Annotated in this window: 55 protein-coding genes and 1 tRNA gene (1 of these 56 cut by a window edge); 22 read left to right on the top strand and 34 right to left on the bottom strand. The window is 62.9% G+C overall.

Annotated elements, in window-relative coordinates; translation table 11 throughout:
* Together IB262_RS26435 and IB262_RS26430 are read left to right on the top strand one after the other, a co-directional pair.
* Positions 1-209 carry the final stretch of an SDR family NAD(P)-dependent oxidoreductase gene (locus IB262_RS26435; RefSeq protein WP_060605207.1) on the top strand. The gene continues 649 nt to the left of window position 1, outside the view, so the window shows 209 of its 858 coding nt (coding positions 650-858); its start codon lies beyond the left edge, outside the window; its stop codon occupies positions 207-209.
* A gap of 92 nt (positions 210-301) precedes the next feature.
* The gene (locus IB262_RS26430; RefSeq protein WP_112976581.1) at positions 302-1,858 is read left to right on the top strand and encodes a VOC family protein; all 1,557 of its coding nucleotides are present in this window, start codon (positions 302-304) and stop codon (positions 1,856-1,858) included.
* A 148-nt stretch (positions 1,859-2,006) separates the two neighbouring features.
* Here IB262_RS26430 and IB262_RS26425 read toward each other — a convergent pair whose 3' ends face one another.
* From IB262_RS26425 to speB, 11 genes are all read right to left on the bottom strand, one after another.
* On the bottom strand, positions 2,007-2,570 hold the full coding sequence (locus IB262_RS26425) for an NADPH-dependent FMN reductase (protein ID WP_112976582.1): 564 nt from the start codon (positions 2,568-2,570) through the stop codon (positions 2,007-2,009).
* Positions 2,571-2,752: 182 nt separating this feature from the next.
* Positions 2,753-3,706, bottom strand: coding sequence for a ring-cleaving dioxygenase (locus IB262_RS26420; RefSeq protein WP_112976583.1), 954 nt, complete (start codon positions 3,704-3,706; stop codon positions 2,753-2,755).
* A 159-nt stretch (positions 3,707-3,865) separates the two neighbouring features.
* Positions 3,866-4,645: a carbon-nitrogen hydrolase family protein gene (locus tag IB262_RS26415; RefSeq protein WP_112976584.1), complete on the bottom strand. Its 780-nt coding sequence runs from the start codon at positions 4,643-4,645 to the stop codon at positions 3,866-3,868.
* On the bottom strand, positions 4,642-5,442 hold the full coding sequence (locus tag IB262_RS26410) for an ABC transporter permease (protein WP_034798857.1): 801 nt from the start codon (positions 5,440-5,442) through the stop codon (positions 4,642-4,644). Before IB262_RS26410 ends, IB262_RS26415 begins: the two co-directional genes overlap by 4 nt.
* The gene (locus IB262_RS26405; RefSeq protein WP_034798859.1) at positions 5,439-6,293 is read right to left on the bottom strand and encodes an ABC transporter permease; all 855 of its coding nucleotides are present in this window, start codon (positions 6,291-6,293) and stop codon (positions 5,439-5,441) included. Before IB262_RS26405 ends, IB262_RS26410 begins: the two co-directional genes overlap by 4 nt.
* Entirely contained in the window at positions 6,290-7,327 is a 1,038-nt protein-coding gene (locus IB262_RS26400) for an ABC transporter ATP-binding protein (protein ID WP_060520343.1), read from the bottom strand. Before IB262_RS26400 ends, IB262_RS26405 begins: the two co-directional genes overlap by 4 nt.
* Positions 7,328-7,448: 121 nt before the next feature.
* Positions 7,449-8,528 carry an ABC transporter substrate-binding protein gene (locus IB262_RS26395; RefSeq protein WP_034798862.1) on the bottom strand — a complete coding sequence of 360 codons (1,080 nt, stop codon included), beginning with the start codon at positions 8,526-8,528 and terminating at the stop codon, positions 7,449-7,451.
* 73 nt (positions 8,529-8,601) lie between these two features.
* Positions 8,602-9,249, bottom strand: coding sequence for an amino acid ABC transporter permease (locus tag IB262_RS26390; RefSeq protein WP_034798864.1), 648 nt, complete (start codon positions 9,247-9,249; stop codon positions 8,602-8,604).
* Entirely contained in the window at positions 9,246-9,914 is a 669-nt protein-coding gene (locus IB262_RS26385) for an amino acid ABC transporter permease (protein ID WP_034798866.1), read from the bottom strand. The genes IB262_RS26390 and IB262_RS26385 overlap by 4 nt, the downstream gene beginning before the upstream one ends.
* A gap of 60 nt (positions 9,915-9,974) precedes the next feature.
* A complete protein-coding gene (locus tag IB262_RS26380; RefSeq protein WP_112976586.1) occupies positions 9,975-10,769 on the bottom strand; it encodes a transporter substrate-binding domain-containing protein in 795 nt (264 codons plus the stop codon).
* A gap of 92 nt (positions 10,770-10,861) precedes the next feature.
* Positions 10,862-11,923 (bottom strand): agmatinase, encoded by a 1,062-nt coding sequence (gene speB / locus IB262_RS26375; RefSeq protein WP_034798870.1) that lies wholly within the window; start codon positions 11,921-11,923, stop codon positions 10,862-10,864.
* A 224-nt stretch (positions 11,924-12,147) separates the two neighbouring features.
* Here speB and IB262_RS26370 point away from each other — a divergent pair, with 224 nt between their 5' ends.
* Both IB262_RS26370 and IB262_RS26365 read left to right on the top strand, forming a co-directional pair.
* A complete protein-coding gene (locus tag IB262_RS26370; protein WP_034798872.1) occupies positions 12,148-13,194 on the top strand; it encodes a LysR substrate-binding domain-containing protein in 1,047 nt (348 codons plus the stop codon).
* A gap of 19 nt (positions 13,195-13,213) precedes the next feature.
* Positions 13,214-14,392, top strand: a complete 1,179-nt coding sequence (locus IB262_RS26365; protein WP_192357232.1) for an aminotransferase — start codon at positions 13,214-13,216, stop codon at positions 14,390-14,392.
* A 21-nt stretch (positions 14,393-14,413) separates the two neighbouring features.
* Here IB262_RS26365 and IB262_RS26360 read toward each other — a convergent pair whose 3' ends face one another.
* From IB262_RS26360 to IB262_RS26330, 7 genes are all read right to left on the bottom strand, one after another.
* Entirely contained in the window at positions 14,414-15,259 is an 846-nt protein-coding gene (locus tag IB262_RS26360; RefSeq protein ID WP_090298271.1) for a DMT family transporter, read from the bottom strand.
* 207 nt (positions 15,260-15,466) lie between these two features.
* Positions 15,467-16,900, bottom strand: coding sequence for an aldehyde dehydrogenase family protein (locus tag IB262_RS26355; RefSeq protein ID WP_192357235.1), 1,434 nt, complete (start codon positions 16,898-16,900; stop codon positions 15,467-15,469).
* Between the two features lie 16 nt (positions 16,901-16,916).
* On the bottom strand, positions 16,917-17,651 hold the full coding sequence (locus IB262_RS26350; protein WP_112976601.1) for an MBL fold metallo-hydrolase: 735 nt from the start codon (positions 17,649-17,651) through the stop codon (positions 16,917-16,919).
* Positions 17,652-17,655: 4 nt separating this feature from the next.
* Positions 17,656-18,756, bottom strand: coding sequence for an ABC transporter ATP-binding protein (locus IB262_RS26345; RefSeq protein ID WP_112976589.1), 1,101 nt, complete (start codon positions 18,754-18,756; stop codon positions 17,656-17,658).
* Complete coding sequence (locus IB262_RS26340) at positions 18,753-19,544, bottom strand: ABC transporter permease (protein ID WP_112976590.1); 792 nt, start codon at positions 19,542-19,544, stop codon at positions 18,753-18,755. The genes IB262_RS26345 and IB262_RS26340 overlap by 4 nt, the downstream gene beginning before the upstream one ends.
* Positions 19,545-19,546: 2 nt before the next feature.
* Entirely contained in the window at positions 19,547-20,428 is an 882-nt protein-coding gene (locus IB262_RS26335) for an ABC transporter permease (RefSeq protein ID WP_034798883.1), read from the bottom strand.
* 74 nt (positions 20,429-20,502) lie between these two features.
* The gene (locus IB262_RS26330) at positions 20,503-21,600 is read right to left on the bottom strand and encodes an extracellular solute-binding protein (RefSeq protein WP_192357236.1); all 1,098 of its coding nucleotides are present in this window, start codon (positions 21,598-21,600) and stop codon (positions 20,503-20,505) included.
* 116 nt (positions 21,601-21,716) lie between these two features.
* Between IB262_RS26330 and IB262_RS26325 the strand changes: the two genes are divergently transcribed.
* Positions 21,717-22,334: a TetR/AcrR family transcriptional regulator gene (locus tag IB262_RS26325; RefSeq protein ID WP_089045837.1), complete on the top strand. Its 618-nt coding sequence runs from the start codon at positions 21,717-21,719 to the stop codon at positions 22,332-22,334.
* 51 nt (positions 22,335-22,385) lie between these two features.
* A complete protein-coding gene (locus IB262_RS26320; RefSeq protein WP_034798887.1) occupies positions 22,386-22,778 on the top strand; it encodes a nuclear transport factor 2 family protein in 393 nt (130 codons plus the stop codon).
* A gap of 8 nt (positions 22,779-22,786) precedes the next feature.
* Here the strand turns inward: IB262_RS26320 and IB262_RS26315 are convergent, their stop codons facing one another.
* From IB262_RS26315 to IB262_RS26300, 4 genes are all read right to left on the bottom strand, one after another.
* Complete coding sequence (locus IB262_RS26315) at positions 22,787-22,936, bottom strand: hypothetical protein (protein ID WP_034798890.1); 150 nt, start codon at positions 22,934-22,936, stop codon at positions 22,787-22,789.
* 134 nt (positions 22,937-23,070) lie between these two features.
* The gene (locus IB262_RS26310; protein WP_112976591.1) at positions 23,071-23,985 is read right to left on the bottom strand and encodes a transglutaminase family protein; all 915 of its coding nucleotides are present in this window, start codon (positions 23,983-23,985) and stop codon (positions 23,071-23,073) included.
* 284 nt (positions 23,986-24,269) lie between these two features.
* Positions 24,270-25,583, bottom strand: a complete 1,314-nt coding sequence (locus IB262_RS26305; RefSeq protein ID WP_162728835.1) for an FAD-binding oxidoreductase — start codon at positions 25,581-25,583, stop codon at positions 24,270-24,272.
* Positions 25,580-26,947: a glutamine synthetase family protein gene (locus IB262_RS26300; RefSeq protein WP_034798892.1), complete on the bottom strand. Its 1,368-nt coding sequence runs from the start codon at positions 26,945-26,947 to the stop codon at positions 25,580-25,582. The genes IB262_RS26305 and IB262_RS26300 overlap by 4 nt, the downstream gene beginning before the upstream one ends.
* Before the next feature lie 189 nt (positions 26,948-27,136).
* Here IB262_RS26300 and IB262_RS26295 point away from each other — a divergent pair, with 189 nt between their 5' ends.
* Entirely contained in the window at positions 27,137-27,829 is a 693-nt protein-coding gene (locus IB262_RS26295) for a GntR family transcriptional regulator (protein ID WP_034798895.1), read from the top strand.
* 317 nt (positions 27,830-28,146) lie between these two features.
* Entirely contained in the window at positions 28,147-29,250 is a 1,104-nt protein-coding gene (locus tag IB262_RS26290) for an aminopeptidase P family protein (RefSeq protein ID WP_112976593.1), read from the top strand.
* Between the two features lie 59 nt (positions 29,251-29,309).
* On the opposite strand, the gene IB262_RS26285 is transcribed toward IB262_RS26290, so the two are convergent.
* Positions 29,310-29,561, bottom strand: a complete 252-nt coding sequence (locus IB262_RS26285; RefSeq protein ID WP_112976594.1) for a hypothetical protein — start codon at positions 29,559-29,561, stop codon at positions 29,310-29,312.
* Between the two features lie 146 nt (positions 29,562-29,707).
* Here IB262_RS26285 and IB262_RS26280 point away from each other — a divergent pair, with 146 nt between their 5' ends.
* From IB262_RS26280 to IB262_RS26225, 12 genes are all read left to right on the top strand, one after another.
* Positions 29,708-30,424: a FadR/GntR family transcriptional regulator gene (locus IB262_RS26280; RefSeq protein WP_034798900.1), complete on the top strand. Its 717-nt coding sequence runs from the start codon at positions 29,708-29,710 to the stop codon at positions 30,422-30,424.
* Positions 30,421-31,593, top strand: a complete 1,173-nt coding sequence (locus IB262_RS26275) for a PLP-dependent transferase (RefSeq protein ID WP_034798903.1) — start codon at positions 30,421-30,423, stop codon at positions 31,591-31,593. The genes IB262_RS26280 and IB262_RS26275 overlap by 4 nt, the downstream gene beginning before the upstream one ends.
* 69 nt (positions 31,594-31,662) lie before the next feature.
* Positions 31,663-32,925, top strand: a complete 1,263-nt coding sequence (locus IB262_RS26270) for a sugar ABC transporter substrate-binding protein (RefSeq protein WP_060520334.1) — start codon at positions 31,663-31,665, stop codon at positions 32,923-32,925.
* 146 nt (positions 32,926-33,071) lie between these two features.
* Positions 33,072-34,007, top strand: a complete 936-nt coding sequence (locus tag IB262_RS26265) for a sugar ABC transporter permease (protein ID WP_051659467.1) — start codon at positions 33,072-33,074, stop codon at positions 34,005-34,007.
* A gap of 4 nt (positions 34,008-34,011) precedes the next feature.
* The gene (locus IB262_RS26260) at positions 34,012-34,845 is read left to right on the top strand and encodes a carbohydrate ABC transporter permease (protein ID WP_112771938.1); all 834 of its coding nucleotides are present in this window, start codon (positions 34,012-34,014) and stop codon (positions 34,843-34,845) included.
* 11 nt (positions 34,846-34,856) lie between these two features.
* Positions 34,857-35,924 carry a sn-glycerol-3-phosphate ABC transporter ATP-binding protein UgpC gene (gene ugpC / locus IB262_RS26255; protein ID WP_090298303.1) on the top strand — a complete coding sequence of 356 codons (1,068 nt, stop codon included), beginning with the start codon at positions 34,857-34,859 and terminating at the stop codon, positions 35,922-35,924.
* Between the two features lie 204 nt (positions 35,925-36,128).
* Positions 36,129-36,515 carry a cytochrome c family protein gene (locus tag IB262_RS26250; RefSeq protein ID WP_112976595.1) on the top strand — a complete coding sequence of 129 codons (387 nt, stop codon included), beginning with the start codon at positions 36,129-36,131 and terminating at the stop codon, positions 36,513-36,515.
* 240 nt (positions 36,516-36,755) lie between these two features.
* On the top strand, positions 36,756-37,598 hold the full coding sequence (locus IB262_RS26245) for a cytochrome c oxidase subunit II (RefSeq protein WP_034798913.1): 843 nt from the start codon (positions 36,756-36,758) through the stop codon (positions 37,596-37,598).
* A 155-nt stretch (positions 37,599-37,753) separates the two neighbouring features.
* A complete protein-coding gene (gene ctaD, locus IB262_RS26240) occupies positions 37,754-39,532 on the top strand; it encodes a cytochrome c oxidase subunit I (protein ID WP_060605254.1) in 1,779 nt (592 codons plus the stop codon).
* A complete protein-coding gene (locus IB262_RS26235) occupies positions 39,529-40,233 on the top strand; it encodes a cytochrome c oxidase subunit 3 (protein ID WP_112976596.1) in 705 nt (234 codons plus the stop codon). The genes ctaD and IB262_RS26235 overlap by 4 nt, the downstream gene beginning before the upstream one ends.
* A 12-nt stretch (positions 40,234-40,245) precedes the next feature.
* Positions 40,246-40,968, top strand: a complete 723-nt coding sequence (locus IB262_RS26230; RefSeq protein WP_034798919.1) for a heme-copper oxidase subunit III family protein — start codon at positions 40,246-40,248, stop codon at positions 40,966-40,968.
* 9 nt (positions 40,969-40,977) lie between these two features.
* Entirely contained in the window at positions 40,978-41,352 is a 375-nt protein-coding gene (locus tag IB262_RS26225; protein ID WP_034798923.1) for a cytochrome C oxidase subunit IV family protein, read from the top strand.
* A gap of 48 nt (positions 41,353-41,400) precedes the next feature.
* Here IB262_RS26225 and IB262_RS26220 read toward each other — a convergent pair whose 3' ends face one another.
* From IB262_RS26220 to IB262_RS26190, 7 genes are all read right to left on the bottom strand, one after another.
* Positions 41,401-42,159 (bottom strand): ATP-binding cassette domain-containing protein, encoded by a 759-nt coding sequence (locus IB262_RS26220; RefSeq protein WP_112976603.1) that lies wholly within the window; start codon positions 42,157-42,159, stop codon positions 41,401-41,403.
* Positions 42,160-42,170: 11 nt separating this feature from the next.
* On the bottom strand, positions 42,171-43,370 hold the full coding sequence (locus IB262_RS26215) for an alanine racemase (RefSeq protein ID WP_112976597.1): 1,200 nt from the start codon (positions 43,368-43,370) through the stop codon (positions 42,171-42,173).
* 11 nt (positions 43,371-43,381) lie between these two features.
* A complete protein-coding gene (locus IB262_RS26210) occupies positions 43,382-44,359 on the bottom strand; it encodes an ABC transporter permease (RefSeq protein ID WP_034798931.1) in 978 nt (325 codons plus the stop codon).
* A gap of 130 nt (positions 44,360-44,489) precedes the next feature.
* Positions 44,490-45,554, bottom strand: a complete 1,065-nt coding sequence (locus IB262_RS26205; RefSeq protein ID WP_112976598.1) for a substrate-binding domain-containing protein — start codon at positions 45,552-45,554, stop codon at positions 44,490-44,492.
* A 61-nt stretch (positions 45,555-45,615) separates the two neighbouring features.
* Positions 45,616-46,677: a substrate-binding domain-containing protein gene (locus tag IB262_RS26200; RefSeq protein ID WP_112976599.1), complete on the bottom strand. Its 1,062-nt coding sequence runs from the start codon at positions 46,675-46,677 to the stop codon at positions 45,616-45,618.
* Positions 46,678-46,703: 26 nt separating this feature from the next.
* Positions 46,704-47,963 carry a M20/M25/M40 family metallo-hydrolase gene (locus tag IB262_RS26195; RefSeq protein ID WP_192357240.1) on the bottom strand — a complete coding sequence of 420 codons (1,260 nt, stop codon included), beginning with the start codon at positions 47,961-47,963 and terminating at the stop codon, positions 46,704-46,706.
* Positions 47,963-49,174 carry an ROK family transcriptional regulator gene (locus IB262_RS26190; RefSeq protein ID WP_034798940.1) on the bottom strand — a complete coding sequence of 404 codons (1,212 nt, stop codon included), beginning with the start codon at positions 49,172-49,174 and terminating at the stop codon, positions 47,963-47,965. The genes IB262_RS26195 and IB262_RS26190 overlap by 1 nt, the downstream gene beginning before the upstream one ends.
* 357 nt (positions 49,175-49,531) lie before the next feature.
* On the opposite strand from IB262_RS26190, the gene IB262_RS26185 reads away from it, so the two are divergent.
* A complete protein-coding gene (locus tag IB262_RS26185; protein WP_089045825.1) occupies positions 49,532-52,093 on the top strand; it encodes an FAD-dependent oxidoreductase in 2,562 nt (853 codons plus the stop codon).
* An 82-nt stretch (positions 52,094-52,175) separates the two neighbouring features.
* On the opposite strand, the gene IB262_RS26180 is transcribed toward IB262_RS26185, so the two are convergent.
* Both IB262_RS26180 and IB262_RS26175 read right to left on the bottom strand, forming a co-directional pair.
* A complete protein-coding gene (locus tag IB262_RS26180; RefSeq protein ID WP_112977460.1) occupies positions 52,176-53,105 on the bottom strand; it encodes an aldo/keto reductase in 930 nt (309 codons plus the stop codon).
* Between the two features lie 242 nt (positions 53,106-53,347).
* The gene (locus IB262_RS26175) at positions 53,348-54,136 is read right to left on the bottom strand and encodes an SDR family oxidoreductase (RefSeq protein ID WP_112977461.1); all 789 of its coding nucleotides are present in this window, start codon (positions 54,134-54,136) and stop codon (positions 53,348-53,350) included.
* A 97-nt stretch (positions 54,137-54,233) separates the two neighbouring features.
* Between IB262_RS26175 and IB262_RS26170 the strand changes: the two genes are divergently transcribed.
* Positions 54,234-54,833 carry a TetR/AcrR family transcriptional regulator gene (locus IB262_RS26170; protein ID WP_112771931.1) on the top strand — a complete coding sequence of 200 codons (600 nt, stop codon included), beginning with the start codon at positions 54,234-54,236 and terminating at the stop codon, positions 54,831-54,833.
* Positions 54,834-55,140: 307 nt separating this feature from the next.
* Here the strand turns inward: IB262_RS26170 and IB262_RS26165 are convergent, their stop codons facing one another.
* Together IB262_RS26165 and IB262_RS26160 are read right to left on the bottom strand one after the other, a co-directional pair.
* Positions 55,141-55,860 carry a hypothetical protein gene (locus IB262_RS26165; RefSeq protein ID WP_112977462.1) on the bottom strand — a complete coding sequence of 240 codons (720 nt, stop codon included), beginning with the start codon at positions 55,858-55,860 and terminating at the stop codon, positions 55,141-55,143.
* A 321-nt stretch (positions 55,861-56,181) separates the two neighbouring features.
* Positions 56,182-56,258, bottom strand: a tRNA-Met gene (locus tag IB262_RS26160).
* Positions 56,259-56,266 lie beyond the last annotated feature (8 nt).

Genomic DNA, 56,266 nt, shown 5'->3' with positions numbered 1-56,266 from the left:
CGGAACAGACGGTCGACTTCATGATGGAGAGCCTGGCGCGCGGGGATTTCTACATCCTCTGCCCTGATAACGACGTGTCACGCGCGACCGACGAACGGCGTATCCTCTGGGCCGCCGGCGACATCGTCGAGAACCGGCCGCCGCTGTCGCGCTGGCATCCGAAATATGCGGATGCCTTCAAGGCATTCCTCGACAAGGATGGCGATTGATCCTCCTACGTTGACACTGCGTTCTCGGCGACCCTTCTGGTGCTGGCCGGACACATCGTGTTTTGTGGGACGACGATAATGAGGGACTAAGAATGACGAGCGGCATCCATCACATCACCCTGATTGCCCGGAAGGTCCAGGCAAACGTCGACTTCTATGTCGGCTTTCTTGGCTTGCGCCTCGTCAAGCGGACGGGCGGCTATGAGGACGCCAACCAGCTGCACCTTTTTTACGGCGACGCCGAGGGTTCGCCGGGTTCGCTCGTGACCTTCCTGATGTGGGAAGACGGCGGCCGCGGCCGCGTGGGCCATGGCCAGCCGAGCGAAATCGCGTTTGCCATCCGGCCGGAGAGTATCGGCTTCTGGCTGACCCGCGCGCTGCAGTTCAACATCGCCACATCAGGGCCAGCGCAGGAGTTCGGTGAGCCGGTGCTGCGGCTCAAGGATCCGGACGGTGTCATCATCAAGCTCGTCGGCACCGAGGCGGTTTCGGGTGCGGCCCCCTGGAGCACGCGCGATATCCCGGCGGAAGACGCCATCCGCCGCCTGCGCGGCGCCACGATCCTCACGGAAAAGCCGGAGGAATCCGTTCGCTTCCTGACGTCCCATTTCGGCTATACGGAAACCGGCGCAACCGACGCGATCCGGCGGCTCACCTCCGCCTCCGGCGACACCATCGACGTGCGCAATGCAAGCGGCTTCTGGACGTCTGCGCCCGGAACCGGAACGATCGATCACATCGCCTTACGCGCGCCCGACCGAGCCGCCGTGGAACGGGTGCACGAGGACCTGCAACGGGATGGCGCGGGCGCGATCAATGCGCATGACCGCAAATACTTCTATTCGCTCTACGTCCGCGAACCCGGTGGGTCGCTCTACGAACTGGCCAGCGACGTGCCCGGCTTCACCGTCGACGAACCGAAGGAAACACTCGGCACCGAACTCTTTGTGCCGGCGCATTTCAGCGCCGCGCGCGAAGAAATGCTGCTGGCCATGCCGCAGTTCGCCCTGCCGGGAGAACCGCGGCTGACCGAGCGCGACCTGCCCTTCGTGCACCGCTTCTATCACCCTGACGTACTGGATGACCGCACCTTGATGCTCTTGCACGGCAGCGGCGCCAACGAAACGCAGCTTCTCCACCTCGCCCATCAGGTCGACAGGCAGGCGACGCTTGTCGGCATTCGCGGCCGGTCGAACGAGGAGGGAACGCCGCGCTGGTTCCGGCGCTATTCGCCGACGACCTTCGACCAGAAGGACGTGCGGTCGGAAGCCGAGGCCTTTGCTGCCTTCGTCGAGGGTGCCCGCGACGGCTACCGCATCGATCTGGAGAAGACGGTTTTCATCGGCTACTCCAACGGCGCCAATCTTTTGGTGGCCCTGATGCTGTTGTATCCGGGGCTCGTGCGCAATGTCGTACTGATGCGCTCGATGCTCGTCCTCGACGACGTGCCGCCGCCGGATCTCTCGGGTACGAAGGTGCTGCTCCTGACCGGCAAGCACGACAGCTACGGCGACTTCGCTCCACGCCTCAGGGAAGAGCTCGCCCGCACGCGCGCGGATCTGACTGCGGTCGACCTCGACATGGGCCACGAGATCGGCGCGCCAGATATCGCGGCTATCCAGCAATGGCTGCAGGATAAGGGCCTCTAAGCGTTTCTGAGGTCGTTTCGGCGAACGCTTTCGAGAAATCCAACAGCGCTCGCTCCCTCACCCTCATGCTCGGGCTTTGCCCGAGCATCCATACCCAGTCCTGTCCGCGATGTCCGGGGCAGCCTTAGCGCCTCACTGTGTCGGCAGCCTACCGCGCTCCCTCAGCGCCGGCAAAATCCGCAAATGCCTTGACGAAGGCGGCGAGCCGGTCGCGGGCGTCCGTATCCGTCAGCGTCCCCGCCTCATCGAAAAGCGTATCCGCCTTGGGCAGCATCAGGCGCTTGCCGGACCAGAGCTCGGCGCCGAGCGTGCGCATGACGGGCAGCCAGGCGTTCTGGCTGAGGATGGTGCCGAAATTGCCGGGCGAGCTGCCGGCAAGCGCAAAGGGCCGACCGCGAAACACCTTGGCGATATCGGCAGAAGGCCGGCTCATCCAGTCGATCGCATTCTTGAACACGCCGGGGATGGAGTTGTTGTATTCCGGCGTGAACAGGATGACGCCGTCGGCAGCCATCACCTTTTGCTTCAGCGCCGTCACGGCGTCCGGAATGCCGCTCTCCTTTTCGACATCGCAGTCATAAAGCGGAATTCCGTGCAGCGTCGCGGTGTCGAATTCGACGCCACCAGGCAGGTTTTCCGCGGCCGCCCGCATCAGGCCGGTGTTGAACGACGCCTTGCGCAGGCTCCCGGAAATGCCGAGGATTTTTGTCATGAGGTCTGGTCCTTTTCCAAGTCCTTGCGGGCGCGCCTCGAAGCGCGAGGCGGGATGCCATCGACATAGGTAATGCAACAGCTGTCATGATGGGTCCGCGCGGAACCGATGTCCAACGGGATCAGAGGGATAGAGACAAAAAAGCCGGGGACGAGCCCCGGCTTTTCGTTGGGATCAGACCGTTAGACGAGCGGCTTCAGCCGGGCCTCGATCTGCGCGCGCTTCGGCTCCAGGAACGGCGGCAGAGACAGGCTCTCACCGAGCGTTTCCATCGGCTCGTCGACGGCAAAACCGGGACCATCGGTCGCGATCTCGAAGAGGACGCCGTTCGGCTCGCGGAAATAGAGCGAGCGGAAATAATAGCGTTCGACCTCGCCGCTCGACGGCAGACGGAAGCCGTTAAGCCGTTCCGTCCATTCCGTCAGCGCCGCATTATCAGGCGCCCGGAAAGCGACGTGGTGCACGGCACCGGCGCCCTGATGCGCGATCGGCAATCCCGGTTGGACGGCCACGTGCAGTTCGGCCGCAGGACCGCCCTCGCCCATGGTGAAGACGTTGACTTCCCCCTCGCCGTCCGGCGACGGATAGGTGCGGGCCTTGCTCATGTTCATCACATGCGTCAGGACGAGTTCGGTGTTCGTGATGTCAGGCACGCTGATGGTGATCGGTCCGAGGCCCTTGATCTGGCGCTCGGCCGGCACCGGGCTCTTTTCCCAGGGGTGCGAGGGCGCAAGCCCGCCGTCGTCGACCAGCCGGAAACGTTGGCCTTCGGCATCCTCGAAATCAAGCGCGGTGCGGCCATCGATCTCAGTGACCTCTCCACTCGCGACCTTGAGTTCGTCGAATCGGTCCTTCCACCAGCGAACGGTTTCGGCGCTGCCGACCCTCAGACCCGTGCGCGAAATGCTGTGCGTGCCGCGCCCTTCCGGCCCGACCGGCCAGTCGAAGAAGGTCAAGTCCGTGCCGGGCGTGGCGCGCCCGTCGGCATAGAAGAGGTGATAGGCGGTGGTGTCGTCTTGGTTGACGGTTTTCTTGACCAGCCGCAGCCCGAGCGTCTCGGTGTAGAAGCGCAGGTTTTCCGGTGCGTTGGCGGTGATCGCCGTCAGGTGATGGATCCCAGTCAGTTGCAAGCTCATGATTGCCTCCAATGCGTTGGCATTGCTGTTGAGCCCAATATGGGATGCCGCATCGTTTCCGACAGTGGACCAATAAAGAACAGAACGTTCTCCTCAGGTGAACAACAAACGGCCCGTCCGCGCTGCCATCGCTGAGGCGCAACGGCGATCGAGGCGCGCTCAGCGGCGATTGAGATCGCCGAGATAGGTGTTTTCAAGGCGGGAGATTGCGTAGGCCTTGGGGTCGATGTCGACGAGGAGCACGGCTTCCTGCCCAGACCCCGCCTTGGCGAGCAACTGCCCGTCGGGTGCTGCAATGCGCGACAGCCCGGCGAAGGAGAACAGCGGGTCCGAACCACAATGGTTGATGTAGGCGACGAACACCTGGTTCTCGAAGGCGCGCGTCTGGATCATGTGCTCGGCGATGAAATCGCCGGACCAGCCCGCCGGCAGCGCCGTCGGCACCAGCACGGCCTCGGCGCCGGCGAGCCCCAGCCGCCGCACATTCTCCGGAAACTCGACGTCGTAGCAGATCAGCATGCCGCAGGTGACGCCACGATGTGTGAAGAGCCGCGTCGACGGCTCCGGCGCGCGAAAGATCGAACGCTCATAGTCGCCGTAGAGATGGGACTTGCGGTAGACGACCGGCGCGGCATCGCCATCGACATAGACGGCGCTGTTATAGACGTCGTCGCCGTCGCGCTCGGCAAAGCCGGCGATGAGCGCAATGCCCGTCTCAGCGGAAATCGCCTTGAGGCGCTGAACGATCGCGCCATCCGGCGCCTCGGCGAGCGCTGTCAACGCCTCGCCGGCGCCATAGCCGGTGACGCCGAGTTCGGGCGTCAAAAGCAGCGTCGCCCCTTGTCCTGCAGCTTCCGCCGCGGCACGGGCAATGCGGTCAAGATTGGCGGCGACGTCACCCGCCGCCGATTGCATCTGGAGGGCGGCGAGTTTCATCATTTTCCATCCGACGACATGGCGCCAAGCAGCTTCGGCAGGTCGCCGAAACGGGCGACGAGGCTGAAGATCACCGCGGCGGTCGTAACGAAGAGTACCGTCACCGACGCCATGGTCGGCGTATAGCCGTAGCGCAGCGCATTGAAGATCTTGATCGGCAGCGTTTCCACCGTGAAGCCGACCGTCATGTAGGCAACGATGTATTCGTTGAGCGACAGCACGAAGGCGAACGCGTAGCCCGACACGATATAGGGCAGGATCAGCGGCAGCACGACGGTGCGAAAGATCGTGCGCTCATCCGCCCCCATGGTCGAGGCGGCCTCGACCAGCGAGCGGTCGATCGAGGTGAAACCGAGCGACAACGTCACCAGCGGCAGCGTCACGAAGAAGATTGCGTGGCTGACGACGGCCGTCCACGGCTGGCCGTAGAAACCGACCGTCGCCCAGAAGGTGAGCATGCCGAGCGCGGTGATGACGGGCGGCAGCGTGAACGGCGCGACACCGAGAAGCTGGAAAATGTTCGCCCAGGGTGCAATGCGCCGCCACAGGAACCAGGAGAGCGGCAGAGCGATCGCCACCGCAAGCGCTGCCGAAAGCACCGCCAGCGTCACCGAGGCAAAGAGCGCGTTGCGCCATTCCGGATTGAGGAAGATCTCGCCGTACCAGGAGAGCGAAAAGCCCTGCGGTGGGAAGGCGAGCGTCTGCTTCTGGTTGACCGAGACGCCGGCAACGACGATCAGCGGCAGCGACAGGAACAGGCCGATCAGGAAGAAGTAGGCCTTGCGGAAGATCGAGGTCATGCCGCTTCTCCCTTGCGTCCGGCAATCACGGTGAGCGCCACGAGCCCGAGCGTGACCAGCACGAGGAACACGGCCATGGCGGCGGCAAACGGCATGTTCGACTGGTAGATCGCCTGGTCGGTGATCAGCACCGACAGCGTCCAGTGCTGCGGCCGGCCGAGAAGCTGCGGCAACAGATAGGAGCCGAGCGCGAAGATAAAGACCATGATCAAGGTGGCGGTGATCGTGTTGCGCAACGCCGGCACGACCACGGTGAAGAAGGCCTTGAGCGGTGATGCGCCGAGCGTGCGGGCGGCTTCCGTCAGCGTCGGATCGAGACGCACGAGCGCCGGGAAAAGCACCAGCACCGTATAGGGGAAGGCCTGATAGACCATGCCGGTCAAGACCGCGCCAAAGCTCGGCGTCAAGGCCTTGGCCTGCTCCATGATGCCGAGCGCAACGAGGATGTTGGTGATCCCTGCGGTGCGCGAAAACAGCGTCGACCAGGCAAAGCCGATGATGACTTCCGAGAGCGACAGGATCGACAGGAGCGCCACCAGCCACACGACCTGTACCTTCCGCGCCATGCGCGTCAGCATGTAGGTGAAGGGCAAGGCGAGCACGACGCAGCAGATCGCCACGATGACGGCGAGCATCAGCGAAAAGCCGAGCACACCGCCGAAAAAGACCGAGAGGAAGCGGGCGTAATTGTCGAAGACGAAGGCCGGCGTATAAAAGCCGCCCTGCTGGCGCTGGAAGAAGCTGACGGCGATCATCGTGCCGAAGGGCACGACGAAGAAGATCGTCAGCATGGCCGCCGGAAAGAGGAGCGGCAGGTAGTCGCCAAGGGTTTGGGGCGGTTCGCGTCTCATTTCTTCAGCACCACGCAGACATCCGGAGTGAGCGCGATGCCGACCTCCTGGCCGACGGAAACGTCGGGCCGGGCGCGCGGCGTCGAGACGGCGACAATCTGGTGTCCCGCGATATCGACGAAGGTTTCGATCGTGCCGCCGAGATCGCGCACGAAGGTGACCTTGCCGGTGAGCGCCCCGGCGCCGGGCGCGGTCAGGTGTACGTCTTCCGGGCGAACCGACAGCGTACCCTTGTTGGCGCCCGCAGGCAGGGCGAGGCCGGGGACGACATGACCGAGCACTTCCGCGCGACCGGCACTGTCGGCCTGAACGTCGAGCAGGTTGGTCTGGCCGATGAAGTCGGCGACGAAGCTGTCGGCCGGGCGGCGATAGATTTCGATCGGCGACGCGGCCTGGCGGATCTCGCCACCGCTCATGACGACGACGGTGTCGGCCATGGTCATCGCTTCGCGCTGGTCGTGGGTAACGACGATGGTGGTGATGCCCAGCTTCTGCTGCAACTGGCGCAGTTCTACCTGCATCGCCTCGCGCAGCTTCGCGTCGAGTGCCGAAAGCGGTTCGTCGAGCAGGAACAGTTTCGGCGAGATCGACAGGGCGCGGGCAATCGCCACGCGCTGGCGCTGGCCGCCGGACAGCTTGGCGACCGGCCGGTCGGCATAGCCCGAGAGATGGATCATCGACAGAAGCTCGTCGACGCGCTTCTTCTGGTCTTCTTTTGCCGCACCGCGGATGCGCAGGGGATAGGCGATGTTTTCGCCGACGGTCAGGTGCGGAAACAGCGCCAGCGACTGGAACACCATGCCTAGGTTGCGCTTGTGCGTCGGAACCCGGGTGATGTCCTCGCCGTCGAGCCGGATCGCGCCGCCGGTCGGCAGATCAAGCCCGGCGATCATGCGCAGCAGCGTGGTCTTGCCGCAGCCAGATGGTCCGAGCATGCAGACGAAGGTGCCGTGCGGCACCGTCAGATCGACATTGTTGACGGCCCTGAAGGCTCCGAATTCCTTGACGACGTTTTGAAGGGCAAGTCCGGACATTGTTTCTCCGCGAGGATGGTCCCCTCCGCCTCATGGGAGGGTTTCAGGCGGGGAGCGGCTGCAAGGCCCCTCCCCGTCGTTATGCTTGTGGCTCTCCCCGGAGGCCGGGGAGCAGGCCGGATCAGCCGACGATCAGCTCGGTCCACTTCTGGTTCAGCCAATCCGACTTGGTCTGGTAGAGATCGTAGCGCGGAATGATCGGCTCGATATCCGACGAGACGGCTGCGAATTCCTTGTCGGTCAGATCCGTAACCTCGCGCTTGACGGTCGGAGACGTTCCGACCTTGCGCGACAGCGTCGCCTGGATCGAGGGTTGGCACATGTAGTCGATGAAGATATGGGCTTCCTCGGACTTCTGCGAGGCACGCGACAGTGCCCAGCAACCGGAATCCTGAATACCGCCTTCCTTCGGGAAGGTGGAGCGGACCGGGTGACCGTCGGCAGCAGCAAGGCCGGTGACGTCGTGATAGTACTGGCCCATCGGGATTTCGCCCGACTTCAGCGACTGCTCGAACTGCGCCTCGTCGCGGTACCACAGGCGAACGTTGGGCTTCACTTCAGCAAGCTTGTCGAACGCCTTGAGAAGGCCTTCTTCGGTGTCGAGCGCATTGGTGCCGCCGAAGAACGTCTTGGCCGTCACTTCGAGCAGGAACGAGTTGGAGACGAGCGCGAGCAGGCCGAGCTTGTCGGCGTTCGCCGGATCCCAGAAGGCGGTCCAGGAGGTCGGCGCTTCCTTGTAGACGTCGGTGTTGGTCACCAGCGTGATGTACCAGGAAACAGCGCCGATGCCGGCAATACGTCCGTCCGGATACTTGTTGACGAAGCGATCAAGCAGGTTCGAGGCATTCTTGATCTTGGCGGTATCGAGCGGCGTCCAGAGATCGGTCGACTGGCCCTTCAGCATCGCGACCTGCGACATCATCGAAACGTCGGCTGGGGCCTGGCCGGCGCGGGCGGCCTGTTCGAGCTGGACGAGCCAGGCTTCACCGGTCGGTTCCGCGATCGACTCGACGGCAATGCCGGTCGCTTTGGTGAATTCCGGGAAGATGTTCTTGTCGAACGAATCCTTGAAGTAGCCGCCATAGACGCCGACCTTCAGCGACTTGTCCTGCGCGCGCAGGATCGACGGCATCGCCAGCATGGAGGCACCGGCAAGGCCGGCGCCGAGCAGCGTGCGGCGCTTGATGGAAGTGGTGATCATTCGCGTTCTCCTTTGTTTCGGCGGTGATCCGCCTTGTTCCCTGTTCTGTTTGATTTCTTGCACATTTTCAGTCTCAGTGCGCGGCTGTTTTGCGCTCCAGCATGCGCGAATATTGTGTCAGCGGATAACACAGCACGAAGAAGATCACCGCGACCAGCCCATAGACCGTGAAAGGTTCGAAGGTTGCATTATTGATCGCATTCGCGGTTCTGAGAAGCTCTTCGAAGCCGATGATCGAGGTCAGCGCCGTGCTCTTGATGAGCTGCACGAGGAAGCCGACGGCGGCCGGCCGGGTGATGGCGAAGGCCTGCGGCAGGATGACGAGCCGCAGTTCCTGCAACCGGTGCAGCCCGAGGCTCGCGCCGGCATCCCACTGCCCGCGCGGCAGTGCCTCGACCCCGCCACGCCAGATCTCGGCGAGATAGGCACTGGCATAGAAGGTCAATCCGAGGGCTGCCGCCGTCCACGGCTCGATGCGGAAACCGAGCATCGGCAGGCCGAAGAACATCAGGAACAGCTGCATCAGGAGCGGTGTTCCCTGGAAGAGCGCGATGTAGCCGGAGCCGAAGCGCCGCGCCCAACGGCGCTCGGAAATGCGCGCTGCAAGGACGGCAAGCCCCACTGCTGCGCCGCCGGCAAAAGCGACGATCGACAGCAGGATCGTCCACCGCGTAGCGAAGATCAGGTTGCGCAGGATGTCCCAGAAGGTGAACTCGATCATGACACGCCCGCTCCAAGCACGCGGCGCCCGCCGGCGACGAACAGCCGCCGAAGCGCCATCGACAGGCCGAGATAGATCAGCGTGACGACGAAATAGGTCTCGAATGAGCGGAAAGTGCGCGCCTGCAGCAGGTCCGCCTCATGCGCCAACTCCCGCACCGCGATCTGCGAGACGACCGCCGATTCCAGCATCATGATGATCACCTGGCTGGTGAGCGCCGGGAAAATCACCTTCAGCGCCTGCGGCAGGATGATCTTGACGAAGACCTGGCGGGGCTTAAGCCCGAGCGCAAACGCCGCCTCGCTCTGCCCCTTCGGCACAGCATCGAGACCCGCACCGACGATCTCGGTCGTATAGGCCGCCATATTCAGCGTCATTGCGACTATTGCCGCGACGATCGGGTCGAGTCGGATGCCGAGGCTCGGCAGGCCGAAATAGATGAAGAACAGCTGCACCAGGAACGGCGTGTTCCTGACGACTTCGACGTAGACGGCCACCGCCTTGCGCAAGACGCCATAACGGCTGCGGCGAGCGGCGGCGAAGAGAATGCTGATCAGGATGCCAAGCACCGTGGTGCAGGCGATCAGGAACACGGTCATGGCCGCGCCATGGGCGATTGCGCCCGCGGCGTCCTTGAGCCAACCGAAGCTGAGGCCGTAGCCCATCGTCGCAACCTTTCCTCAAGCGGGCCGCGAGGGGATTGCCCCCCGCGGCCACCGAGCTTGTTAGTCCTTGAGGTTGTCGGGGTTGAGCGGCGTCTTCAGCCAGGCCTCCGAGCTCGCGTTCAACTTGCCGTCCGAGAGCATTTTGGCAACGGAGTCGTTGACCGCCTTCTTCAGGCCTTCCTCGCTCTTGTTGAGACCGATATGCGACGGCGAGGTCAGAAGCTGGAACTTCTGCTCCGGTTTCAACGCTTCCTGGCGGGCCAGCACCTGGGCGCCGACGTCGTTGCCGACGACCATCAGTTGCGTCTGGCCGGAGATGAAGGCCTGGATCACAGCATTGTAGTTGTCGAAGCGCTGGATGTCGGCATTGGCCGGGGCCGCCTCGGTAAGCGAGGTGTCTTCCAGCGTGCCGCGATTGACGGCGATGGTCTTCTCGGCAAGGTCTTCCTTGCCGGCAACCTTCAGTTCCGCCGGGCCGATGACGGCGATGTAGTAAGGCGCGTAAGCCGCGGCAAAATCGATCACCTCGGCGCGCTCCTTGGAGAAGCCGACGCTCATCAGGATGTCGACGCGCTTGTCGTTGAGATAGGGAATGCGGTTCTGCCCTGTGACGCTGACGAGGTTGAGCTTGACGCCGAGATCATCGGCGATCTGCTGGGCGACATCGACGTCATAGCCCTTGATGCTCATGTCGGCGCTGGCCGAGGAGAACGGCGGGAAGTCGGAGAAGATGCCGACATTGATCTGGCCGGCGGACTTGATATCGGCGAGCGCGTCGGCCTTGGCGATGCCTGCGGCGGCCCCGAGCATCAGGGCGGCGGCGAAGACTGTTTTCAGTTTTGCATGGATCGTCATGGTAATTCCCCTACCCGGAAGCTTTGTGATTGTGCAGTCTGGTGGTCGGCCGCCGTTTCCGGTCCGGCAGCCGACGAACCCTTAGTCAGGCCTCAGGCGGACTTGCCCGTGATCGCCGGGCTGAAGACCATGAGGCTCAGGATTTCGAAGAGCACCTGCGCGCCCGCATGGGCCGTGTTGGTGGTCGAGTCATATTGCGGCGCCACTTCGACGACGTCGCCGCCGACGAGGTTGATGCCCTTGAGGCCACGGATCAATTCCAGCACTTCGCGGGTCGTCAGACCGCCGACTTCCGGCGTGCCGGTACCCGGCGCGAAGGATGGATCGAGGCTGTCGATGTCGAAGGACAGATAGGTCGGGCCGTCGCCGACGATCTTCTTCGCTTTCTCGATGATCGCGGGAATGCCGAGACCGGTCACTTCCTCCGCATGGATGACGGTCATGCCGGACTCGTAGGAGAACTCCCAAAGATATTCGGCCGAACCGCGGATGCCGATCTGCACGACGCGGGTCGGGTCGAGCACGCCGTCGAGCACCGCGTTTCGGAACGGACCGCCATGGTGGAACTTGGTGAGGTCGTAGGCGCCGCCGGTGTCGCAATGCGCGTCGATGTGGATCATGCCGACCGGGCGCTTCTTGCCGACCGCTTTCAGGATCGGGTGGGTGATCGAGTGGTCGCCGCCGACCGACAGCGGCAGCACGCCGGCATCGACGATCTGGTTGATGCGCTTCTCGATGTCCTCATGGCTGAGTTCCAGCCGGTAGCGGCTCTGGAACGGCACGTCGCCGATATCCGCGACGCGGAGTTCCTGAACCGGCGTGCAGCCGAGCACGTGGTTATAAGGACCGATACGCTCGATCGAGCGCAGCGCCCGCGGTCCAAAGCGCGAGCCCGGACGGTTGGTGACGCCAAGATCCATGGGAATGCCGACGATCGCCACCTGCAGATTGCCGAAATCCGGGTTCTCCGCGTCAACAGGCATGTGCGGCGCCGTCAGGAAGGTCGGGATGCCGGAATAGGGCGCGAGACGTGTGCCGCTCTTGTTGAAGATCTTGTCGGCGACCTTGCGGAAGGTCGGGTCGAACAGCTCGCCGCCATGGCTTTCGCCATACTTTGCCTTCAGTTCGGCAAGCTTGTTGTCGTTCCAGGCCATCGATTCAATCCTCCGTCTTCCATAGCCTGAGGCATGCGCGCGAAGGCGCCACAGATATCTGTCTGCGGAAGGGGCCGGCTCGTCCGGCGCGTTCATGTTCCCCAGGCGTTTTCGCCTTTGTTGATGAATATTAGGCGGCAATTCCCCTAGAAAATCAATTGACATTGTTATAGCGTTTCGTGTGAGAAAAATTCACATCACAGCAACCGCCGGAACGCCCCGATTTGTCCAGCCGCCTGCCTCCCCTCAACCCCTTGCGCGCCTTCGAAGCGACGGCGCGGCGAGGCTCCGTTTCGGCCGCGGCGCGTGAACTCAACGTCACCCACGGTGCGATCAGCCATCAGATCCGCGCACTCGAACTTTCGGTCAAGGCGGCGCTGTTCGAGCGCGGCGGCAAGCGGCTGAAGCTGACTCCGCAGGGGGCATTGCTGCTGCCGGCCGTCACCCACGCCTTTGCCGAAATCGCGGCGGCGACCGCAGCGATGACGCGGCCGACGACGAGCGGCGAACTGCGCATCACCTGCGTCCCGGCGCTGCTTTCCTTCTGGCTGATCCCGCGGCTGCATCTTTTCACCGAGCAATATCCGGACGTGCGTCTGACGCTAATCGCCTCTAACGACGAGGCGTATCTCCACTCGCCCGACGTCGACGTCTGCCTGATCTATGGCGACGGCAACTGGTCCGGCGCCTGGGCCAAGCTCTGGAGCCGTCTCGAACTTTTCCCTGTCGTCAGCCCGACCCTGCTCAACATGCGGCCACTGCGCTCGGTTCGCGACCTGCGCGACCACGTCATGCTGCATGGCGACGATGGCCGCGAATGGAACACCTGGCTTGCGGCAGCGGATGCCAGCGACCTGCAGCGCGGCCAGCAGCATTTCATGAGTGACGCACGGCTTTCGACCGAGGCGGCCCTGCACAACCAGGGCGTCGCGCTCGGTGATACGATTACCGCCGGCAGCCTGATCGCGCGCGGCGAACTGATCGCCCCTTTCGACCTGACGGTGCCCGCCAACGACGCCTTCTTCGTCGCCTGCCGCAACGAGGTGCTGGCGGCACCGATCGTGCGCATCTTCATCGACTGGATGTTCGAAACACTCGAAAGCGACCCGATGCCGGAACTGCAGACATCGGCGCGCACGATTATTCGCAGCCGCACCTCGAAATCCGAGCCGACAGATCGTAAATCGGAGAAGAACGGTTTTCAGCCGGTTTCGGCGCCGAGCCGTGCTCGCCGCACCGATCGTCCGCAGAAACGCAAAGCCAAGGCCTAACCCCACAGGAACACCCGTCATGCCGCATTTCAACCCGCTCGTCGAAAAGCTCTCGCCGCCGCCCGTGCCCTCGGTGCTGGCCTGGGCGAAATCCTACGACGGCTCCCGTGGCCCGCTGATCGACCTGTCGCAGGCAGTGCCCGGCTATCCCGCCCATCCGGACATGCTGGCCTGGCTCGGTGAGGCTGCAGCCTCAACCGCTTACACCGGCTATGGCGCGATCGAGGGCGAAGCGGAGCTGCGTGAGGCCTATGCGGCGCATGTCGCCGGCCTCTATGGTGCTGCGGTCGCCGCCGACAACATCCACATCACCTCGGGCTGCAACCAGGCCTTCATCTGCACGGCAATGGCCATTGCCGGCGCGGGCGATACGATCCTGATGACCAACCCCTATTACTTCAACCAGGAAACGACGCTGTCGATGCTCGGCATCAATGTCGAGCTCGTACCTTGCGATGCCGGCGCCGGCTTCCTGCCGGAGGTCGATGCAATTGCCGCGGCACTTCACCCCGGCATCCGGGCGCTCGCGCTGGTCTCGCCCAACAATCCGACCGGCGCCGTCTACCCGCCGGAGCTGCTCGCCCGTATCTACGAGGCCTGCCGTGCCAAGGGCGCCTGGCTGATCCTCGACGAAACCTATCGCGACTTCCTGCCCGATGCCTCCGCAGCGCCCCATGGCCTGCTGGCCACCGAAGGCTGGCAGGATAGCTTCATCGGCCTCTACAGCTTTTCCAAGTCTTTTTGCATCCCGGGCCATCGCCTGGGCGCGATCACCGCCGGCCCTGCCGTCATCGAGCAGGTGACGAAGATCATGGACAACCTGCAGATCTGCGCGCCGCGCTCAGCCCAGGCCGCGGTCGCGAAGGCAATCCCGGCTCTTGCCGACTGGCGTCAGACGAACCGCGCCGAAATCGCGGCACGAGCCGATGCGCTGCGCGACGTCATGAGCCGCCTGCCGAAGTGGAAGCTGCAAGCCGTCGGCGCCTATTTCGCCTATGTCCGCCACCCCTACCCGGATATCGATTCGCAGTTCATCGCCGAGAAGCTGGCCAAGCTCGCCGGCGTCGTCTGCCTGCCCGGCGACTATTTCGGCGAAGGCCAGGAGAACTACCTGCGCTTTGCCTTCGCCAATGCCGACGCCGAAACGATCCGCAAGCTTGAAGAGCGGCTGGCGAACTTCACGCCACCCGGTCTCTGATCGGAATGTAGTCGCGCGGCGTTATCCGCGCCGCGCGATCAATATGCCGACAAGCACGATCGCCCCGCCGATCGCCTGCATCAGGCCGACGGGTTCGGCAAGCAGGATCCAGGCGAGGATCGCCGCGACCACTGGCTGCAACAAGAGGGTGAGCGACGAGAAGGCGGGCGGCAGATAGGCGAGTGCATAGGTGATCGCCACCTGCCCGCCGGCATGGCTGACGAAGGCGAGACCGAACAGCATCGCCCAGCCGAACGCGGTCGGCGGCAACAGCGTCGGCTCCGACAGAAGCACGATCGGCAGCATGCAGATGGCAGCCGAGGCCGTACTCCAGACCATGATCCTGATCGTGCTGAACAGGCTGCGCAGCCGGCCGATCGCCAGGATATAGCCGGCATAGAACATCGCGGCGACAACGGCGACGCCATCGCCCAGCAGATTGCCGTCACCAAGCGCCATCGGCCCGCCCTTGAGGGTGACCACACCGACGACTGCCGTCACCAGCCCGATGGCAAAGACAGCGCTGATCCGCGCTCGGAACAACAGCCAACTGGCAAGCGTCACGAAGACGGGCGCGAGATTGGCAAGCAGCGTGGCATTGGCGACTGACGTCTTCGTCAGCGCGTAGTGCCAGGCCGCAAGATCGATGGCGAGAAACACGCCGGGCAGAACCAGCAGCGCGTACTCGGAGAGCTTTTGCGGGCGCCGGTCGTTGGCGCCCTCACCGCGAAACCACGACCAGGCGAGAAGCGGGATCAGCGCCAGTGCCACCCGCCAGAAGGCCGTCGCCATCGGCCCCACCTCGGACAGCCGCACGAAGATCGGCGAACCGCCAATCGCAGCACCGCCGATGAGGAGGGCAGCCATGGCAAGGCGATTTTGGGAGGAAGCGGTGGCGGGTACTGGGGTCAACGCAATGTCGCTATTCGATCTTCGCGCCCTCGACAAGGCAGCTAACAGAAGACCGGCATCGGCGACAGTCGCAATAAATCGCCCACCCGAACAATGGCGGCCGCCCTGCGCAGACAGGGCGGCCGCCGATTTCTCCGTCTGGCAGACGCGATAACTCGTTTGTCAGGCCGCGTCGGGAACGTGCACGGTCTTCACTTCGAGGAAGTCCTCAAGGCCGAACATGCCACCTTCGCGACCGTTGCCGGACTGCTTGTAGCCGCCGAACGGGCTGCCGTAGCGGTGCGGCCCGCCATTGATGTGCACCATGCCGGCGCGCAGGCGTCCGGCGACGCGCTCGGCCCGTTTCGGGTCACCTGTCTGCACATAGGCTGCGAGACCGTAGTTGGTGTCGTTGGCAACAGCGATCGCCTCCTCCTCGGTGTCGAAGGGGATGATCGCGAGCACCGGTCCGAAGACCTCCTCGCGGGCGATGCGCATGTCGTTGTTGACGTCGGCAAAGATCGTCGGCTTGACGAAGTAGCCGGTCTCGAAGCCCTCAGGCTTGCCGGCACCGCCCACAAGCAGGCGCGCGCCTTCGGCAATGCCTGCTTCGATCAGCGCCTGCACCCGGCCGAACTGGATGTGACTGACGAGCGGGCCGATATGGCCGCCCTCTTGCGTCGGGTCTCCGACTTTCGCTTCGCGGCCGACGCGCTTGGCGATCTCAACCACCTGGTCATAGACGCTGCGCTCCACCAGCATGCGGGTCGGCGCGTCGCAGGACTGGCCGGAATTGTTGAAGCATTCGAGCACGCTGCCGGTGACGCGGTCTTCGAGATCGGCGTCGGCAAAGACGATGTTCGGCGACTTGCCACCGAGCTCCAGCGTCACGCGCTTGACGGTCTCGGCGGCATCCTTGCTGACGGCGATGCCGGCGCGGGTCGAGCCGGTGAACGACATCATGTCGATATCGGGATGCTTCGACAGCGCCGCACCGGCATTGATGCCGTCGCCGTTGACGAGGTTGAAGACGCCGGCCGGGAAGCCCGCCTCATGCACCATTTCAGCGTAAAGCATGGCGTTGAGCGGCGTGAACTCGCTCGGCTTCAAGACGCAGGTCGAGCCGGTCGCAAGTGCGGGCACCACCTTCAGCGCGATCTGGTTGATCGGCCAGTTCCAGGGTGTGATCAGACCGCACACACCGATCGGCTCGCGCAGGATCACGTCGCCGTTCGGCAGCCGGTCGCGGGTCTTCAGGCGCTTCAGCGCATCGATGAAGCCCTGCAGGTGGCCGACGCCGACATCGGCCTGCTGCTCACGGGTCATAGTCTTCGGCGCGCCGAGTTCCATGGTGATGGTGTCGACCATCTCGTCATAGCGGCGCTTGTAGACGGCAAGCAGCTTTTCAAGCAGCACCAGGCGCTCCTCGACGCTCGTCCGGCTATAGGTCGCAAAGGCCTTCTTGGCCGCAGCAACGGCCCGGTCGATGTCCTCGGCCGTGCCCATGGAGATCACCGCAACCGGCTTTTCCGTTGCCGGGTTCAGGACCTCGAGGTCGTTGGCGACGATGGGATCCACCCAGCTGCCGTTGATGTAGAACTTGCGTTTGTCGAGCATTCGCTCCTCCTTCCCGTCAGTTTGTCTTTTGTTTTTCAGCAAGCCATTCAAGGATTAGCGCTCGGTAACGCTCACCCGAAAAGCTCGGAAAATGTCCGCCGTGAACGATACGCGCGGGTATCTTCAGCAGCCGTTCCATCGACGCCAGATAGTCGTCGGCGTTGGAATGATAAGTGTCCTCGATCAGCGGGCCATCGTAGAGGATGTCGCCGGAGAACAGGATCCCGGTCTTCGCCTCGAAGAGCGCAATCCCGCCGGGCGAATGGCCGGGCGTGTGGATCACCTCGAAGACGCGGTCGCCGAGATCGATATGGTCGCCGTCTTCGAGCAGCCGCGTCGCCGGCGCCGCCTTCACCGCATAGGTGATGGAGGCGTAGGGCTCGGGCGGCAGCGCGTCGAAGATCTCGTCGGCGACGTAGGGGTCGGCGAGCGTGTTCTTGCGCGTCGGATGCGCCAGCAGTTCCGCCTCGGCCGAATGCACGCAGCGGCACTCGAACTCGTGATGGCAGCCGATATGGTCGAAGTGGGTGTGGCTGGCGACGGCGTCCAAGGCGCGTTCGGTGACGAGGGGCACCCATTGCCGGAGCGACACGACACCCATGCCGCTATCGACGAGCATATCGCGGTCGCGGCCGCGCACATGCCAGATGTTGCAGCGGTAGAATTCCTGGATATAGGGCTCATCGATAGCGGTGACGCCGTCGTCGAGCCGCCTCACCCGGTACCAGTCCTGAGGTGCAATTCTCTGCATCGTATCACGCATGTCCACCTGTGGCGGGCAAGGCTACGACGTCGGCGGCGCGCACGGCAAGCGGCACAATCTCGCCCTCGCGCACGCTTGCCGATTGCGGCAGGTGCGCGACCAGCGCCCTGGTGTCCGCAGCACAGGGCTGCAGGTGGCAGCGGTAATGCGTGCCGAAGAAAGCGCTGCCGGCAACCCGCGCCTCACCAAGCGCCACTGTCGGACCCTCTGCCTTGTCGTCAGCGCGGAAGTGTTCCGGCCGGATGGTCAGTGTAATCCGGTCGCCGGCCTTCGGCGACGATGCGGTGAAGTTCTTTGCCGGCAATGCCAGACTGCCGAGCGGCGTCTCCACCCGGGCGGAGCTGGCGTCCGCCGCCGCCACACGGCCGGAAACGAAATTGACCTCGCCCATGAAGCCCGCCGAAAACAGCGAGCGCGGGCGCATATAGATCTCCGATGGCGGGCCAAAATCCTCGATACGGCCCTGGTTCATCACCACGATCCGGTCGGCGATCGCCATCGCCTCTTCCTGGTCGTGGGTGACATGCACGAAGGTGGTGCCAACCCGCTTCTGGATCGCCTTCAGTTCATCCTGCATCTGGCGGCGCAGTTTCAGATCGAGCGCGCCGAGCGGCTCGTCGAGAAGCAGCACGTCCGGATCGACCGTCAGCGCACGGGCGAGCGCGACGCGCTGGCGCTGGCCGCCCGAGAGTTCGTGCGGCCGCTTGCCGGCGGAAGCCTTGAGGCCGACGAGATCGAGGTAGCCGAGCGCCTTTTCGTCGCGCGCGGCCTTGGCAAGGCCGCGCATCCTGAGGCCAAAGCCGACATTGTCGACGAGGCGCATGTGCGGAAACAGCGCATAGTCCTGGAACATCGTCGTCGTCGGACGCTTGGCCGGCGCCACATAGGTCATGTCCTGCCCGGCGATCGTCACGCGTCCCGCGCTTGGCGACTGAAAGCCGCCAAGGATCGACAGAAGCGTGGTCTTGCCGCAGCCGGACGGCCCGAGCAGCACGATGAACTCGCCAGCCCGGATATCGAGGGAAACGTTATCCAGGGCCGTGAAGGCACCGAAGATCTTGCTGACGTTTTCGATCGAGACAGGAGCGGTCATTGTTTTTTCGTCCTTCCGAACAGGGAAAGCTCAAGGATGAGGAGCGCGGCGACAGAGGCTAAGAACACCAGCGAGCCGATGGCATTGGTCTTGGGGTTGAGGCCGGAGCGCAGCATGCTCCAGATCTCGACGGGCAGCGTCACGTCGAAGCGCGACAGCAGGAAGGCGATGATGAACTCGTCCCAGCTGAAGGTGACGGAAAGGAAGAAGGCAGCAAGGATCGACGGCATCAGCATCGGCGCCGTCACCAGCGCCATCACTTTGAAATCGTTGGCGCCGAGATCGCGCGCCGCCCGCTCGATGTTGATGTGATGATCCCCCATCGAGGCATAGATGATGGCAAAGCAGAGCGGCAGGTTGATCACCACATGGCCGATGCCGACCGTCATCAGCGACAGCGGGATATGCAGCGCGTTCATGAGCGACAAAAGGCCAAGCGCGATGATCAGGTAGCTGACCGTCATCGGCGCGATCAGCAGTCCCCTTTGCAGCGCCGAGCCGGGCAGCTTGTAGCGCGCGAGCGCATAGGCTGCGAGAAAGCCGAGCAGCACGGAGATGACCGAGGAGACGAGCGCCACGACCATCGAGTTACCAAGCGCTGCCATCAGCTTGCGGTCGGCGAAAACCGCCTCGTACCATTGCAGCGAAAAGCCGTTGAACGGCGGCACCGGCAGGCGACCATCCTGGAACGAGAACAGCACCAATACGGCAACCGGCAGGAAGATGAAGGCATAGACGAGGACGAGATAGGTCCAGGAGAGCACGCTTGCGGAGATCTGGCGCAGCATCGTCAGGCCCTCTCGATCTTCAGCCAGCGAGCGCAGGCGAGATAGGCGACGGTGACGGCGAGCATCAGCACGATCGACAGCGCCGCTGCCATCGGGAAATCCGCCCGGCGCCCGAGCTGCAGCATGATGATCTGCGGCAGCACCAACTCGTTGTTGCCGCCGAGGATCTGCGGCGTGACATAGTCGCCGATGCAAAGCACGAAGGTAAGGAAAGCGCCGGTCATGATACCGGGCAGCGTCAAGGGCAGCACCACATGCCAGAAGGTCTGGAAGGCATTGGCGCCGAGGTCTGCGGCCGCGCGGCGGTAGTTTGGCGAAAGCTGGATCAGGTTGGAATAGATCGTCAGCGTCAAAAGCATGACGAAGAAGTGCACGAAGCCGATGACCGTGGCCGTGCGCGTGCTCGCCAGCTCCAGCGGCTCGGAGATAAGGCCGATGCTCATGAAGACCTGATTGATCACGCCGTTCTTCGATAACACCAGCAGCCAGGAATAGGAGCGCACCACATAGGAGGTCCAGAACGGCAGGATCGCCAAGATCAGCGCCATGCGCTGCAGCCGCTTCGGCACGCGCTCGGCGATGATCCAGGCGAGCGGATAGGCGAGCAGCACCGAGATCACCGTGACGATAACGGTGATCTCGAGCGAGTTGACGAGCCCCCGGAACAGCGCGTTTTCGGAGAAGAAGCGGACGTAGTTGTCGAAGTTCCAGGCATGGACGATGTCCCGCCCCTCCCGCTTCCAGAGGCTCATGGCCGCCATGAAGGCGAAGGGCACGACGAAGAAGGCGACGGTCCACAGAAGCGCTGGAGCAACGAAGCCCCAGGCCTTGCGCCGGTCGGCGTCTTCAAGCGCTGTCGCTGATGTCAAAGCGGTGTCTGCCATTACCGTCCAAGATCAAAGGATTTCGGCGAGCGAAGAAGAAGGGCGGGCGCGACACATCGCGCCCGCTGCTTTCATTACTGCTGCAGCATTTCCGTCCAGGCGTCCTGGAACTGCTGGTCGAGCTCGGCCGACGGGATCGGATAGAGCTGCGTCTTCTTCAGATATTCGGCCTGCTGGTCGAAGCGCAGTGCCGCCTTCTGCTGGTCGGTCAGGTGTTCACCCGCCTTGGCATTGGCCGGCATCGCCCAGTAGCAGGAAGAGGTCGCAAGCCGCGCCTGGCCCTCGGGGCTCACGATGTACCGCACGAACTTCAGCGCCAGCTCCTGCTTGGTCGAATCCTTCATCACGCCGATCGACTGCGCCCAGCGCACAGCGCCCTGCTCGGGGATGGTCCAGTCGAGGCTGGGCTTGTCGGCCGAGAGAACAGCGGTGATCCATTCGCCGCCGCCGACGAGAATGTCGACTTCGCCGGTCGCAAGCGCTGTCTGCGAGGAGACGACGTCGCTCACCTGCTTGGAAACGGCCCGCATTGCCGCGAGCTTTTCCTTGATCGCCGGCATGTCCGCGTCGCTCAGATCGGCGGTCTTCTTGCCGAGGCCAAGCCCGACGAGACCGATCATCGGCAGATAGTAGTCGTAGAGCGCTATGCGGCCCTTGTATTTATCCGACCAGATAACCGAAAGGTCCTGCATGTCCTTCGGGTCGACCTTGGTCTTGTCGTAGGAAATCGTGTTGTAGCCGAACTTCTCGGTGACGGCGTAGGTCTTGCCGTCCTTGGTGTTGTTGGCCTCCATGCGCACTTCCGGGAAAATGTCGGCGGTCGGCAACGCATCGGCCGGCATTTCGGCAAGCAGATCGAGGTCGATGGCCCGGTGCACGTCGACGCCGTCGATCACGAGCACGTCCCAGTCGCCCGGTTGCGACTGGTCGAGGATCGAGAGCCCTGCCCCGGTACCCTCATAAACCTTGACGTTGACCTTCACGTCATTGGCCTTCTCGAACGGCTCAAGAAGCGCCGGATCGGTGTGGTCGCACCAGACGAGCGCATTGAGCTCTTCCTGGGCAAAGACCGGCGCGGGGGCCGCGACCGTCGACAGAGCGGCGATCGCGATTGCGGCCGTGGAGGAGAAAAAACGGCGCAGGCGCGCACCGTCACGAACTGACTGCATCATGCTGTTGCCCTCTTGTTTTGACGCTCGTTTCGGCGTCTTCAAAAAAAGATTGAATGAATTCATTTTTTAAGTCAATCTCAATTTTGAACCAATTCATAATTCGGGGAAGCACTGGAATGACAGGACTGCGCGCACGGCAAAAGGCGGATCGCAACAGGCGAATTCTCGACGCCGCCGCCGTGCTTTTTCGCGAAGTCGGCTACGACAGCGCACGCATCGAGGACATTGCCGAGCGCGCCGAAATTTCGGTCGGAACCTTCTACAACTACTATGAAAACAAGGGCGACATCCTGCTCGCCACCGTGTCGATGGAAGTCGAGGAGGTGCTCGCCGGCGGCGGATCGATCGTCGACAACCCGCCCGCCTCCGTCATGGGCGCACTCGATGCGCTGATCGGCGAATACTACGATCACTCGCTCTACTATCTCAGCAAGGAGATGTGGCGCACCGCGATGGCGATCGCCATCCAGCAGCCGGAGAGCCCGTTCAGCAAGCGCTACACCGAACTCGATCGTCGGCTATGCGAGCAGGTTTCGACGCTGATCCGCAAACTTCAAGCCAAGGGCGTCGTCGCACTTGATGTCGATGCCGAGGCGGTCGGCGAGATGTTCTTCAACAATCTCAACATGATGTTCACCGAGTTCGCGAAGCGCGAAACCATGTCGCTCGACGATCTCAAAGCGCGCGTCTCACGCCAGAACCGCCCGCTGGCGACGCTCATTGCAGTGCGCTGACCATCGCGAAGACCACCGGAGCAGTCTGCTTCCGGATAAAGAGGGAACCCCATGAAAAATCTCGAACAGTCGGTGCTTCAGGCCGCCGACCGGCTGGTTGCCGCTTTCGCCAGGCATGACCGGACAGCCTATTTCTCCGCGTTCGCGCCGGATGCGACCTTCATCTTCCACACGCTCGACCGACCGCTGAAAAGCAGGGCGGAGTACGAGGCCGAGTGGTCGCTTTGGGAGGAACGGGACGGTTTTCGCGTGCGCGCCTGCCGGTCGAGCGAGCGAAATGTGCAGACGGTGGGCAATGTCGCGGTCTTCACCCACCGGGTCGAGACCGAACTGGAATTCAATGGAGAGCCCGCAACCGCGGACGAACGGGAAACGATCGTGTTCGAGCGGAAATCGTCAGGAGAGTGGCTTGCCGTGCACGAGCATCTGTCACGGCAAAGCTGAGGCTGCCGTCAGAAGGCGCCGACCACGACGGCGCTGACGAAAGAGAAGGCGGCAACGATGGCAATTGCGTGCGGAACGAGATGAACATGTGAGCGGCGTTGCGGTGTGGTCCCGTAGAGTGCGTAGCGGGACTGGATCATCGGTTTCGCTGCGTTCATCGCGTCTCTCCGTTCCTGCGAGGGCCACGGCCCATCGACTGTCTTGTTCTCCTATATTTTCCATTGAGTTTGTAGATATTAAATTCCGCAAATCGCATAAATCGTAAAAAATCGGTTCGCCGCCATCGCGCTCATCAATGGCGGTTGCGGTCGCGGTCCTGAAGATGCTTCGCCCAGGTTTCGCTGAACCATGGGGTGAGCAGCGAAACGTCGGAGGCGCGATGCGAGCCTTTGAGCGCGCTATCCGTTTCGACGCAGGTCCAGACGGTGAAAGCGGTGAGCTCATGTTTGCCGAAGGTCTGGATCAGCGGAATGTCGGCGGCATCACGGCCGCGGGCAACCGCGATGCGCCCCGCCCGCCGCTGGTTGTTCTTGGCGTCGAACGTATGCCAGCGATCGCCGAGATAGACCTCGAACCAGGCATTGAAATCCATCGGCGCAGGATGTTCGCTCGCGGGGATATTGGCCATATAGCCGTTCACGTAGCGCGCCGGCATGTTCATGCAGCGACAGAGGGTGATCGCCAGATGGGCGTAGTCGCGGCTGACACCGACGCGATCCTCATGCGCCTCGAGTGCCGTGCGCATCGCCTGCGCATAGCCGTAGCTGAAAACGAGGCGTTCATGGACATAATCGCAAATCGCCTGGACGCGCTCCCAGCCGGCTGGCACATCGCCGAACAGACGCCAGGCAAGCGCGCCAAGCCGGTCCGTTTCGCAGTAGCGGCTGGCTGCAAGATAAGGCAGCCACTCGGCGGGCAGGTTCTCGACCGGCACCGCATCCGCCAATGGGTCCGTGGCGTCGAGCCTGCCGTCATCCTCTATCACCGCATCATAGCAGAGCTTGAAATCGCCCTCGGGCACAGTCATCCGGAAGCAGGTGTTGCCATGCGGATCAGTGATCTGCTCCATCTTCACGATCGGCGAAGAGACTGGACCATGCTCGCGCCGCAGGCATGAGCGCCGTTCCGGCACGACGGAAAGATAGGTCATCATCGGGGTCGGCTGCGGGCAACGAATGCCGATTTCATAGCCAAAGCGCACGAACATCGCGAGGTCTCCCAGGAAATCAATCGGGAGCGATAGGCTCCCCGTTTGCTTGCCCGCAGCGACAGGCGGGCGATCCTTGGTGACCGATTCAGCAAGCGCCAGATGCGGGCGGTCACAGGGCAGAGACGCAAAGGCCCACTTTGAGATGGCGGACCCCTGCCGCAGAAGGTCGATACTATCGCATCGCTAATCAGGACGGAAACACATTCGACGCGAGATCGACCGCTGACCGCCGCCGAGACGGCGGTCCGCCCGGCCAAAACGCCGCTGCGCGCGGATTGTTCCTAGAGCCCGGCCGCGTCCTTGAACTGGTACCACCAGGAACCGATGGTGGAATACTGCGCCCGGAACATGCGCCCGCCCGGGAACGGATACCAGGGCAGCTTCTCGAAGACGTCATAACGCGTGGTGTCGCCGTCGATCGCCTCGGCGAGCGTGCGGCCGAAGAGGTGCGAACCGGTAACGCCGTGGCCGCTATAGCCATGGGCGAAATAGGTGTTGCTGCCGATCCGGCCCATCTGCGGCACGCGGGTGAAGGAGAGCGCGAAATTGCCGCTCCAGGCATAGTCGATCTTCACGCCCTTGAGCGCGGGGAACACCTTTTCGAGATTGGGCTTCAGCTTGGCGACGACATCGGCCGGATCGGTTCCGCCATAGACGGTACCGCCACCGAAGATCATGCGCTTGTCGGCCGAGAGCCTGAAGTAGTCGAGGATGTAGCGCACGTCCTCGACGCACATGTCGCTCGGGATCAGCGAATGGGCAAGCTCTTCGCCGAGCGGTGCCGTGGTGACCATCTGCGTCGAAACCGGCATGACGCGCGAGACGAGCTTCGGCACGGCGTCGCCGAGATAGGCATTGCCGCAGAGAACGACGATGCGCGCCGAAACCTCGCCGCCTTCAGTATAGACGGTCGGCCGCGCCGCCTCGTGGTCGACACGTGTCACCGGCGACTGTTCGTAGATCGTGCCGCCAATGCTTTCGAAGGCACGGGCCTCGCCGAGTACCAAATTGAGCGGATGCATGTGGCCGCCGGTCGTGTCCAGCATGCCGCCGCAATAGGCATCCGACTTGACGAGCTTGGCGAGCGCGTCACGGTCGAGCAACTGGTGATCGTCCATGCCATATTTGCGCCAGAGCGCCTGCTTGGCTTCGAGCTCCTTCATATGCGCCGGCGTATAGGCGGCGTAGATATTGCCCGGCTTCAGGTCGCATTCGATCTGGTACTGGCTGACGAGGCGGCGGATGATCTTGCCGCCCTCCTGCACCAGCCCGCCGATGAAGCGCGCCGCATCCTCGCCGTAGCGGCGCTGGATGGTCGCGAGACTGGCATTGAGGCCGTTGACCACCTGACCGCCGTTGCGGCCCGAAGCGCCCCAGCCGACCTGCGCGCCCTCGATGACGACGACCTTGTAGCCTTTTTCGGCAAGGTGGATCGCCGTCGACATACCGGAATAGCCGGCGCCGACGACGCAGACATCGGCCTCGACCCGGCCCTGCAGCCGGACCGGCGTGCGGATGATGTTGCGGGAGGCGGCGTAGTAGCTGGTCGGGTAGCTGCCGTCACCGGCATAGGATTTCTGTTTGGTAAGCATCAGACGATTTCCAGATAGGCGCTGAATTCGTAGTCCGTGACCTGCTCGGCAAAGCCCGCGATTTCCTGGCGTTTGCAGGCGATCAGCATCGAGCGCAGCACGGGATCGAAGATTTCGGCGGCAATCGGTCCTGCCTCGAAGCTGTCGACCGCTTGCCCCCATTCCGAGGGAATTTTGGGCAATTTCTCCGCTGCATAGGCCCGACCCGAAACCGGCGCCGGCGGCTTCCATTTGTTGCGGATGCCGACCAGGGCAGCACCGAGGATCGCGGCGATGACGAGATAAGGATTGGAGTCGGCACCGGCGACGCGGTGCTCGATACGCCGCGCGGCAGGATTGCCGCCGGGAATACGGATGGCCGAGGTGCGGTTCTCGTAACCCCAGCAGACGGCGGTTGGCGCGTGCGTATCCGGCCGCAGTCGCCGGTAGGAATTGAAATGCGGCGCAAACAGCAGCGTCGTCTCGGCCATGCCGCGCAGTAGACCGGCGACGGCGTTCTTCAGCATCGGCGAGCCCTCGTCGCTGCCGTCGTTGAAGACGTTGTTGCCCTCCTCGTCGAGCAGGCTGAAATGGATATGCATGCCATTGCCGGAACGGGTGCCATAGGGCTTGGCCATGAAGGTCGCGGCGAGCCCATGCTTGCGCGCCACGCCCTTGACAATGCGCTTGAAGAAGATCGCGTCGTCGGCCGCCTTCAGCGGGTCGTCGGTGTGGAGCAGGTTGATTTCGAACTGGCCGATGCCGTTCTCGGCGATCGCCGCATCCGCCGGCACGTTCTGCCGGGCGCATTCCTTGTAGACGTCGGAAAAGAACTCGCCGAAATCGTCGAGTTCGTCGATTGAGAGGATCGCATCGGAATCGAGACGCTTGCCGGTATAGGGCGAGATCGGCGGCACTGCGCTGTCCGGCTCCGGGTCGATCAGGTAAAACTCCAATTCGGTCGCGACGACGGGGCGAAGGCCGAGCTCCTTGTACTCACGCACGACCGCCGCAAGGGCCTGGCGCGGATCGGCGAGAAACGGCTTGCCGTCCTCAAGCTGCAGCCAGAGCGGCACCAGCGCGCTCGGCCGCGAGGTCCAGTTCACCGGCAGCGCGCCGCGGCCGGTGACACCGCAGATGCCGTCGCGGTCGCCGCTCGCAAACACCTGCTCGCTGTTGATGATGTCCTCGCCCCATACGTCGACACCGACAATCGAGAGCGGCATGCGGATGCCGCCGCCGAGCACCTTGCCCGCCTGCTCCACCGGCACGCGTTTGCCTCGCATGATGCCGTTGAGGTCGCAGACGACGGCCTGGATGCTTTCGATCGGCCCGTTCTGCTCGAGCCATGCCTTGAATGCGCTGGGATCTTCCGCGTCGAGCGACATATCGCAAATCTCTTTTTGTGATCACATTTTCAGAAAGTTGACATAATTCGGGAATTGGAGTCAAGCAGCGGCAGTGCTATCAGGCGTTTGACGTAGAGCGGGACGCGGAAAAGTGTATGCAGGCGTTTGCCAAACACCGCTCTCGCTGATGAGAAAGCCATCGCAATTCGGGCAAAAGGACATGCGCACTTGAAACCCCTTGTCTTACCGCCACTTGCGCGCCCCGACGGCATGACCACGCATGACTATGCCTTTCACCGGCTGCGCCAGGCGATCATGGTCGGCGCGTTCCGACCCGGCACCTCCGTCACCATCCGCGGCCTGGCCGAGGCGCTTGAAAGCAGCCCGACCCCGGTGCGCGAGGCGCTTAGACAGCTGACCTCGATCGGCGCGCTGCAGTTCCTCGAAAACCGCCGCATCGTGGTTCCGCACATCACGCCCGCCCGCTTCGAAGAACTGATCTCGTTGCGCATTGCGCTCGAAAGCCATGCGGCTCGCCGGGCCGTCGCTCATCTTTCCGAACGTCAGATCGAGAAGATCACGGCGATCGACGACAGCATCGAGACGGAGATCCGTCGGGGTGACAAGGTGGCGGCGCTGATCGCCAACCAGGCGTTTCACCGGATGATCTATACGGCCAATCCCGATGCGGTCGCCGTGCCGCTGATCGAGAGCGTCTGGCTGCAGCTCGGCCCGATCCTCGGCATCGCCATGGAACACGTGACCGAACTTTACGTGGTCGACCGCCACCGCGAGGCAATCGAGGCGCTGAGGCGCCGCGATGAGAACGCTGCTGCCGACGCGGTCGCTGCCGACATCCGTGAGGGTATCGGCGGCTTCGACCAGCAGGCGGTTGCACGGTTACTGCGATTGGCTGCCTGAGGCGACGCCGTCACAAATTTTAGTGTGACTAAAATTCCGTATTGACAACGCTCAGCCACAGCACCAAAGTCGTGCAAATACAGAAGCATAGCGACGGGAAGCGACCAGCCTCCCGGCCTCATGTTCGTGCATTCGAGGGGGAGGTGTCCGCTTGAAGAGCCAAAGATCCAAGTCCCGCCGCAAGACAGGCGCGGGCCTCAAGCATTCCCCATAGCCGACGACGCGCCGATCTCCGGTGCTCCTTTCCCCCTCACCTTCGGCCACGGCCGCATGACCGGCTGTGGCATCTGATTTCTCAAGCCAGAATTGGAAACACCATGAAGGAACTCACCAAGAGCCGTTTTGCAGCACTCCGCCGCACGATGGCCGAAAGCAATGTCGGCCTCGTCGCGTTGGCGCCGGGATCGCATATGGATTGGCTGATCGGCTACCATCCGCATCCCGACGAACGCCCGTGCCTGCTGCTCATCGGCCCGGAGAAGGAAGCGTTCCTGATGCCGGCGCTCAACGCCGAAGGCACGCGCGAGCACACCGACATCGCCTTCCACAACTGGGCCGATGACGTTGGCCCGAGCGACGCCCTGACCGCAGCGCTTGCCGATGTCGGCGCCGCAAAGCCCGGTCGCGTCGTGCTCGACGAAACCATGCGCGCCGATTTTGCGCTGCTGCTGATCGATGCGCTGCCCGCCGATACCGCGCGCGAATTCACCCCGGCGACGCTCGGCGCACTCCGCATGCGCAAGGACAAGAGCGAGTACGCGCTTCTGAAGATGAATGCCGGCATCGCCGATCGCGCCATGCAGGCGGCATTCTCCAAGATCCGCCCGGGCATGACCGAGAAGGAACTGGCCGCCGAGATCCGCGGGCACTTCGCCTCGGAAGGTGCCGCACCGGCCTTCTGGATCGTCGGCGCCGGCGGCAACGGCGCCTTCCCGCATCACTCCGCCAGCGAGCGGGTGATCGAGGAAGGCGATGCCGTCGTTATCGACATCGGCGGCCGCAAGCAGGGCTTCCCGAGCGACATTACGCGCATGGCGATCGTCGGCCGCGCGCCCGAAGGCTACGGGCAGATCCACACGATCGTCGAAAGGGCCGTCCAGGCGGCACTGAAGGCGGCTCGCCCGGGCGTGCTCGCCAAGGAGGTTGATGCTGCTGCCCGCAAGGTGATTTCGGACGCCGGTTATGGCGAGTACTTCGTCCACCGCACCGGCCACGGCATGGGCATCGACGGCCACGAGCCGCCCTATGTCACCGCGACCTCGGAAACCGTGCTCGAAGAAGGCATGGTCTTCTCGATCGAGCCTGGCATCTATCTCCCCGGCCGCTTCGGCATCCGGCTCGAGGATATCGTTATCCTCCGGGAGGATGGGCCGGAGGTTCTTTCCTCGCTCCCCCGCGACGTTCACGTCGCGACGGTCTGATCAAAGTTGCGGCGCCCCAGGGCGCCGCTTCTCTTTGCGCTCTTCGTCGAGCCCTGCGGCTATTGAACCGGCCGCTTGCGCGGCTTCGCGAGCTCGCTCCCCTTCTTGCCGGGTTGTTTCTTGTAGACGGGCTGCTGCTGCTCGACCGGTGGCCAGATCCAGTAATAGCCATAGGGCCTGCGCTGGATCCCCTCGTAATACTCGCCCTTCCGCGTCCGCATCTGAGCCTCGGCATCCCCCGCAGCCGCCACCATGACGAAGAACGCGCCGAGCACGGCTGCGACCACGAACTGATATTCCGATTTCATCATCACCAGAGCTCCTTGCCTCCCTTGTCTACGCCTGAGGCGGGCGGGGTCAACAGTTGTGCGTCTATCAGTTCTTGCTTGACGACCCCAACTGGCTTGATCATATTGGTGAGATGTCAGACCAATTTGGCCTCTGGGGAGGGAGCCGAATGAATGAACCGGCAAGAGCGGCACTGATGCCCCTGCCCCCGGCCGACCGGGCTCAGCAGGTGATTGCCGCGTTGGCTGACTACATCGAACAATCGGGCCTGAAACCCGGCGAACGCCTGCCGGCCGAGCGCGAACTGATGACGGCGCTGGCCGTCGGCCGCTCCACGATCCGTGAGGTCATTCGCCACTTCCAGGCACTCGGCGTCGTCGAGGCGCGCAAGGGCAGCGGCACCTATCTCTTGCGCACGATCTCCGGCGCGACCGTCCATATGCCGCTCACGCTCGACGCGGCGCACCTGCGCGACGTGCTGTTGATGACGCTCGAAGTGCGCCGCGGCATCGAAGTCGAAGCCAACATGGTCGCCGCCCGCCGGCGCACCGAAGACGACCTGAAGGTCATCGAAATCAGGCTCAACGAAATGGAGCGCGTGCATATCGCCAAAGGCACGTCGGGGCCGGAAGACCTGGCCTTTCATCTGGCGATCTACGACGCCACCCACAATCCGCTCTTTCGCCAGCTGCTCGAACAAATGCGCGAGGCCTTCGAGCGCTTTTGGGACCATCCTTTCGACCGAACGGATTTTGCCCGTCGCTCCTTCCCGTTCCACCGCACCCTCTTCAACGCGATCGCTGCTCAGGACCCTGAGACCGCGCGCGAAGAAACGCTAAAAATCCTCGCGATCGTCGAGGAAGACATCAAGGAAATGTCCAAATGACCAACGGCCTCGATCCGTTCGACCACGCCTCGCTGATCGTCGCGCATGACGAAGGCCACGCCTTCGACGCCGTCGTGCCGCCGATCGTGCAGACCTCGCTCTTCACCTTCAAGGACTATGACGACATGGTCGCCTCCTACCGGGGCGAGCGCGTGCGGCCGATCTATACCCGCGGCCTCAACCCGACTGTGCGCATGTTCGAGGAGATGCTGGCGAAACTCGAAGGCGGCGAGGACGCGATCGGTTTTGCGAGCGGCATGTCGGCGATCTCCTCGACCGTGCTTTCCTTCGTCGAGCCGGGCGACCGGATCGTTGCCGTCAACCATGTCTATCCCGATGCCTTCCGCCTGTTCGGCACGCATCTGAAGCGCATGAAGATCGAAGTGACCTATGTCGACGGCCGCGACGAGGAAGCGGTCGCCAAGGCGCTGCCCGGCGCAAAGCTCTTCTACATGGAAAGCCCGACGAGTTGGGTAATGGACACCCACGACGTCGCTTCCCTTGCCCGCCTGGCGAAGGACCAGGGCATCATCACCGCGATCGACAACAGCTGGGCGAGCCCGATCTTCCAGCAGCCGATCTCGCTCGGCGTCGATCTCGTCATCCATTCGGCCTCGAAATATCTCGGCGGCCACTCGGACGTCGTCGCCGGCGTCGTCACCGGATCGAAGGAACTGATCGGCCGCATCCGTTCCGAAGCCTATCCCTATCTCGGCGGCAAGCTTTCGCCCTTCGACGCCTGGCTGTTGATCCGCGGTCTGCGTACCTTGCCGATCCGGATGAAGTCGCACGAGCGCTCGGCACTTGAAGTCGCGCGCCGCCTGCAGGCCCACCCGCTGGTCGAGACCGTCTGCCATCCCGGCCTTGGCAACACATTGCCGCCTGGCCTTTCCGGCACGTCCGGCCTGTTCTCCTTCATCTTCCGCGAGGGCGTCGACGTCAGGCGCTTCGCGGACCATCTCGAACTCTTCAAGCTCGGCGTGTCCTGGGGCGGGCATGAAAGCCTCATCGTGCCGGGCGAAGTCGTGCTGTCGCAGAAAGCCCAGCCCAATTCCGCGGCCGCCTTCGGCATCTCGCCGCGATCGGTACGGCTCCATGTCGGTCTGGAGGGAACGGAGGCCCTCTGGAGCGATCTCGAAGCGGCGCTCGCCGTCGCTTCGACTGACTGACTGGAGCGGGATGAGGATCCCGGTCCGCCCACTTTGAACCAAAACCAACGAAGAAAAGAGGGAACAGAAATGAAGAAACTGATCACTGCCACGCTTCTCGCCAGCCTCATGGCCGGAAGCGCGCTCGCCGACACCAAACTGAAGCTCGTCGAGGTCATCACCAGTCCCGAGCGCACCGAGACGCTGAAGTCGATCGTCGCCAAGTTCGAGGCCGCCAACCCCGGCACGACGGTCGAAATCATCTCGCTTCCCTGGGGCGAAGCCTTCCAGAAGTTCGCGACCATGGTTTCGGCCGGCGAACTGCCTGACGTCATGGAAATGCCCGACACCTGGCTGTCGCTCTATGCCAACAACGGTATGCTCGAAAGCCTCGAGCCCTACCTTGCCAAGTGGGAGCACACGGCCGGCCTGACGGAACGCGCGCTCGAACTCGGCCGCGACGTCAACGACACCGCCTACATGCTGCCTTACGGCTTCTACCTGCGCGCCATGTTCTACAACAAGAAGCTCTTGTCGGAAGCCGGCGTCAACGAGCCGCCAAAGACCATGGACGATTTCGTCAAGGCGTCCGAAGCCGTCTCGAAGCTTCCGGGCAAGTCCGGCTACTGCCTGCGCGGCGGCCCGGGTGGACTCAACGGCTGGGTCATGTTCGGCGCCACCATGGCCGGCAGCAACACCTTCTTCAATGAGGACGGCACCTCGACCATGAACAGCGAAGGCTGGGTCAAGGGCCTCACCTGGGTGATCGATCTCTACAAGAAGGGGCTGGCGCCGAAGGACAGCGTCAACTGGGGCTTCAATGAAATCGTCGCCGGTTTCTACAGCGGCACCTGCGCCTTCCTCGACCAGGACCCGGATGCTCTGATCGCGATTGCCGAGCGCATGAAATCGGAAGACTTCGGCGTCACCACCATGCCGAAGGGCCCGAGCGGCAAGGCTTTCACAACCATCGGCTTTGCCGGCTGGTCGATGCTGTCGGCAAGCCAGAACAAGGACCTCTCCTGGAAGCTGATCGAGACGCTCGAAGGGCCGGAAGGCAACATCGAGTGGAACAAGCGCACCGGGGCGCTTCCGGTACACAAGTCGGCCGAGAAGGATCCCTTCTATGCCAGCGCGCAGTTCAAGGGCTGGTTCGACGAACTTGCCGACAAGGACGTCGTCCTGACTGTGATGCCGACCTACCTCGAGGAATTCGCCTTCTTCAAGGATTCGCTCGCCATCAAGACAACCCAGGAAGCCTTGCTCGGCGATATCACGCCGCAGCAACTCGCCGACCAGTGGGCCGACTACCTCACCAAGGCACAGCAGAAGTTCCTCGCCAGCAAGAAGTAAGCTTTTGGCCGGCGGCGGTTCGCCGCCGCCGGCCCTCATAACGCTTTGAGCGGAATGAAGTGTGCGCGGTCTCCGCCCTTCCCGCTCCGACCTAGAATCGAGGCACGCCCGAAAAACCGGCGGCCGCACAGGGGAAATTTCGATCGATGGCCTATGTCGCCCGCCAAAGCGGCCTGCCGGCAAGCAGGACGCCGCTGAAGAAGCGCATCGCCGATGGCGCCGCACCCTATCTCTATAGCGCGCCGGCGCTGATCCTGATCGTCACCGTGATGCTGGTGCCGCTGGTGCTCGGCGTCTCCTACGCCTTCCGCGATATCCAGCTCCTGAACCCGTTCTCCGGCGCCTATATCGGTCTTGATCATTTCCGGGCGCTGTCCGAGGACCAGGCCTTCTATCGGGCGTTGCGCAATACGCTCTGGTGGACCGGTGCCTCGGTCTTCTTCCAGTTCGTTTTCGGTCTGATCCTCGCATTGCTGCTCGACAAGCCCTTCTACGGCCGCGGCCTCGCCCAGGCGCTCGTCTTCCTCCCGTGGGCGGTGCCGAGTTTCCTCGCCGGCCTAAACTGGGCCTGGCTGTTCAATCCGGTCGTCGGCCCCCTGCCGCACTGGCTCTTCGGCCTCGGCATCATGAGCGAACCGAACAACATCCTGTCCGACCCGCAGCTTGCCATGTGGGGACCGATCATCGCCAATGTCTGGTGGGGCATACCCTTCTTCGCCATCACGCTGCTAGCAGCCCTTCAGGCGATCCCCCGCGACCTCTACGAGGCCGCCAGCATTGACGGCGCCGGCCCAGTGCAACGTTTCCTGTCGATCACCCTCCCCTTCCTTGCGCCGACGATCGCCATCACCATCCTCTTGCGCACCGTCTGGATCTCCAACTTCGCCGATCTCATCATCGTCATGACCAATGGCGGACCGGCCGACCGCACCCAGATCGTCGCCAGCTACATCTTCACCCAGGCCTTCAAGCGGCTGGATTTCGGTTACGCCTCGGCGATCGCGCTCGTGCTCCTGGCGCTGCTGCTCGCCTATTCGATGCTGATCGTCATCCTGCGGCAATGGCTCCTGAGCAAGGATTGAACCGATGCGCGCCAAACCTCTTTTCCTCACGATCGCGCACCGGCTGGCAATCCTTGCCTACATCGCGTTTGCGCTCTTCCCGCTCTACTGGCTGCTGAAGGTCGCCGTCACGCCCAACGATCTGCTCTACTCCGAAGGCATTCGAATGTGGCCTTCGCGCGCCAGCCTTGAGCACTTCGATTTCGTGCTCCGCCACAGCGCCTTTCCGGTGTTCTTCAAGAACAGCCTGATCGTCTCGGGTTCCACCGCCGTCATCGTCACCATCCTCGCCTCGCTCTCGGGCTACGCCCTGTCGCGCTTCAATTTCCGCGGCAAGTACTGGCTGGTGGCGCTGATGCTCCTGACGCAGATGTTCCCGCTGGTCATGCTGGTGGCGCCGATCTTCAAGATCCTCTCGCCGCTCGGGCTGACCAACAGCCTCACCGGCCTTGTCATCGTCTACACCGCCTTCAACGTACCGTTTGCCACTTTCCTGATGCAGTCGTTCTTCGACGGCATCCCGAAGGATCTGGAGGAGGCCGCGATGATCGACGGCGCCACCCAATTCGTCGCCTTCCGCCAGATCATCCTGCCGCTGACGCTGCCCGGCATTGCCGCAACGCTCGGCTTCGTCTTCACCGCCGCCTGGAGCGAACTACTGTTCTCGCTGATGCTGATCTCCGGCAACGATCAGGCGACGTTCCCCGTCGGGCTTCTGTCCTTCGTGTCGAAGTTCTCCGTCGACTTCGGGCAGATGATGGCCGCCGGCGTGCTCGCGCTCATCCCCGCCTGCCTCTTCTTCCTGCTCATTCAACGTTATCTCGTCCAGGGCCTCACGGCCGGCGCGGTCAAAGGCTGAGGATTGTTCTCATGGCTTCCATCGATATCGCCAATATCCAGAAATCCTACGGCATCCACCCGGTCCTGCACGATGTCGACCTGAAGATCGGCGACGGCGAATTCGTCGTGCTCGTCGGCCCGTCAGGCTGCGGCAAGTCCACGCTTCTGCGCATGATCGCCGGGCTCGAAAGCGTGACCTCGGGCGAAATCCGCATCGCCGGAAAACGCGTCAACGAACTGGCCCCGAAGGACCGCGACATCGCCATGGTGTTTCAGTCCTACGCGCTCTATCCGCACATGTCGGTCGCCAAGAACATGAGCTACAGCCTCAGGCTGAGGAAGGTCGCCAAGGAAAAGATCGCAAGCGTCGTCTCGGGCGCAGCCGCCAAGCTCGGTCTCGACCCGCTGCTCGAACGCCGCCCCCGTGCACTTTCGGGCGGACAGCGCCAGCGCGTCGCCATGGGCCGGGCCATCGTGCGCGAACCCAAGGCGTTTCTCTTCGATGAGCCGCTCTCCAACCTCGACGCGCGCCTCCGCGAACAGATGCGCGCCGAGATCAAGAAGCTGCACAAGGACTTGGGCGCCACCTCGATCTACGTCACCCACGACCAGATCGAGGCGATGACGCTCGCCGATCGCATCGTCGCCATGAACGGCGGCTTCGTCCAGCAGGTCGGAAGCCCTCTTGATCTCTATGACCGCCCGGCCAATCTCTTCGTGGCCGGCTTCATTGGGTCACCAGGGATGAACTTTTTCGAGGGAACCTATCGCAACGGTAGCGCCCCGCGCTTCGAAACCGAAGGCGGCATCATCGTTCCGGCCCAGCCGCATCCTGCCTTGACGGACGGCGCCAGGGCGACGCTCGGCATCCGACCGGAGCATGTCGAGATCGGCGTCGAAGGCCCGGATGCGCTGAAAGCCAATGTCGACCTGGTCGAACCGACGGGCTTCGGCATCATCCTGCACCTCTCCTTCGGCCGTGCCGGCTTCAAGGCGTTTACCAACGACCGCCGGTTCCTCAACGTTTCCGGCTCGCTGCCCGTACGCCTGCCGGTCGAGCGGCTGCACTTCTTCAACGCCGACGGCAATCGCGTCTGAGCGACGGCAGCGACATGGCGAAAATTTAGGCGCATCCGGCAAACCGGCCGGCTGCGCCGGTTGACTTCCACAAAGCGAGGCGTACCGTCGTCGTGTCGCAAGTATCAACCGCCGTGGCGCCAACTTAAGAGAAGCAAGCACCGCCAAAACGACAGATTGACGATAGCCTTCCTTGCCTGCGCCCGGCGATATTGAGGAAGTGTCATGCGAATTCTTGTTGTTGCCCTTGCCTTTTCGACAACGATGCTCTGTCCGTTCGCAGCCCTTTCGCAAGAGGGCGATGCGGCCGCCGGAGCCACCGTCTTCAAGAAATGCGCCGTCTGTCATGTGGCCGACAGCGACACCAACAAGGTTGGGCCATCGCTCAACCATCTGTTCGGACGAACGGCAGGCACTCATGCCGACTTCAGCTACTCACCGGCGATGATCGATGCCGGCAAGGCTGGACTCGTCTGGGATGAGGCGCATCTGCGCGACTATCTGCACAATCCAAGGACCAAGGTGAAAGGCACGAAAATGGCCTTTGCCGGTTTGAAAGATGATACGGATATCTCCAACCTCATCGCCTATCTCAAGCAGTATTCGCAGTAATCTGCGGAGACTAAACGCAACCGCTGCTCGCACGGAGGCGGCGAATTGCGACTGTTCGACGTTCGTGTAATAATTGCAGCTACAGCACCGCGTGTCTGACCAGACGCGCAAAGGTCGCTGTAGAACTTTGAATTCCTGCATGTTTTGCCGTTTGATCGGCGACGATTAACGGAAACATGCAGAAGGCTCTACGGATTGCGTATTCATGCCCACAGCCGCCAGCGGCGAGGAGGGACAGAAATGGCCGTGGTAGTTGTTCTGGTTTTGGTGGCCGTCGGTTCGGTGTTGTTCCATCTGTTGAGCCCATGGTGGTGGACGCCGATCGCGTCCAACTGGAATTACATAGACAATACGCTCATCATCACCTTCTGGATTACCGGCGTCGTCTTCGTCGCCGTCGTGCTTTTCATGGCCTATTGCGTCCTGCGTTTTCGGCATCGCCCGGGAAACCGGGCGGCCTATGAACCGGAAAACAGGAAGCTCGAAGGGTGGCTTGCCGGCGGCACCACGCTCGGCGTCGCCGCCATGCTCACCCCCGGTCTTTTCGTCTGGCACCAGTTCGTGACCGTGCCGGATGGTGCGGCGGAGGTAGAAGTCGTCGGCCAGCAATGGTTGTGGAGCTTCCGGCTGCCCGGCGCCGACGGCAAGCTCGGTACGTCGGAGACCCGCGACATCACCCCGGAAAATTCGCTCGGCCTCAACCGCAACGATGCGGCCGCCCTCGACGACGTCGTCATCGAAGGCGGCGAACTGCATTTGGAGGTCGGCAAGCCGGTCAAGATCCTGCTGCGATCGGTCGACGTGCTGCATGATTTCTACGTGCCGGAGTTCCGCGCCAAGATGGACATGGTGCCGGGCATGGTCACCTATTTCTGGCTGACGCCGACGCGCACCGGCACGTTCGAGGTGCTGTGCGCCGAACTCTGCGGCACCGGTCACCCACAGATGCGCGGCACCGTCGTTGTCGACAGTGCCGCCGATTATCAAGCCTGGCTCTCGCAACAGACGACATTCTCGCAATTGCAGGCAAAGGCAGGAACGAAAGAAACGGCGCAGGCAGTGAATGCCGCCCCGGCGCAATAACAGGCGCCCCGACGGCCAAAGCGGGATGAGGAAAAGTGCTCGCGATATCCGCCCGCATCCCGCTCGTGAGGAGACGCAATTCCATTGTTGGACGTGCGGAATTGCAGGTTCAAGGCGTTGGATCGAAATGATCCGGTGTTGGGAGGTTCTCGCAGATGGTCGATATCCGGTCAGGCACGGGCGAACAGATTGGCCCCGCGGAAGTGGAGGACGTGGAACTCTATCATCCCCATAGCTGGTGGACGCGTTATGTCTTCAGCCAGGATGCGAAGATCATCGCCGTGCAATATGCCTCGACCGCGATCGCCATCGGCATGGTCGCCCTCGTGCTCTCCTGGCTGATGCGTCTGCAGCTCGGCTTTCCCGGCGCCTTCGCCTTCATCGATGCGGAACGCTACTACCAGTTCATCACCATGCACGGCATGATCATGGTGATCTATCTGTTGACTGCGCTCTTCCTCGGCGGCTTCGGCAACTACCTGATCCCGCTGATGCTCGGCGCGCGCGACATGGTCTTCCCCTATGCCAACATGCTGAGCTACTGGCTGTATCTGCTGGCCGTCCTCGTGCTCGTCGCGAGCTTCTTTGCACCGGGCGGGCCGACCGGCGCCGGCTGGACGCTCTATCCGCCACAGGCAGTACTTTCCGGCACGCCCGGCGGCAAGGACTGGGGCATCATCTTGATGCTCTCCTCCCTCATCCTCTTCGTCATCGGCTTTACCATGGGTGGCCTCAACTATGTCGTCACCGTGTTGCAGGGGCGCACGCGCGGCATGACCTTGATGCGCATGCCGCTCACCGTCTGGGGCATCTTCACGGCGACGGTGATGGCGCTTCTCGCATTCCCCGCCCTCTTCGTCGCCTGCGTCATGATGCTGTTCGACCGGGTGCTCGGCACCAGCTTCTTCATGCCGGCGATCGTCGAGATGGGCGAGCAGCTGCAGCATGGCGGCGGCAGCCCAATCATGTTCCAGCACCTCTTCTGGTTCTTCGGCCATCCGGAGGTCTACATCGTCGCCCTGCCCGCCTTCGGCATCGTCTCCGATCTCATCAGCACCCACGCCCGCAAGAACATCTTCGGCTACCGCATGATGGTCTGGGCGATCGTCATCATCGGCGCGCTCTCCTTCATCGTCTGGGCGCACCACATGTATGTCAGCGGCATGAACCCCTATTTCGGCTTCTTCTTCGCCACCACCACCCTGATCATTGCCGTGCCGACGGCGATCAAGGTCTACAACTGGGTGCTGACGCTCTGGCGCGGCGATATCCATTTGACGCTGCCGATGCTGTTCGCGCTCGCCTTCATCGTCACCTTCGTCAATGGCGGGCTGACCGGTCTGTTCCTCGGCAATGTCGTCGTCGATGTGCCGCTCTCCGACACGATGTTCGTCGTCGCCCATTTCCACATGGTCATGGGCGTTGCGCCGATCATGGTGATTTTCGGGGCGATCTATCACTGGTATCCGAAGATCACCGGCCGCCTGCTCAACCAGGCGATGGGGCAGATCCACTTCTGGGTCACCTTCGTCGGCGCCTATCTGATCTTCTTCCCGATGCACTATCTCGGGCTGATCGGCATGCCGCGCCGCTACTATGAGATGGGCGAGACCGCCTTCGTGCCGGCATCCGCCCATACGCTCAACGAGTTCATCACCATCATGGCGCTGATCGTCGGCGCCGCCCAGATCGTCTTCCTCTTCAATCTCATCTGGAGCATCCGCCACGGCCGCGAGGCCGGCGGCAACCCCTGGCGGGCAACGACGCTCGAATGGCAGACGCCGGAAACGCCACCGCGGCATGGCAATTGGGGCAAGGACCTGCCGGTCGTCTACCGCTGGCCCTATGACTACAGCGTGCCGGGTGCAGCGGAAGATTTCATTCCGCAGACTGAGCCGGGTTCCGTAGGCCACGCGCCGGAGGGGGCCTCATGAACGTCACCCTCGTCTTCCTGGCGGTGATCTTCGCGATCGCCGCCTGGTGGCTCAGCCGGCAGCGGCTGTTCTCGAAACCCTGGCTGGAGGTCGGCCACGCCCACGACCCCCGCCCGCGCGGTAGGCCTTCGATCCCGCCTGCAAAAATCGGCCTTGGCGTCTTCCTTGCTGTCGTCGCCGCGCTCTTCTCTCTCTTCATCAGCGCCTACTTCATGCGCATGGCCTCCACCGACTGGTGGTCGACGCCGATGCCGAAGATCCTCTGGCAGAACACCGCCATCCTTGCGCTTGGCAGCCTGCTTCTGCATGCGGCCCGCGTCACTGCCGAACAGCATCGTGACGAGGCGAGCCGCACGGCGATGATCGCAGCGCTTGCCGCCGGTCTCGCCTTCCTCGCCGGCCAGGTCTTTGCCTGGCGGGAGTTGACCGACGCTGGCTTCCTGCTCGCCGACAATCCGGCCAACAGCTTCTTCTACATGATCTCGGGCATGCATGGCCTGCACATCCTCGGCGGCCTGTTCGCGCTTACCCGGGTCATCGTCAAGACGCGCACCGGCCCGATGGGCGAAAAGGCCGTGCTGTCGATCACGCTCTGCGCCACCTACTGGCATTTCATGCTGGCCGTATGGCTGGTGCTTTACGCGCTCTTTTCCGGCTGGGCCAACGACTTCGTCGAGCTCTGCCGGTCGCTCTTGACTTGAAGGAGGCAAGGCATGTCCGCCGAGACACATTCGCCTGTCCGAGAACCGCTCCATCGCCCCGCGGGACTTGCCGGCTTTGCCGCCGACTGGGCCTCCGACCAGCGGACGTTCAAGAACGTCTCCTGGGGCAAGGCGATGATGTGGATCTTCCTCTTGAGCGACACCTTCGTCTTCGGCTGTTTCCTCATCGCCTATATGTCGGCGCGCATGTCGACTGCCGTTCCCTGGCCCAATCCGAGCGAGGTCTTCGCGCTGCACATCGGCGGCTCGGACGTGCCGCTGATCCTGATCGCCATCATGACCTTCGTGCTGATCACCTCAAGCGGCACCATGGCCATGGCCGTCAATTTCGGTTACCGGCGCGATCGCAAGAAGACCGCTCTGCTGATGCTGCTGACCGCCCTTTTCGGCGCCACCTTTGTCGGCATGCAAGCCTTCGAATGGACGAAGCTGATCACCGAGGGCGTGCGTCCCTGGGGCAACCCCTGGGGCGCTGCCCAATTCGGCTCGACCTTCTTCATGATCACCGGCTTCCACGGCACCCACGTCACGATCGGCGTCATCTTCCTGCTGATCATCGCGCGAAAAGTCTGGCGCGGCGATTTCGACACCGAACGGCGTGGCTTTTTCACGAGCCGAAGAGGACAATACGAGATCGTCGAGATCACCGGCCTCTACTGGCACTTCGTCGACCTCGTCTGGGTCTTCATCTTCGCATTCTTCTATCTGTGGTGAGGCATGGCCATGACCGAAACGACTGTTCACACCCACGCGGCACCGGCAGCAAAAGTAGAAGGCCACGCACAAACGCACCAGCAACACCCGATCGGTCTTTATCTGGTCGTCTGGCTGCTGCTCTTCGTGCTCAGCACCTTCTCCTACCTCGTCGACTATGTCGGGCTGCAGGGTTATCTCAGGTGGTCGCTGATCCTGATCTTCATGGTACTGAAGGCAGGGCTGATCGTCGCGATCTTCATGCACATGGCCTGGGAACGGCTGGCGCTGATCTACGCGATCCTGCTGCCGCCGCTGCTGGTGCTGGTCTTCGTGGCGCTGATGGTCTCGGAATCGCACTACGTGCTCTTCACCCGCCTCACCTTCTTCGGCGCCGCACCATGATTGCCAACCGGCGCCGCCCCAATGGCGGCACCGCTGGACACATCCGCCTCAGTGTTGCTGAAGCCCGGTGATCATCGCGATGATCTCGTTTTTGTCGGTCTTGGCCGTCTCACGGATGCCGATCTGCTTGCCGCGGCGCAGAACGCAGATGCGGTCTGCGAGCTTGAACACCTGATCGAGGCTATGGCTGATGATCAGTACGCCGATGTTGCGGCTTTTCAGCGATTCGACGATCTCCTCGACCTTGGCGGTTTCGGCAACGCCGAGTGCTGCCGTCGGCTCATCGAGCAGGATCAGCTTGCTCGCCCAATGGGTGGCGCGGGCAATCGCGACGCCCTGGCGCTGGCCGCCCGAGAGGTCGCGGATCGTCGCATGGGCCGAGGGGATGCGGACATCCAGTTCCCTCACTAGCGTTTCCGTCTCGGAAATCATCCGGCGACGGTCGAGCAGGCCGAAACGGTTTACCGGCTCGCGGCCGAGAAACATGTTCATATAGACCGTCTGCTGGTCGGCAAGTGCCAGATCCTGATAGACGACCTCGATGCCATGGGCGCGCGCCATCGTGGCGTTCGACATCGCCACGGTCTGGTTTTCGATGGTGATCGTTCCCGAGGTCGGCGTGTAAACGCCGGAGATGATCTTGATCAGCGTCGACTTGCCGGCGCCGTTGTCGCCGACGAGCGCCACGATCTCGCCCGGACGGACGTCCAGCGAGAAGTTCTCGATCGCGGTGACGCCGCCAAAGGTCTTGCGGATGTCCTTCAGCTTCAGGACCGGCTCTGCTGCAGCACTAACGTTCGCGTTCATGACGTCGCCCCTCATACCGGCCAGGCTGCGGTTTCGCCGAAACCGTTTTCGATCGTTTCCACCTTCGGCGCGCCCGTGGAGATACCCGACACGCCGACGACATAAGCGCGCGTGACGAAGGCCTGCCCGCGGAAGCCGAACACCGCCGTATCGCCAGGCTTCGGCGCCGCCGCACCGCTGGCGTCGATCATCGCGTAATAGTCGATCGCCGAGGGCGGCGGCACCTCGACGCTTCGAAGCGCCGATGAAGCCGTCGTCGGCTCACTCGATACGATCGCCTTGACGTCGTAATCCGGGAAGATCGGGTCGATGTAGAAGCCGCCGCCGAAGCAATAGGCCTTGCCGCCCGAGAGATGGGAAACTTCGGTGAGGTAGAGTACCGCCGGCAGTTCCGGCAGATCTTCCATCACGTGCAGTGCGGTGGTGCCGTGCAGACCGTTGCCCGGCTCGCACTGCGTCGCGCCCGCTTCGGCAAGGGCCGGGAGCATGACGCTGGAGGTCGTGCCCGGCGCATTCACCTCGATCCCGTTGCGGCCGGCCTTGGCCAGCGCCTCGGCAGCTTTCGAGAGCGTCGCGAGATTGTGTGTCGGCTTCACCTTGCGGCTTTCATGGTCGAAGAGCAGCGCCGGAAAGGTGGTGATGCCGGCAAAGCGGCCACCGTCGAGCGCATCGAGACGATCCGCCACCGCGGCAACGTCGCTGGCATCGAACCCGCCTTCATGGCCGCGGTAGAAGGTATCACCTTCCGCCCGGATACGGGCGAGCAGATCCTGCCGATAGCCGGCTGCATGTGCGCCAGCCGCCGCTTCTGCAGCCTTTTCGCCGTTGAAGACCGTCCAATAGTCCGGCCGGAAGGTTTTCGCTGCGGCAGCCGCCTCGTGGCGCGCGACCTGCTGCAGGTGGCCGAGATGGCCGACCTTCAGGCCCGCCTTGTGGGTGGCGCGGGCACAGGCCATGTCGACGGCAACCGAACGGTCAATGCCACCACGCTTGACCGCTTCGCAGAAGGAACTGGAGCGGCCCACCTGCTTGGTCATCGCAAAGGTCTTCAGGCCGAGGCGACGAGCCTCGTTGCTCATAATCGCCGCATTGGCCTCGACCGTGTCGAGATCGAGCACATAGGCGTTGGCCGGAAGCTTGCCCTGCTGGTGCAGGCTCATCGCCGCTTCGATGAATGCCGGGTTGCGGCGGCGCAGAACGTCGAGAAACATGAAATCCTCCTTCAGCGGGACTTTTCGCGCAGCGACACGGCGACCGCAGCGAGGATGATGAGACCGCGAACGATCATCTGGTCGGATACGGAAAGGCCCATCAGGATCAGGCCATTGTTGAGCATGCCCATCATCAGCGAGCCGACGAGCGCGCCGATGATCGTGCCCTTGCCGCCGTTGAGCAACGTGCCGCCGACGATGACGGCGGCGATCACCGTCATCAGGTCGGTCTCGCCAAGCGTATACTTCGCCGCCTGCAGGCGACCGGCGTAAAGCAGGCCCGCAAGGCCGGCGAGACCGCCGCTGATCATCAGAACGGCCAGCCGAATGCGCGGCACGCTGATGCCGGAGACGCTCGCTGCCCGGCTGTTGTCGCCGGTCGCCAGCACATGGGCGCCGAAGCGGGTTTCGCGGTAGATGACATGGCCGCAGACGACGGCAACTAGGGTCCACCAGATCAGCGAAGGCACGCCGAGGAACGAGCCCGAGCCAAAGAAGCCGGTAAAGGTGCTGTCGGTCACGGGGATCGAGCGCAGGTTCGTCATCGAGCGGGAGACGCCGGCAAAAAGCCCGAGCGTCGCCAGCGTCACTAGGAAGGACGGCAGTTTGACATAGGCGACCAGTGCGCCGTTCAGGAGCCCGATCAACACGCCGGCGCCGATACCGGCGACGACGCCAGCCACCAGGCCGTACTCGTTGATCGTCACCGCCGCCGCCAGCGCCGAGACGGCAACCGTCGAGCCGATCGACAGGTCAATCTCGCCGGCCGACATGACGAAGACGAGGCCGATCGCCATGATCGTCACCGGTGCTGTCTGCAGCATGATGTTCGACAGGTTGCGAACCGTCAGAAACCCGCTGTCGCGAAGCACGATGGCGAAGAACAGAAAGATCGCCAGGAAGCCGAGATAGACGACGTATTGCTGCAGGTTGAGGCGACTGACGAGGCTCGCCGGCTGGCCGCTCGCGCTGGAATGGGCACTGGACATTATTCTTCCTCCGAAGGCAGGGGGAAAGCTCCCCCTGCACTACGGCGCCGCGGGTCTGGTCAGACGCGCAAAGGTCGCCGCAGCACTATGAAAAGCTGCATGTTTTACTCATGCAGCGGGCATCATTTCATCACTTCATCGCATCCGCGATCGTCGCGGGCACATCCTTGTTCAGAGACTTCTTCCAGCCGTCGGCGACCGACGCCTTGGTCACGGCAAGCGAGTCGACCACCAGGAAAGGCTCGGCCTTCTTGCCGACCAGCGACCCTGCCGCGGCGCGCGCTGCGGTGACACCGATATTGTACGCTTCGTCGGCGACCAGAGCTGCGATGTTGCCGCCCTTGACCATGTCGAGTGCTGCCGGTTCGTTGAGGTCGAGCGTCACGATCTTGGTGTGGCTGTTGCCGGCGCCGCGCAGCGTCGAAAGCACGCTCAGTGCCGGCTCCGCCCAGGTCACATAGATCCCGTCGAGATCCGGGTTCTGGGTGATCATCCCTTGCGCGATTTCCTCGCTGCGGGCCGGATCGGCCATGCCGGCCTCGGCAACGATCTTCATGTCGGGATAGTCCTGCTCGATCGTCGACTTGAAGGCGCCATCGCGCTGGTTGGTCACGTAGAAGTCGGCGTCATGATAGATATAACCGAGCTTGCCCTTGCCGCCGAGCGCATCCGCCATGGCAACGGCCGCCTTGTTGCCCATCTGGAAAAGGTCGTCCGAGACGATCGTCACATAGTCCTTGCCGTGTTCGTAACCGGCCGGCGAATTGTCGACGAAGGCGAGCTTCACACCGGCGGTGCGTGCCGGATCGTAAACCACGGCGGCGCTTGCCGGGTCGACCGGCAGCGACAGGATGATCGAGGGCTTCTTGGCAAGCACCGTCTCGACATCCGCCTTCTGGCGGGCTGCATCAAAGCCGGCATCGGTCTGTGCGACCACCTCGACGCCGAGGCGCTTGAACTCGTCCTGGGCGCCGCTGTTGACCGCGTTGGTGTATTCGCTCATCTCGTGCCAGACGAGCGCTGCGGTAAACTTGCCGTCCTTGATCTGCTGTTCCTGCTCCGCCGTCAGCGTCAGGCTGCCCGCCGGCGTCGGCGTCTCGCCATGCGGACCCGTGGTCTTGCCGTCAGCGGCAAAGCCGGATGTCGCGGCAAAGACCGTTGCCAGCAACGCGAAATGTCTCACTGCCCTGTGCATATCTGCCTCCCTTTTAGGAATGACGCCGCCGGAAGCGTCCTCTCTCCCGGCGGCCACCTGATTACTTGGCCGCGTCGAGCACCGACTGCGGCGCATCGCGGTTGAGCGACTGCTTCCAGCCGTCCGCGACGTTTTCCTTGGTGACGGTCAAAGCCGGGGCAACGACGAAGGCCGGCGTCTGCTGGCCGAGAAGCGACTTCAGGCCGGTCGCAGCCATGGCGCGTCCAAGCTCATAGGCCTTGTCGGCAACAAGCGCGGTGACGTTGCCGCCCTTGACCATGTCGAGCGCGACCGGTTCGGCAAGATCGAGCGTGACGATCTTGGTCTTCGTATTGCCGCTCGAGCGCAGGGCAGAGAGCACGCCGTCGGCAGGCTCGGCCCAGGTCACGTAGATACCGTCGAGATCAGGGTTCTGCAGCAGCATGGCGCTTGCCAGCTCCTCGGCACGTGCCGGGTCTGAGATGCCCTGCTCGGCAACGATCTTGATATCCGGATAGTCCTTCTCGATCGTCGACTTGAAGGCCTGGTCGCGCTGGTTCGTCACATAGTAGCTGGCATCGTGGAAGATGTAGCCAACCTTGCCCTTGCCGCCGATCGCCTTGGCCAGCGCATCCGCCGCCTGCTTGCCCATCTGGAAGAGATCGTCGGTAACGATCGAGGCATAGTCCGTGCCCTGCTTATAGCCGCTCGGCAGGTTGGAGAGGAACACGAGCTTGCTGCCATCGGTCACTGCCTGGCGGAATGCTTCGGCCGAGGTCACCGGATCGAGCGGCAGCGCCAGGATGACGTTCGGCTTGGCGGCAAGCGCGGTTTCGATATCGCTGCGCTGGCGGGCAGCGTCGAAGCCGGCATCCGTCGTCACCGCGATCTCGACGCCGGCGCGGGCAAACTCATCCTTGGCACCGGCCGAAACGGCGTTGGTGAAGTCGGACGAGGTATGCCACAGCAGCGCCGCCTTGTAGCCCTTGCCCTTGAGCGCGCCGAGATCGGCATCGGTCAGGGCGACATCGGCGCTCGGCGTCGCGCTCTCGCCGGACGGACCGACCGTCTGGGCAGAGGCGGCGTTTGCGGCAAGCACGAAACCGCTGACGAGTGCGGCAGCCATCAATTTCTTCAGAAGCATTGTCGTTCTCCCTCTTGTTTGGCAGTTCAGTCCATGACGCCGCAGTAGCGCGCCATGAAGGCGGCAAATCCGACGATCCCGGCGAGGTATTCCTCCACCTCGACCCGTTCCTCGTAGGTATGGCAATTGCGGATGTCGCCGGGCGCGCAATAGACGGCAGGCACACCCAAGCGGTTGACGAAGAATGGCGATTCCGACCAGAAGGGCGCGCCTTCGATGACGCCGCGCCCACCCATGGCTTCGGCCATGGCGGCTGATAGCGCACCGACTTCGCCCGCCGTTTCGTCGATTTCAGCCGCCGTGCCGCCAAGCGCATGGTCGCGGCCGGCCGGATAGGAAAACTCGACCGTGATTTCCGGATCGGTGATCGCCGAGCGCACCGCAGCCTCGATCTCGGCCGCCGCCGTGTCCAGCGATTCCCCTGGCAACAGTTTGCGGATCAGCGACAGTGTGCAACGCTCGGGCACGGCGATGTAGCCGCCGCCGGCAAGGCCGGTGATCAGCAGGAAACTGCGACCGATCAGCTTGTGCTCGGCCCGCGCGGCGATCTCGTCGGAGTGTTTCCAGAGAGCCGACATCGCCGCGTGGCTGGCGCGCAATGCATCCTTGCCGAGTTCGGGTACGCCGAAATAGGCGGACTTCCCTGTAATCGTGATGTCGGCGATGAAAAATCCGATCTGCGCCGGATAGACGGACAGCCGTGTCGGCTCGACATAGACGACGAAGTCCGGACGGACGATGTCACCGGTCTCGATGCGTTCGACCAGATCCTTGATACCGGCGGAGACACCGGTCCCCGGCTGACCGCTTTCCTCGTCGCCGACGAAGGCAAAGGCCACGTCCCCGGCCAACGCAACGCCGGACTTGTCGAGCAGCGACAGCGCCGCCAGCGACGCGCAAATGCCTGCCTTCAGATCGCCCGAGCCACGGCCCCAGACCGCGCCGTCGATGATCGGTGCGGCGAAGGGATCCTCGCGCTCGGTACCGGCCCAATGTTCGCGCCAGCCGTCGACATGCACGGTATCCGTATGGCCGATGAACAATAGGCGTGGCCCCTTGGCACGGCCCTTGCGCTCCGCCCAGACGTTCGGCCGACCCGGCAGGAATTCCGCCGTTTGCAAACCTTCAAGGCCAAGGCGCTGCATCGTTTCGGCCAGAAAGGCGACGAAATTCGCCTCGTTGCCGGTAATGCTCTCACGCCCGATCGCGCCACGAAAAAGATCAATCGCCGTCTCGCGATCAAGCACCGCGCGCAAACGTTCGTTCAAGCCGTCATTCATCGTCATCACATCGCCTCCCGAAGCGCGTTGACGTTTGCCCGCGGCAGCGAAATCCGGCCATCGGGCGCATCGACCCCGAACAGGGTGTTGTGCAGCTGACCGAGCCCGATCGCCGCCGCCCCGATGATCGCGGCGCGCGCGCCGAGTTCACCGGTCTCCACATTGACCGGATAGGGGAAGCACTGCGGCAGGAAGGCTTTTACCCGCTCAAGCATTTCCGGCCGAAGCCCGATGGATCCGCCGAGGATGACCTTCTGCGGGTTGGCGATCGCGGCAATCGCGGCAACGCCGGCTGCCAGATACCGCGCAGTGTCATCCAGCACCGTCAGCGCTGCCGCATCGCCCGCTTCTGCCTTGGCAAAGATGGTGGGCACGGCAACGGTCTTGCCCGAAAGCGCCGCGTAACGTTCCGCCATGCCATGCGAGGCAACCGCGCGCTCGAAGGCGCCGGTGCGCAGCGATTCCGCCTCGAACGGGTCGGCGCCGAGTGGCAGGAAACCCATTTCGCCGGCCGCGTTGCTGACGCCGCGCACCAGATGGCCGCCGACCATCAGGCCGCTGCCGACGCCGGTGCCCAGCGCCACATAGGCGAGGTTGTCGATCCCCTGCCCCTGGCCCAGCCAGTTTTCGCCAAGGACGGCAAGATTGACGTCGTTTTCGAGCATGGCTCCAAAACCGAGCACCTCTTCGAAGGCGCCGACGACATCCATCGTGTCGAAACCGGCAATGTTCGGCGCAAGCAACACACGGCCGGTCTCGCTGCAGGGCGCTCCGGGAACGCCTACCACCGCAAGCCGGATCTTCTCGCGAGCGATCTTCTGTCGGTCTGCCGCATCAAACGCCATGGCAGCGATCTGCTCTACGACGAAGCGGCCGCCCCGCGGATCGGTCGGCGCCGTGTCTTCGGCAAAGATCTGGCAGGCGAGATCGGTGATCGCCACGCGCACCTTCGTGCCACCGAGGTCGACGGCGATGATGAAGGCGGCATCGCACACCAGTTCGTAGGTGACGGCAGTGCGCCCGACATGGCCGCTGGTGCGCCCCGTCTCCTGCACCCAACCCTCTTCTTCGAGGCCGCGGACGATCTCCGAAATGGTCTGCTTGGAAAGGCCGGTCTGCTTCGAGATCGACGCACGCGAAATCGGACCGCCCTGGACGATCGCCTCCATGACGGAGCGCTGGGAGAACTTCCGGGAGATGCGCAAGCTGTCGTTCACGGGGACCTCTTTTAATTCGTTCTGTTACCGAACTTATTAATATCACGCATCGCTGTCAATCTTGCCCGATAGGATTATCTTTCATGGCGAACGGCGCGGCCTGCGGAGAAACAGGGCAACGGCGATGACGCATTCGGATGCGTCGCCATTTGCGATATGCTAGATGAATCAGATTGGCGCGGAGGGGCGCTTTTTCTCAAGAAATCAGTGGCATGACCGTCTCGACAGCTCTCGTTCCGCGATCAGCAAAATGCTCGGCTCTGGTCGTGCAGTTTGATGATTATGTCGTAGACAGGCTCTAGTCGTGATCCGTCACGCCCTAAAATCCGGCATCCAATCCAACCAGGGTCGCAATCAATGGCAGAGTTTCCGCAAAAGGCGAAAGTCGTAATCATCGGGCTGGGGGGCATCGTCGGCGCCTCGATCGCGCATCACCTGATCGAGCGCGGCTGGGATGACATCGTCGGCATCGACAAGTCGGGCGTGCCGACCGATATCGGCTCGACCGCACACGCCTCGGACTTCTGCTACACCACCAGCCACGATTATCTCTCGGTCTGGACGACGCAGTATTCGATCGATTTCTTCGAGAAGATGGGCCACTACGCCCGCATCGGCGGCCTGGAAGTGGCCCGCACTGGTGACGATGTCTGGATGGAAGAGATCAAGCGCAAGCTTTCCTCCGCCAAGGCCTTCGGTACCCGCGCCCACTATGTTTCGCCGGCTGAAATCAAGGCGATGTTCCCGCTGATCGAAGAAGATCAGGTGATGGGCGGCATGTTCGATCCGGACGCCGGCCTCGTCATCCCGCGCTCGCAGACGGTTGCCGGTAAGCTGGTCGATGCGGCGGAAAAGTCCGGCAAGCTGCAGGTCTTCGGCAACACGCCGGCAAAATCGCTGATCGTCGAAAACGGCCGTATCAAGGGCGTCGTCACCCATCGCGGCACGATCATGGCCGACCACGTCATCGTCTGCGCCGGCATCTGGGGCCGCCTGATCGCCGAAATGGTCGGCGAGGATCTGCCGGTCATGCCCGTCGACCACCCGCTCACCTTCTTCGGCCCGTACAACGAGTTCGAGGGCACCGGTAAGGAAATCGGCTTTCCGCTTCTGCGCGACCAGGGCAACTCCGCCTATATGCGCGACACCGGCGACCCGAAAACCACCGAGGGCGGCCAGATCGAGTGGGGCTATTACGAGACCACCAATCCGCGCCTCTGCCATCCGCGTAACATCCTTGAAAAGCACGAGGCACGCCTGTCGCCCTCGCAGCGTGACCTGGAGATGGAACAGATCATCGAGCCGCTCGAGCGCGCCATGGAGCTGACGCCAATCCTCGGCGAACTCGGCTATAACGAGAGCCATTCCTTCAACGGTCTGCTGCAGGTTTCGGCCGCCGGCGGCCCCTCCTGCGGCGAGAGCCAAAAGGTGCGCGGCTTGTGGTACTGCGTCGCCATCTGGGTGAAGGACGGCCCCGGTTATGGCAAGCTGATCGCCGACTGGATGACAGACGGCCGCACCGAGATCGACCACGCCTCGATCGACTATTCCCGCTTCTATCCGCACCAGCTGGAAGAAAAGTTCATCGAGGGCCGCTGCTTCGAGGCGGCGCAGAAGATCTATTACCCCGCCGTGCACACCCGCGAACCCTATGCCACCGGCCGCAACGTCAAGCGCTCGCCCTTCTACGAGCGCGAAAAGGAACTCGGCGGCTATTTCATGGAACTCGGCGGCTGGGAGCGCGCCCACGGCTACGCTGCCAACGAGCACCTTTTGGAGAAGTATGGCGACCGCGTTCCGGTACGTGAAAACGAGTGGGACAGCCGCCATTTCTGGCGCGTCTCCAACGCCGAGCATCTGGCCATGAGCGAGGACTGCGGCATCGTCAATCTCTCGCACTTCCATATGGTCGACATCGAAGGCCCTGATCATGTCGAGCTGCTCGAATGGCTGTGCGCCGCCAAGGTCGGTGGCGACGGCAATATCGGCAAGGGCATCTACACCCACTTCCTCGACGACGAGGGCATGGTACGGGCCGACTTCACCGTCTTCCGCATGGCCGACCGCTGCCGCCTGGTGAACGGCGCCGACGCCGGCCCGCGCGACTTCCAGTACATGCGCCGCGTCGCCGAAGATCGCGGCCTCGACGTCACCATCACCGACGTCTCGGAGAAGTTCATCACCATCGGCATCTGGGGTCCCAATGCCCGTGAGACGCTCAAGAAGGTGGTTGCCGATCCCTCGGGTCTCGACATCGAGAACTTCGCCTTCGCCGCGATCAAGCCGATCGAGATCGCCGGCAAAAAGGTCACCGCCTTCCGCATCTCCTATGTCGGCGAGCAGGGCTGGGAACTGCACATGAAGTACGAGGACGGTCTCGCCGTCTGGGACGCTCTGCGCTCGACCGGCGTCATGGCCTTCGGCGTCGAAACCTATGCGAACTCGCGCCGCATGGAAAAGAGCCTGCGCCTGCAGAACGCCGACCTGCTTACCCAGTACAACCTCATCGAAGCCGACCTTGCCCGCCCAAAGGTCAAGGACGTGGACTTCCGCGGCAAGGCCAAGCATCTCGAATACAAGGCGCGCGAACATCAGCCGGCCATGCTCTGCACGCTCGTCATGACGGAGAATACCGACAAGAACGGCGTGAAGCGCTATCCGGTCGGAACCCTGCCGGTGATGGATCCGGAAACCGGCAAGGTGCTGGTCGATGAACTGGGCCGCCGTTCCTACACCACCTCGATCGCCTTCGGCCCGACGATCGGCAAGAACATCGCGCTTGCCTATCTGCCCTGGTCCCATTGCCAGGTCGGCCGCAAACTCAACGTCGAATACTTCGCCGAGACCTATCCGGTCGAGGTTGTCGGCGTTGGCTACAAGCCGCTCTACGATCCGGAAAACCTGAAGCCGCGCAGCTAAGCCATCGGCATCCGCCCCCAAAACATAAAAGGCCCGCTCGGATCCGAGCGGGCCTTTTCAATGGTCTGCAGACCTAACGAGGTCACGGCAGCACGTGTCCTGCTGCCGTGAAGAGACGATACCAGTCCTCGCGCGACAGCGTGATGTCGGCGCCGGGCGCGATATCGGCCAAACGCTCGGGACTTGTCGTTCCAAGCACCACCTGAATGTTGGCCGGATGGCGGGCGATCCAAGCATAGGCGATCGCGGAAGCCGATACCCCGTACTTGCCCGCGAGGGCGTCCAGCACCCGGTTGAGTTCCGGAAAGTTCTTCTCGTCGCCGACGAAGACGCCGCCGAAGAAACCCTGCTGGAACGGTGACCAGGCCTGCAACGTCATGCGGTTGATGCGCGAATAGACGACCACTTCCCCGTCGCGATCGATCGATTGCTCGAGACCTGCCATATTGGCGGCGATTCCGAAGGCGACCGAAGGCGCATGCGCAATGCTGAGCTGGATCTGGTTGGCGACGAGCGGTTGGCGGACGGCGGTCTTCAGAAGATCGATCTGCCGCGGGGTGTGGTTCGAGACGCCGAAATGCCGGACCTTGCCAGCCGCCTGCAATTTGTCGAAGGCGTCCGCCACCTCCTCCGGTTCCACCAGCGCATCCGGGCGATGCAGCAAGAGAAGATCGAGATAGTCGGTCTTCAGCGCCGCAAGCGATCGATCGACCGACTGCAGAATATGATCTTTGGAGAAATCGAAATAGCCGCGACGGATTCCGCACTTGCTCTGGATGACGATCTGTTCGCGCTCAGTCGGCTTTAACCGCAACGCATCGCCGAAACGGCGCTCGCAGGCATGCAGTTCGCCGCCATAGATATCGGCATGGTCGAAGACGTTGATGCCGACGTCCCGTGCCTTCCCATAGAGCCGGCTTATGGCGTCGTCGCTGAAATCGGCAATCCGCATCAGGCCGAGAACGGCAGAGGAAACGGAAAGGTCGGTTGGTCCCAGATTGAATCTTTTCATCGGCTCGCACCATCAACATCGTTTCGAGGGAGGATTTTCGCGCAGGGGCGGAGTCATCGGCCTTGCGAGATCTTTGATCCTCAATTTCTAAGCAGCCTGAGGGCGCTTGGCAAACGCCTTTGGGGCAAACCGTGGAACGATGTGGCTTGCTGTGCCCAAGCGGAAAGGCCCGAGCATCGACCGTCTCAGCAGGTGCAGGCGTTCGGAGCGGACGCCAAACGCCCGCTCCGTGCGTGGACCGGTCAGGCAGCGGACCGATAGCGCTCGGCCGGCAACGACTGTGCAAAATTCGGCAGCATTGCCTGCCGTGCCGTATCGAGGGTGTTCCACTGGCCGGCATCGGGAAGCGGCGGGATGGTTACCAACTCGCGTCGATCGTAGCCGATCAGCGCCGCATCGACGAGATCGCCGACCTCCATCACACCGGAGAGCGTCTCGACATCGACGCCGGCATGATCCCAGATCTCGGTGCGCGTCGCTGCGGGCAGCACTGCCTGAACGTAGACGCCCTTGGTGGCGAGTTCGACATTCAAGCCTTGAGAAAGGAACAGCACGAAGGCCTTGGTCGCGCCGTAGACGGTTGCGCCCATCTCCGGTGCCAGCCCGACGACCGACGCGATGTTGATGATCGCCCCCTCGCCTCTCTCCGCAAACCCCGGAGCTGCCGCATGCGCGAGCCTGGTGACTGCCGTTACGTTGAGCGCGATCAGCTTCGAGATGTCCTCGCTCTGCTGCTGAAGAAAGCCTCGGGGGATAGACGTCCCGGCATTGTTGACCAGCACGCCGATGCTCCGGTCTTCGCGCAGCCGCTGCTCGACCTTGGCGAGGTCCTGCTCGTCGGTCAGGTCCGCCGGCACCACATCCACCGCCACGCCGGTTTCGTTCTTGAGGCGCTCAGCGAGCGCGTCGAGCCGCGCTGCATTGCGCGCGACCAGAACGAGATCATGACCGCGACGGGCAAATCGCTCCGCATAGACGGCACCAATGCCGGTCGAGGCACCGGTTACAAGGACTACTGGCTTCCTGCTCATCGATTGGGCTCCTTGAGTTTATTCATGATAGTCATAATGTATTTGGATATATGATGAATATCATGTATATTGTCAATCGAAATTTCAGGAGACGATGATGCGCGTGAGCCGGAAGCAGGTCGAAGAGAACAAGAAGACAATTCTGGAGGCGGCGGGACAGCTGTTCCGGGAGCGCGGCTTTGAATCCGTCACCGTTACCGATGTCATGAAGGCGGCGGGCCTCACGCATGGCGGTTTCTACGGCTATTTCAAGTCGAAGGAGGATCTGATCGCGCAGACCATCGCCGGCCTGCAGGGAGCAACAGAGCCCCTGTCCGTAGACCTGGCGTCCATAGCCGAGCGTTATCTTTCACCGGAGCATCGCGACAATTATGGCCACGGCTGCCCGCTTGCCGCCCTTGCGTCGGAAGTGAGCCGCCAACCGGGGGCTGCGCGGTCGGAGATGACAGAGGTCCTCAAGCGCCAGTTCACCCGGTTCGGCAAGATCGCGCCGGGCCCGAATGAGGATGAGAAGCGTCGCGCGGCGATCGGCAGTTCGGCGGCCATGATCGGCGCGCTAATCCTGGCGCGGATGACCGACGATCCCGACCTGTCGACGGAAATCCTCGATGAGACGCGGGTGTGGCTTTCCGACCGCGATCACGGAAAGCTGAGAAGCCAAGGTCCTTCCGACGGCAAGAGCGACGCCGGAAGCTGAACCATGTCGCGGAAAAATGCGCAGCGGTTTGCGATCACGGCGCACGGCAATTCAAGATATTGGAGCGCAAGCGGCAGAGCGGAACGGCGGCCACGTGCTTGGCATATCCTCTAATGCACCGTATTCGTTCGCAGATCACTGCGCCGGAACGATACCAAGGCGAGACACAGGAATCGTTGATGCGGGGCGTGAAGCGCCCAAAGGCAAACCGTTAAAGCGCGTCTCGGGTCGAGCTCGGAGCAACCTGTCCAACGATCCGCCCATCGCGTCTTATCCCGTCACCGGGCGGCGATCCCTTATCACACCGTCACCGGGCCTCCGGCCAGCCGAATTTCTTCGTCCAATAGCCGTTCCAGTCACTCACCGACTGCTGCGTTCGCCGGTAATTCCGCTCGGCTTCCTCCTCCGCCTTCAGAGCCGCCGCGAGCGCCGCATCGTCCTTCGCATTGGCGCGCGCCTTTTGTGCGATGTCGAGACCGATACGCGCTTCGTTCTGGGCATCCGCCAGGAACTGACCGGAGCTATGGCCTTCGGCATCGGCAACATAATGCAACTGGTCGCCGGCGGTTTTCAGCTTATAACCGAGCACGATCTCGGTTTCGGCAAAACGGCTGCGATTGCCGCGCACCGTCGCAGTCAGCGCATTGGCGATGGCCTCTTCGTGTCTGAGACCGGGATTGTTGAGCAGTTCAGCCTCGACCCGGCCGGCGAAAATCTCACCCTGCTCGTTGAGGATTTCCTTCAGCACTGCTTTCACGTTGGGGTCGCTGGATTTGAAACGGCCGGAGTTTAGCAATTCCAGCGCCGTGCCGACAAAAGCGTCGGCCCTCGCCTTCAGCTCCAGTATGCTGTTGTTGATTGCACCCTGCGCCTGCGTCGCTGCTCTGCCAGGCTCCGCTGAAACGCCGTTCGCAGCCCTGAGGATGTTGTTCGCGCTGTCGGCAGAACCGGCTTTCTCCTCCGCCTCGGCCGTTGTCCGCCTGAGGATTTCCAAGGCAACGTTGCTTGTCGGCGATATGGCGGTCACGCGTGGGTCTCCGCGGCAAAGGCGGCGCTCCTGCACCTGCCTGCCGAATGGGAGCGCACAGCCTCATGCCATCGCGAGAATCAAGAATGAAGGCAACTATCGATTGTATGTCTTAATAAACGGGTAACGCCGGTCATAGAAGCAGACGACGCCGCCACCTCCCCCGCCCCCTCTCCACCCGATGAGGATTGAAGGACGCTCGCTCACCGCGTTGCGGCGCCCGCCCCTTACATCTGTCCGCTTCGCTTTGTTTGCGCTTGTTCCCTGCGGTTCAAACGTCAAAAAGCCCGCTGGATTTCTCCATGCGGGCTTTTTTTGATTTGGTTGCGGGGGCAGGATTTGAACCTGCGGCCTTCAGGTTATGAGCCTGACGAGCTACCGGGCTGCTCCACCCCGCGTCCAGCGC

This window comes from Ensifer sp. ENS02, assembly GCF_014851885.1.
Lineage (GTDB): Bacteria > Pseudomonadota > Alphaproteobacteria > Rhizobiales > Rhizobiaceae > Ensifer > Ensifer adhaerens.
The sequence above is the reverse complement of the archived record's forward strand: the minus strand, read 5'-3'. Positions and strand labels throughout refer to the sequence as shown.

Excerpts from the sequence above, each read along its gene's own strand:
- ugpC (WP_090298303.1), top strand. The coding sequence starts at position 34,857 with ATGGCTTCCATCGATATCGCCAATATCCAGAAATCCTACGGCATCCAC.
- IB262_RS26325 (WP_089045837.1), top strand. The coding sequence starts at position 21,717 with ATGACAGGACTGCGCGCACGGCAAAAGGCGGATCGCAACAGGCGAATT.
- IB262_RS26210 (WP_034798931.1), bottom strand. The coding sequence starts at position 44,359 with ATGTCCAGTGCCCATTCCAGCGCGAGCGGCCAGCCGGCGAGCCTCGTC.
- ctaD (WP_060605254.1), top strand. The coding sequence starts at position 37,754 with ATGGTCGATATCCGGTCAGGCACGGGCGAACAGATTGGCCCCGCGGAA.
- IB262_RS26300 (WP_034798892.1), bottom strand. The coding sequence starts at position 26,947 with ATGTCGCTCGACGCGGAAGATCCCAGCGCATTCAAGGCATGGCTCGAG.
- IB262_RS26245 (WP_034798913.1), top strand. The coding sequence starts at position 36,756 with ATGGCCGTGGTAGTTGTTCTGGTTTTGGTGGCCGTCGGTTCGGTGTTG.
- IB262_RS26285 (WP_112976594.1), bottom strand. The coding sequence starts at position 29,561 with ATGATGAAATCGGAATATCAGTTCGTGGTCGCAGCCGTGCTCGGCGCG.
- IB262_RS26315 (WP_034798890.1), bottom strand. The coding sequence starts at position 22,936 with ATGAACGCAGCGAAACCGATGATCCAGTCCCGCTACGCACTCTACGGG.
- IB262_RS26395 (WP_034798862.1), bottom strand. The coding sequence starts at position 8,528 with ATGATCACCACTTCCATCAAGCGCCGCACGCTGCTCGGCGCCGGCCTT.
- IB262_RS26260 (WP_112771938.1), top strand. The coding sequence starts at position 34,012 with ATGCGCGCCAAACCTCTTTTCCTCACGATCGCGCACCGGCTGGCAATC.
- IB262_RS26180 (WP_112977460.1), bottom strand. The coding sequence starts at position 53,105 with ATGAAAAGATTCAATCTGGGACCAACCGACCTTTCCGTTTCCTCTGCC.
- IB262_RS26270 (WP_060520334.1), top strand. The coding sequence starts at position 31,663 with ATGAAGAAACTGATCACTGCCACGCTTCTCGCCAGCCTCATGGCCGGA.
- IB262_RS26175 (WP_112977461.1), bottom strand. The coding sequence starts at position 54,136 with ATGAGCAGGAAGCCAGTAGTCCTTGTAACCGGTGCCTCGACCGGCATT.
- IB262_RS26215 (WP_112976597.1), bottom strand. The coding sequence starts at position 43,370 with ATGTTTCTCGACGTTCTGCGCCGCCGCAACCCGGCATTCATCGAAGCG.
- IB262_RS26320 (WP_034798887.1), top strand. The coding sequence starts at position 22,386 with ATGAAAAATCTCGAACAGTCGGTGCTTCAGGCCGCCGACCGGCTGGTT.
- IB262_RS26220 (WP_112976603.1), bottom strand. The coding sequence starts at position 42,159 with ATGAACGCGAACGTTAGTGCTGCAGCAGAGCCGGTCCTGAAGCTGAAG.
- IB262_RS26365 (WP_192357232.1), top strand. The coding sequence starts at position 13,214 with ATGCCGCATTTCAACCCGCTCGTCGAAAAGCTCTCGCCGCCGCCCGTG.
- IB262_RS26230 (WP_034798919.1), top strand. The coding sequence starts at position 40,246 with ATGTCCGCCGAGACACATTCGCCTGTCCGAGAACCGCTCCATCGCCCC.
- IB262_RS26425 (WP_112976582.1), bottom strand. The coding sequence starts at position 2,570 with ATGACAAAAATCCTCGGCATTTCCGGGAGCCTGCGCAAGGCGTCGTTC.
- IB262_RS26275 (WP_034798903.1), top strand. The coding sequence starts at position 30,421 with ATGACCAACGGCCTCGATCCGTTCGACCACGCCTCGCTGATCGTCGCG.
- IB262_RS26265 (WP_051659467.1), top strand. The coding sequence starts at position 33,072 with ATGGCCTATGTCGCCCGCCAAAGCGGCCTGCCGGCAAGCAGGACGCCG.
- IB262_RS26350 (WP_112976601.1), bottom strand. The coding sequence starts at position 17,651 with ATGCAGAGAATTGCACCTCAGGACTGGTACCGGGTGAGGCGGCTCGAC.
- IB262_RS26390 (WP_034798864.1), bottom strand. The coding sequence starts at position 9,249 with ATGATCGAGTTCACCTTCTGGGACATCCTGCGCAACCTGATCTTCGCT.
- speB (WP_034798870.1), bottom strand. The coding sequence starts at position 11,923 with ATGGCCTGGAACGACAACAAGCTTGCCGAACTGAAGGCAAAGTATGGC.
- IB262_RS26290 (WP_112976593.1), top strand. The coding sequence starts at position 28,147 with ATGAAGGAACTCACCAAGAGCCGTTTTGCAGCACTCCGCCGCACGATG.
- IB262_RS26430 (WP_112976581.1), top strand. The coding sequence starts at position 302 with ATGACGAGCGGCATCCATCACATCACCCTGATTGCCCGGAAGGTCCAG.
- IB262_RS26225 (WP_034798923.1), top strand. The coding sequence starts at position 40,978 with ATGACCGAAACGACTGTTCACACCCACGCGGCACCGGCAGCAAAAGTA.
- IB262_RS26340 (WP_112976590.1), bottom strand. The coding sequence starts at position 19,544 with ATGCTGCGCCAGATCTCCGCAAGCGTGCTCTCCTGGACCTATCTCGTC.
- IB262_RS26420 (WP_112976583.1), bottom strand. The coding sequence starts at position 3,706 with ATGAGCTTGCAACTGACTGGGATCCATCACCTGACGGCGATCACCGCC.
- IB262_RS26185 (WP_089045825.1), top strand. The coding sequence starts at position 49,532 with ATGGCAGAGTTTCCGCAAAAGGCGAAAGTCGTAATCATCGGGCTGGGG.
- IB262_RS26205 (WP_112976598.1), bottom strand. The coding sequence starts at position 45,554 with ATGCACAGGGCAGTGAGACATTTCGCGTTGCTGGCAACGGTCTTTGCC.
- IB262_RS26335 (WP_034798883.1), bottom strand. The coding sequence starts at position 20,428 with ATGGCAGACACCGCTTTGACATCAGCGACAGCGCTTGAAGACGCCGAC.
- IB262_RS26385 (WP_034798866.1), bottom strand. The coding sequence starts at position 9,914 with ATGGGCTACGGCCTCAGCTTCGGTTGGCTCAAGGACGCCGCGGGCGCA.
- IB262_RS26400 (WP_060520343.1), bottom strand. The coding sequence starts at position 7,327 with ATGTCCGGACTTGCCCTTCAAAACGTCGTCAAGGAATTCGGAGCCTTC.
- IB262_RS26250 (WP_112976595.1), top strand. The coding sequence starts at position 36,129 with ATGCGAATTCTTGTTGTTGCCCTTGCCTTTTCGACAACGATGCTCTGT.
- IB262_RS26410 (WP_034798857.1), bottom strand. The coding sequence starts at position 5,442 with ATGACCTCGATCTTCCGCAAGGCCTACTTCTTCCTGATCGGCCTGTTC.
- IB262_RS26200 (WP_112976599.1), bottom strand. The coding sequence starts at position 46,677 with ATGCTTCTGAAGAAATTGATGGCTGCCGCACTCGTCAGCGGTTTCGTG.
- IB262_RS26415 (WP_112976584.1), bottom strand. The coding sequence starts at position 4,645 with ATGATGAAACTCGCCGCCCTCCAGATGCAATCGGCGGCGGGTGACGTC.
- IB262_RS26355 (WP_192357235.1), bottom strand. The coding sequence starts at position 16,900 with ATGCTCGACAAACGCAAGTTCTACATCAACGGCAGCTGGGTGGATCCC.
- IB262_RS26170 (WP_112771931.1), top strand. The coding sequence starts at position 54,234 with ATGCGCGTGAGCCGGAAGCAGGTCGAAGAGAACAAGAAGACAATTCTG.
- IB262_RS26345 (WP_112976589.1), bottom strand. The coding sequence starts at position 18,756 with ATGACCGCTCCTGTCTCGATCGAAAACGTCAGCAAGATCTTCGGTGCC.
- IB262_RS26330 (WP_192357236.1), bottom strand. The coding sequence starts at position 21,600 with ATGATGCAGTCAGTTCGTGACGGTGCGCGCCTGCGCCGTTTTTTCTCC.
- IB262_RS26310 (WP_112976591.1), bottom strand. The coding sequence starts at position 23,985 with ATGTTCGTGCGCTTTGGCTATGAAATCGGCATTCGTTGCCCGCAGCCG.
- IB262_RS26360 (WP_090298271.1), bottom strand. The coding sequence starts at position 15,259 with ATGGCTGCCCTCCTCATCGGCGGTGCTGCGATTGGCGGTTCGCCGATC.
- IB262_RS26235 (WP_112976596.1), top strand. The coding sequence starts at position 39,529 with ATGAACGTCACCCTCGTCTTCCTGGCGGTGATCTTCGCGATCGCCGCC.
- IB262_RS26195 (WP_192357240.1), bottom strand. The coding sequence starts at position 47,963 with ATGACGATGAATGACGGCTTGAACGAACGTTTGCGCGCGGTGCTTGAT.
- IB262_RS26380 (WP_112976586.1), bottom strand. The coding sequence starts at position 10,769 with ATGACGATCCATGCAAAACTGAAAACAGTCTTCGCCGCCGCCCTGATG.
- IB262_RS26405 (WP_034798859.1), bottom strand. The coding sequence starts at position 6,293 with ATGAGACGCGAACCGCCCCAAACCCTTGGCGACTACCTGCCGCTCCTC.
- IB262_RS26280 (WP_034798900.1), top strand. The coding sequence starts at position 29,708 with ATGAATGAACCGGCAAGAGCGGCACTGATGCCCCTGCCCCCGGCCGAC.